Origin of the sequence: Sphingomonas sp. (assembly GCF_035910975.1) — a bacterium.
Lineage (GTDB): Bacteria > Pseudomonadota > Alphaproteobacteria > Sphingomonadales > Sphingomonadaceae > Sphingomonas.
On the sequence record NZ_JAMHWM010000029.1, the window covers coordinates 1 to 54,505 of the forward strand.

The window sequence follows — 54,505 nt, forward strand, 5'->3', positions numbered from 1 at the left end:
GCCCGCCGTACTTCGACTTCCAGTTGTAGAAGGTCGCATCGCTGATCCCGTGCTTTCGGCAAAGGTCCGGCGTCTTCACGCCAGCCTCATGCTCCCGCAGCACCCCAATGATCTGATCCTCGGTAAATCGGCTTCGCCGCATCGCTCGTCTCCATCTGACGAGCTAACTTACCAATGGCATGAATTCTGGGGAGCAGGTCACTGCTTGGATGAGATAAAAATGTACATTGTTCCGGCTGCAAATTTAAATCGCCCCGATAGTGATCGAAGACATGCAAAATTCTGCCAGCCAAATTTTTCGTGCAAAATCAATAGCGTAGAAATTTGACGGCCTCGAGGGCGGCTTATCTTCGTCTGTGCGAGAATTTCTGTTGGAAAATCAAACTGCTACATGCGAAAAAACAATCGAGTGGGAATGATCGGGACCCGAAATCATGCGGGGCATGATTTCGGCCCGGTCGTTCGGCGCCGGAAGGCGCCGCCGCGATGAGCGCGCCGACGCTCTATTCCTGCTTCGACTTCCGTTTCGCCTCCGAGATTGCGCTGGGGGAACTGACGCCGGCGGCAGAGGGCGATGACCGGCCGGTCGTGACGATCCGCTGCGGCCCGGTCGCCGATCCGGCCGAAGGCGATGATAGTGGCTGGGGCCTCCACCGCGAGGGAGACAGCGTGACGCTGCGGGTGGCAAGGGTCGGGCGCTATCGCATGACCGGAGGCCGCGAGATCATCGTCGACCCGTTGCCGGGCGCGAGCGCGTGCAACGTGCGGCTGTTCCTGCTCGGATCGGCGCTCGGGGTACTCGCCTATCAGCGCGGCCTGCTGCCGCTGCACGCCAATGCAGTGGTGATCGACGGGCGCGCGCACGCCTTCTGCGGGCCGTCGGGGGCCGGCAAGTCCACGCTGGCGGCGCATTTCTCGGCCGCCGGTCATGCCGTGCTGTGCGATGACGTCTGCGCGGTGTCGTTCGACGCGGAGGGGAAACCCAGGGCCTGGCCTGGCTTGCCGCGCCTCAAGCTGTGGCGGGACGCCGCCGATCGGATGGGCCATGACATCGCCACGCTCGACCGCGCGATCGAGGGGATGGACAAATATCACGTCACCCTTCCGCGTGCGGTGGTCGCGGCGCCGGTTCCGCTGGCGAGGCTGTATCTGCTGGGACGGGTCGAGGCCGCCGATGGGGCCCGCATCGAACGGCTGCGCGGCGCGGCGGCGATGGAGGTGGTGATGGCGAACAGCTATCGCCCCGGCTACGTCCGCCAACTGGGGCTCGCGGGCGATCATTTCGCGGCGTGCGGCGCACTCGCCAGGCATGCGGCCATATTCCATGCCCGGCGGGACTGGGGGTTCGACGTGTTCGCGCGCGAGGCGGCGCGGCTGGTCGAGCATGCGCGGAGCGCCGCCGCATGACGCCCGGCCCGGCGACCGCAGCGGATTGTGCCGCTACGATTGCGCTGTGGCGCGCGTGCGGGCTGACGCGACCGTGGAACGATCCGGAGAGCGATTTCCGCCGGGCGATCGAAGGTACCACCTCCGCCGTGCTGATCGTGCGCGAGAGCGATGCCATCGCCGGCGCCGTGATGGTCGGATATGACGGGCATCGCGGCTGGGTCTATTATCTCGCGGTCGCGCCGGACCGGCGGCGCGGCGGCTTCGGCCGGATGCTGATGGCGGCGGCGGAGGCTTGGCTGGTGGAGCAAGGCGCGCCGAAGATCCAGCTGATGGTTCGCGACGACAATCAGGATGCCGCCGCCTTCTATGCCGCGCTCGGCTTCGAACGGCAGGCGGTGGCGACCTGGGGACGATTCATCGACGGGACGGGCACATGACGATCCACCTCTACGGCATTCCCAATTGCGACACGGTCAAGAAGGCGCGGCAGTGGCTCGACGGCCGGGGCGTCGCGTACAGCTTCCATAACTACAAGACCGAAGGCGCTGACCCGGCCCGGCTCGCTGCCTGGGCCGATGCGTTGGGGTGGGAGGTGCTGCTCAACCGCGCCGGGACGACATTTCGCAAGCTCGACGAGGGCGACCGCGCGGATATCGATCGCGAGAAGGCGCTGGCGCTGATGGCCGCGCATCCATCGCTCATCAAGCGACCCGTGGTCGAGCATCCGGGGGGTGTCACGGTCGGGTTCAAGCCCGAACGTTATGAGGCGGTCTTCGCTTGAGTTCGGCGCTGGTGCGGTTGCGCGATTCGCGATAGCTTCCTCGCTGTAAGCGAGGGAGGGTTTTCCAGCATGATCGGTTCGATCCGTCAGGCGCCGCGGACTTGGTTCTGGGTGGTGGCTATCGTCCTGCTGCTTTGGGGCGCGATGGGATGCTATGCCTGTTTTCAGCAGTTTCGTCTGGGGGCGGAGGCGATGGGGCCGGCGAGCGATTATGACCGCGCGCTCTATGCGTCGCTACCCGCCTGGTACAACTGGATCTACGCCGTCGCGGTGGGCGCGGGATTCCTCGGCAGCGTGGCGTTGCTGCTGCGATCGGGTGCCGCCCGGACGCTGTACCTCATCTCCCTGATCGCGGTGCTCATCCAGTTCGGCTGGCTGTTCGCCACCAGCGACATCGTCGCGGCGAAGGGGGCGGGCGTCGTGCTGCCCTTCCCGATCTTCATTGCCTGCGTCGCCGTGTTCCAGATCTGGTTTGCCGGCATGGCATCGCGGCGCGGCTGGATCGGCTAGACCGTCCGCTTCGCGAGGCGTAGAGCGCCGGGCATGTCCACCACCTTCACGATCGATACGGCGACTAGCCGCGCGACCCCGACCCCGGCGCCGATGAAGCGGCTGACCGTGCCGGCGATCCAGGCCCGCAAGGGCGGTGAACCGATCGTGATGCTGACGGCCTATACCGCCCGAATGGCGCAACTGCTTGATGCGCAGTGCGACATGCTGCTGGTTGGAGACAGCCTGGGACAGGTGATCTACGGCCTGCCGTCGACCCTTCCCGTCACGCTCGACATGATGTGCGCGCACGGCGCGGCGGTGGTGCGCGGCAGCTATCACGCGGTCGTCATCGTCGATATGCCTTTCGGCAGCTACGAAGGGTCGCCCGAACAGGCCTTCGCCAGCGCCTCGCGGATCATGGCCGAAACGGGCGCGGCCGGCGTCAAGCTGGAGGGCGGCGAGGCGATGGCGGAGACCGTCGCTTTCCTCAGTCGCCGCGGCATTCCGGTGTGCGGGCACGTCGGGCTGACGCCGCAGGCGGTCAACGCGCTCGGCGGCTATGGCGCACGCGGCCGCAGCGATGCCGAGCACGCCAAGATCCTGTCGGATGCGAAGGCGGTGGCTGAGGCGGGCGCTTTCGCGATCGTCGCCGAAGGAGTGATCGAGCCGCTGGCGAAGGAAATAGTCGCCGGCGTCGGCTGTCCGGTGATCGGCATCGGCGCGTCGGCCGAATGCGACGGCCAGGTGCTGGTGACCGAGGACATGCTCGGCCTGTTCGAACGCACCCCGCGCTTCGTGAAGACCTATGAGGACATGGCCGGCCGTATTTCCGCCGCGGTCGCCGCCTATGCCGGGGAAGTGCGGTCGCGCAGCTTTCCCGGACCCGAGCAGGTCTATCGCCCGAAGGCCTGATTGCCGGATCCCGAACCGCTTCCGTTTCGTCCGTCGCGCGGCTAAGGAATGCCGCCGTTCCCTTGGAGTGACCCGTCTTGGCGCTGACCCCGCAATCCAACGAAGCCTTTCTGCGCGAGGTCGATGAGGAACTGCGTCGCGACGAGGCGGTGGCGTTCTGGAAACGCTGGGGCAAGTTGCTGATCGCCGCGATCGTGCTGGGCCTGCTGGGCTTGGCCGGGTGGCTGTGGTGGGGCTCGCACCGCGAAGGCCGCGCCGGGGAGCAGGGCGAACGGTTCAACCAGGCGATCGAGGCGCTGTCGGCGAACCAGCCCGAGAAGTCGGCGCCGATCCTCGCCGATCTCGCGAAGTCGGGTACGCCCGGATACCGCGCCCTGTCCAAATACACCCAGGCCGATATCGCGCTCCAGAAGGACGACCTGAAGGGCGCCGCCGCGTTGTTCGCGGAAGTCGCAAACGATAGTTCCGCCGCACAGCCGTTGCGCGATCTCGCGCTGGTGCGTCAGACGACCGCCGAATATGACACGCTCCAGCCGCAGGCGGTGATCGACCGTCTGCGCCCGCTGGCGGTGAAGGGCCAGCCATGGTTCGGATCTGCCGGCGAGATGACCGCCGTCGCGCATCTGCGGATGGGGCGCAAGGATCTCGCCGGGCGCCTGTTCGGTGAGCTCGCGCGTGATGAAACCGTGCCGTCGTCGATCCGTCAACGCGCCGTTCAGATGGCGGGTGTTCTTGGCGTCGATGCCGTCGACCAGACTGAATCCAAGGAAAAGACTGCGGGATGAGGAAGTTCGTTACCACCACGGCCATGATCGCGATCGCCGCGACGCTCGGCGGCTGCGGCATCTTCAAGGGCGGCGACCGCAAGACGCCGGTTCTCGGCGAGCGCGTACCGATCCTGATGACCGAGAATTCGATCGCGGTCGACGCGACGATCGCGGGGATCGAGGTGGTTCTGCCGCCCGCCGCGACCAATGCGGAATGGGCCCAGCCGGGCGGCAATGCGTCGAAGTCGATGGGCCATGTCGCGCTGGCGGCGAGCCCCGCGCGGGCGTGGAGCGCGAGCATCCCGGGCGGCGACAAGCGCGCGCGGCTTGCGGCGGCCCCGGTCGTCTCCGATGGCAAGCTGTTCGTCAGCGACACGACCGGCACCGTCCGCGCCTATGACGCCGGCACCGGCGCCGCTTTGTGGACGCGCTCCACCGTGGCCGCCGACGGCAACAATCCCGCCCGCTTCGGCGGCGGCGTGAGCGTGGAGGGGGGCAAGGCCTTCGCCACCAACGGGCTGGGCGACGTCGTCGCGCTCGACGCGGCGAGTGGCAACGAGCTGTGGCGCGCCAAGCCGGGCGGGCCGCTGCGCGGGGCGCCGACGCTCGCGAACGGCCAGCTGTATGTGCTGAGCCAGGACAACCAGTTGTTTGCGCTCGACCAGACCGACGGCAAGGTGGCGTGGACCGTCTCCGCCAGCCTCGAATCGCAGGGCGTGTTCGGTGTCGCCGCGCCGGCCGCGGGGCAGGGCACGCTGGTTGCCGGCTTCTCGTCGGGCGAACTCAACGCCTATCGTTACGAGAACGGCCGCACCCTGTGGGCCGACGCACTGTCTCGCTCGATGATGTCGACCAGCGTGTCGGCGCTGTCGGATATCGATGCCGAGCCGGTGATCGACCAGGGCCGTGCCTATGCGATCGGCCAGGGCGGGCGCATGATCGCGCTCGACGTGCTGACCGGCCAGCGACTGTGGGAACAGAATCTGGCCGGAATCTCTACGCCGTGGGTGGCGGGCGAGTGGATCTTCGTCGTGACCGACGATGCGCGCCTGATCTGCCTGGCGCGGGCCAGCGGCAAGATCCGCTGGATCAGCCAGTTGCGCAGGTTCCGCGTGGAAAAGCAGAAGACCCAGAAGGATCCGGTGTCGTGGGTCGGCCCGGTGCTGGCCGGCGACCGGCTGTGGCTGGCGAATTCGCTGGGCGAGATCGTCGCGGCCTCGCCGACCGACGGTCAGGTGCAGACGACGATGGGCGCGAAGGGTGCGTTCGGGCTGTCGCCGGTCGTCGCCAACGGCACGCTCTATTTGCTGAGCGACGAGGGCACGCTGACCGCCTATCGGTGATGCCGTCGGCGATGGGGCGCGACATTTGCTGCGGGGCGCGGTAGGGGGACGGCCATGTCCCGTCCCACCGTTGCCATTATCGGCCGTCCCAATGTCGGTAAATCGACGCTGTTCAACCGGCTCGTCGGCAAGCGGCTGGCGCTGGTCGACGACCAGCCTGGCGTGACGCGCGACCGGCGCGAGGGCGACGCGACGTTGCTCGGCATGGAATTCCGGATCGTCGATACCGCGGGTTTCGAGGACAAGGACGTCGCCACCCTGCCGGGCCGGATGCGCGTGCAGACCGAGGCCGCGGTAGAGGATGCCGACGTCGCGCTCTTCATGGTCGATGCGCGCGCGGGGCTGGTGCCGCTCGACGAGGAGATTGCGCGGTGGCTGCGCGGGTCCGCCACGCCGGTGGTGCTGGTCGCCAACAAGGCCGAGGGCCGGGCCGGCGATACCGGGGTGATCGAGGCCATGGCGCTGGGTTTCGGCGACCCGGTGCAGCTGTCCGCCGAACATGGCGAAGGCATCGTCGAGCTGTTCGAGGCGCTGCGGCCCCACGTCGAACGCGACGACGAGGAGATCGAGGAAGCTGACGACGAATCCGAGGATGCGCCGCTGAAGCTGGCGATCGTCGGCCGGCCGAACGCCGGCAAGTCGACGCTCATCAACCGTATCCTGGGCCAGGACCGGCTTATCACCGGGCCGGAAGCCGGGATCACCCGCGATTCGATCGCGATCGATTGGACCTGGACCGACGGCGAGGGCCGCGAGCGCGCGGTGCGGCTGATCGACACCGCCGGCATGCGCAAGAAGGCGCGGGTCGAGGAAAAGCTGGAAAAGCTGTCGGTGATGGACGCGCTGCGTGCGATCGATTTCGCCGAGGTGGTCGTGCTGCTGCTCGATGCGACTCGCGGGCTGGAGGTGCAGGACCTCAAGATCGCCGACCGGGCGCTGCAGGAAGGGCGCGCGCTGGTGATCGCGCTGAACAAATGGGACGTGGCGGAAAATGCCTCGTCACTGTTCAACGGCGTGAAGGGTGCTCTCGACGAGGGGCTGGCGCAGGTGCGCGGCGTGCCGCTGCTCACCGTGTCGGGGGCGACGGGCAAGGGCATCGACGTGCTCCTCAAAGCCGCGTTCGAGACCCGCGAGGCCTGGTCGCGGCGTGTATCGACCGGCCAGCTCAATCGCTGGTTCGAACGCGCGATAGAGGCTAATCCGCCACCCGCTCCCGGCGGCAAGCGGATCAAGCCGCGCTATGTCACCCAGGTGAAGACCCGTCCGCCCAGCTTCGTGCTGTTCGGAACGCGGGTGGATCAGTTGCCGGAAAGCTATCGCCGCTACCTCGTCAACGGCTTGCGCCGTGAATTTGATTTTGGCGCGGTGCCGGTGCGGCTGACGATGCGCGCACCGAAGAACCCGTTCGACCGCGATCGCGACGCGACGTGATCCATATAGACGCGCGGGGCCTGCGCTGTCCGTGGCCGGCGCTGCGGCTGGCGCGGGCGCTGCGCGAGGGGGCGGGGACGGTCGAGGTGCTGGCCGATGACCCCGTCGCGCCCGGCGAGCTGGCGGCGGTGGCGACCGCGCATGGCCTGGTCGTCGAGCAGCTTGGCCAGGACCGATTTCGCGTCGCCGCGACGAATGCTGTCAACCCGCTGTTTACCGCCGTGCGCTAGGTGCGGTCCGACGCGAGCCGATGGTCGGCCCCGCGCGGAGTGGGACATATGGCGGTCGCTACATCGGGTGGATCGTTGATCGACTGGAACATGCTGGCGGCTGCCCGGATCGAGCTGGGCGCGAATTTCGTGCGGATTCTCGGTTATTTCCGTGAGGATGGCGAGAAATCCGTGGCGGCGATCGAGGCGGCGATGCGTGCCGGCGACGCGGCAGCCCTTGTGATCCCCGCCCATACCTTGAAGGGCGAATCCGCGCAGTTCGGCGCCGAGCAACTGTCCGCCGCCGCCGAAGCGATCGAGCTGATCGCGCGTGACTGCGTCGAGAATCGCGACGGACCCGAACAGGCGCTTGAACATGTCGTCGGTCTGCGGGCGCTGTTCCAGGAAACGCTCACCCTGCTCGAACGCGAGACGAGCCCGCTGATGGAGCGCCGTCCGGCCTTCGGGAAGCGGGCGGCCGGCGATTTGCGTTAGCAAATCGCGGACTCGCCCCGGCGGGCAGCGGGACCGGCGCAGCCGATCCCGTCTGACGGCGGGGCGTTTGAAATTGACCCCGCCTTAGCAGGCTTCAAACCGACACGGCTCGCGCGCGGCCGGAGGTCATGCGAGTCGCGCGGCAGCCTGCCGCGCGCCGACTTCAGTCGTGCTCGGCCTTCGCGTTGAGCTGGATGTAGTTCTCCATGCCCATGCGCTCGATCATCTCGAACTGGCGTTCGAGCGTATCGACATGCTCCTCTTCGCTCTCGAGGATCGCGCGGAACAGGTCGCGGCTGACGTAATCGCGGACGCTCTCGCAATGCTCGATCGCGTCGCGCAACTGCGCGCATGCCTCCACCTCCAGCTCCAGATCGCCCTTCAGAGCCTCCTCGACGGTCTCGCCGATACGCAGGCGGCCGAGCAGCTGGAAATTGGGCAGCCCGTCGAGGAACAGGACGCGCTCCGCCAGCTGGTCGGCGTGCTTCATCTCGTCGATCGATTCCTCGCGCTCGAACTTGGCGAGCTTGTAGACGCCCCAATGGTCGAACAGCCGGTAGTGCAGCCAATATTGATTGATCGCGGTCAGCTCGTTCTTGAGTGCCTCATTGAGGAACTCGATGACCTTGGGGTCGCCCTTCATGTGTCACGTCCTTGATGGAATTTCAGACGCGATGATAGCCGTTCGCCGGCGATGCGAACAGCTGGAAAATGGCGGATTTCTGCGGTTTTCAGGTTGTGCGAATGCTACGCAGCAGCGCGCTCTGAATCGATAATCGATCGCGCGAACGGAACGCACTGGCCGCATTTCGCCTGCTTGCCGCAGGCGGCATAGGCCTGACACGCGCTCATCGCACCGGCGCGCGCGGCTTCGCGCACCTCACGCTCGCGGATGGCATTGCAAACGCATACGACCATCGAGACACCCTCGCTCCAATATCGCCTGACTAGCGATACTGCGAGGAATTCGCAATACCAATTGCGTCTTAGTCGCAATAAATGCGGTGGGCCGATCGTGGCGGTCAGGCCGGTGCCAGCGCGCCGCCGCGAATCGACTGGACCGATCCGCGCGCAAGCGTCCGCCACAGCCATTCGAACGGGCCGAAGCGGAAACGCTCCAACCACGGCTTCGACCACAGCAGCATCAGCGCCCACATGCCGAACACCGCCAGATACAGCTCGGCGCGCGATAATTCGCCGTAAAGGCCGAAGCCATAGCCGGAAAACAGCGTGGTCATCAGGATGCTGGTCATCAGGTAATTGGTGAACGCCATTCGCCCGGCCGCCGCGATCCGCGCGGTCAGCATGCCGCCGGGGCGTATCAGCAGTACGATCAGCGCCGCCCAGCCGAGAATCATCAGCGGCCGCACCGGCGTGGACAGGGCCATCACCCCCACGACGACGGCGGACATGCTGAAGTCGGCCGACAGCATGTACCAGGCGATAGCGCCATAGACGGGAATGCCGATGCCGAACCCGATAGCCAGCCATTTGACATAGCGGGCGCGGCTCCATGCGCCGGTCAGCATGCCCGACCGGAACGCCGCCATGCCCAACAGGAAATAGCCGAGCGTTTCCATCGTGAAGTACATCGCGTTGAAGAACACGCTGTAGCGCGTATGCTCGAACTCGGCGGTGACCATCGTCCAATAGCCGGCGTGATGGTTCGCCATCTGCTCGGCGATCCACGCGGCGGGAGGGATGCCGAAGCCCTTGCTGAACTCCGCGAGCTGCTTCGCACGCTCGGCGGCGGGCATGTCGCCCAGGCCGTTTTCGAGCGCATGGACCGAGCCCGCGAGCCCGGCCATCAGCAGCGTCTGCAGCGCGACGAGGATGCAGCCGACCACGACCAGCGTCTTCACTTTCGTGTTGCGGAAAAAGAAGGCGATCATGCCGACCAGCGCATAGTGGTTGAGGATGTCGCCCCACCAGATGAACCACAAGTGGATCAGGCCGAACACCAGCAGCCACACCATCCGGCTGTAGTGGACCAGCGCGGCGCTCTCGCCCTTCGCGGTCGCCCGGTCGATCACCAGCAGCGTGGAGGCGCCGAACAGGAAGCTGAACAGCCCGCGCATCTTGCCGTCGAACATCACGAAGTTGAACAGGTAGACGGCAAGGTCGAGCCCCGCCGCGCCGCCCTGCGCCAGCGGGTTCATGTACGCCGGCCCGATCAGCCCGAAGCCGACGATGTTCATCAGCAATATGCCCATCACCGCGACGCCGCGGATGGCGTCGAGCGTCAGGAATCGGTCGCCGGCGCCGGCAGTGTTCGTGGTCGCCATATGTCCCCCAGGATTGGCGTGTAGCCTGACTGTAAACCGCCGGATCGCAAGCGCCAATCTCTCGACCGTCATTCCCCGCGAAGACGGCAATCGATAGTCGTTAAACGAGAGGGCGGCGTCGGAAGGCCAGCCGGAATGGTTGCCCGCCTCGCGGGGATGACGGTCGCCAGGATCAGCGCAATTCCTTGCGGATCACCAGCTTGAGGCCCGACCACACCGCGTCGACCGCGCACACTTTCACGTCGACCAGCCCGATCGGCAGTGCGACCTCGCGGATCGTGTCCTCGGTGATGTCCGTCGGCACTTTCGACGCCTTTTTGGGCCACGACACCCAGATGAAGCCGTCGCTGACGATCTGCTTGCGCCACATGGCCAGGCTTCGTTCAAGGTCGGACCGCGCGATCACAAAGACATGAACGGCGTCGAGCCCATCCAGATTATCCGGATCGATCGCGATGTTCGGCTCGACTGAATGGATCTCATCGTACACGGAATCCGGCATCGCATCGAACCACGCGCGCATACCGGGTTTCAGACCCAGCTTTCTCGCCAGCGGTGTTCCCGAATAGCCCGTGCTCACGCCGCGACCGTCGCCGACCCCATCAATTCGGGAAAGAAGCGCTCGTGAGCGGTGCGCAGATCGTCGAGCTTCACGCAGAAATCACTGTCGCGCGTTTCGAATACCAGTCGCCCGGCGATCGTCCGCCCGATCCGCTCGACCTCGACACCGGCGGCGGTCGAGGCGTGGAGGAAGTCGTTGAGGTGCGCGTCATCGACGGTCGCGACGTACAGCCCCTGATCCTCGGCGAAATAGGTCGCCGCGACCCCGGCCGGGGTCGGCATCGCGATCATCGCGCCGATCCCGCCGGCCAGCGCCATTTCAGCGATAGCCACCGCCAGCCCGCCGTCGGACACGTCGTGGACGGCGGTCAGCGCCTCCTTGCCGATCCAGGTGCGGACGAAATCGCCGGTGCGGCGCTCGGCGGCGAGATCGACGCGTGGCGGGGGTCCGTCCTCGCGGCCCTTCACCTCGCGCAGCCACAGCGACTGGCCGAGGTCGCCGCGCGGGCGGCCGATCAGGACGATCACGTCGCCCGTGCCCTTGAACCCGATCGTCGCCGATTTCGACCAGTCGGCGAGCAGGCCGACGCCGCCGATCGCGGGCGTGGGCAGGATAGCGGAGCCGCCACCGGTCGCCTTGCTTTCGTTGTAGAGGCTGACGTTGCCGCTGACGATCGGGAAGTCCAGCGCGCGGCATGCCTCGGCCATCCCCTCGATACAGCCGACGAACTGGCCCATGATCTCGGGCCGCTGGGGGTTGGCGAAATTCATGCAGTCGGTCGCGCCGAGCGGCGTCGCGCCGACCGCCGTCAGGTTGCGCCACGTCTCGGCGATCGCCTGTTTCCCGCCCTCGACCGGATCGGCGAAGCAATAGCGCGGGGTGCAGTCGGTCGCGATCGCCAGCCCTTTGCGCGTGCCGTGGACCCGCACCACCGCCGCGTCGCCGCCGGGACGCTGGACGGTGTCGCCGCCGACCATGTGGTCATATTGTTCCCAGATCCAGCGGCGGCTGGCGAGATCGGGCGAGGCCATCAGCGTCAGCAGGTCGGCCGCCAGATCGTCGCTTTCCGGCGCATCGACGATCGCCGGCCGCGGCGGTGTCGGCACCCAGGGGCGGTCATAGGCCGGTGCTTCGTCGGCGAGTGGACCGAGCGGGATGTCGGCAACCGTCTCGCCCTGCCACTTGAGGACCATGCGACCGGTATCGGTGACGCGGCCGATTACGGCGAAATCGAGTTCCCACTTGCGGAAGATCGCCTCTGCAAAGGCCTCGCGACCGGGCTTCAGCACCATCAGCATGCGCTCCTGCGACTCGCTGAGCATCATCTCGTATGGCGTCATGCCGGTTTCGCGCTGGGGGACATCGTCCATCACCAGCTCGATGCCGACGCCGCCCTTGGACGCCATCTCGACGCTGGACGAGGTGAGGCCTGCCGCGCCCATGTCCTGGATGGCGACGATCGCGTCGGACGCCATCAGTTCCAGACATGCCTCGATCAGCAATTTTTCGGTGAAGGGGTCACCGACCTGCACGGTGGGCCGCTTGGCGTCGGCGTCCTCGCCGAAATCTGCCGATGCCATCGTCGCGCCGTGGATACCGTCGCGCCCGGTCTTTGAGCCGACATAGACGATCGGATTGCCGATGCCCGACGCCGCCGAATAGAATATCCTGTCGGTCTGGGCGACGCCGACCGTCATCGCGTTGACCAGGATGTTGCCGTTATAGGTGGGATGGAAATTCGTCTCGCCGCCGACCGTCGGCACGCCGACGCAGTTGCCATATCCGCCGATGCCGTGGACGACACCCGAGATGAGATGCCGCATCTTCGGATGGTCGGGCGATCCGAACCGCAGTGCGTTCATGTTGGCGACGGGCCGCGCACCCATGGTGAAAACGTCGCGCAGGATGCCGCCGACGCCGGTTGCCGCGCCCTGATAGGGCTCGATGTACGACGGGTGGTTGTGGCTCTCCATCTTGAACACGGCGCACTGGCCCCGCCCTTGTTCATCCGGGCCGATGTCGACGATGCCGGCGTTCTCTCCGGGGCCGCAGATCACCTGCGGGCCGGTGGTCGGCAGCTTCTTGAGGTGGATGCGGCTGGACTTGTAGCTGCAATGCTCGGACCACATCACCGAGAAGATGCCGAGTTCGGTGAGGTTCGGCTCGCGCCCCATGGCGTGCAGGACACGCTCATATTCCTCGGGGGACAGGCCGTGTTCGGCGACGATCTCTGGAGTGATTCCGCTCATGTCCGCGCCCTTTAGACAGGACGCGCGCCTTCGTCACCTCACGAACCATCGCCTGTTAACCGTGGCGCGCTAGCCAGGTGGAATGAACCCCCATCTCCCCTATCTGCCGGCGACGTGGCAATGCGACCTGTCGGACGAATCCCTGCTGTGGAGCGACGGCGTCTACGCGCTGTTCGGGCTCGATCGTGCGCGGCGGCCCGATCGCGGCGCGACGGTCGCCATGTACGATCCCGAATCGCGCGGCCTGCTGGAGCCGCGGCGGCGCAAGGCGATCGCCAGCGCCGGGGCCTTCACCTTCGAGGCGCGGATCATCCGGCCGGACGGCGACGCACGCTGGATGCGCATATCCGCCGACACGCAGGTGACGAACGGCCGCGTCACCCACCTCTACGGCACCAAACAGGATATCACGTCCGAGATGACGGAGCGGCTCAGCGCCCTGTGATCTTGTCGACCAGCACCTTGACCGCGCCGCCGGTCAGGCCCTCGAACAGATCCTCGGGTTCTTCGGGATCGAGTACTTCGTTGTCCGCGATCCACGCCTCGACCGCCGACAGATCGGGCACCAGATAGTCGCGCAGTGTGCGGCGCGGCCCGCGCAAGCCTTCGATCGTCGCGATCAGCGATCCGGTATCCGCCAGCCGTGCTTCGATCTCGTCGACGCCGACATCCAGATGCTCGGCGATCAGGCCGTCGCGGATGCGGGCGATGCAGGCGGTGGTGGCGTCGTCGCCCGCCTCGATCGCGACATCGCATTCGCTGTCGAGCCGCATCGATCGATTGTTGAGGTTCGACGAGCCGACCCGCAGGATCCGGTCGTCCACCACCAGAACCTTGGCGTGTACGTAGATCGCCTGACCGGCAGCGGTGTAGGGGGTGTAGAGGCGGAAGCGGCGATGCCGGTCGCGCCGTCGGATCGCCTCGACCAGCCGCGCACGGGCGGTGTCCATCGCCAGCGGCTCCAGCCAGCCTTCGGCCGTCTCGGGGTTGACCACGACGATTTCCGGCCCGTCCGGCTCGTCTAGCCGCTTCGCGATCGCCGACGCGATCTTGCGCGACGCGAAATACTGGCTCTCGGCATAAATGTACCGCTTCGCCGAAGCGATGGCGGCGAGATACAGCGCCTCGATCTCGTACACCGGGTCTTCGTCGGGCATTTTGGGCAGCGTGCGCGCGACGGCGACGCCCACGTTGCTGAAATCGACCGGGAGCCCGTCGGGCCAGCAGCCCTCCACCGGTGGCGGCGGAGCGAGAGGGGCGCCGCCCGCGTGCGCCCATTTGTCGCGCGCCATATCCCCCAGCACGCGCGCGATCGGGCCCTGCAAGGCGGTGGTCGCGTCGTGCCACGGGCCATAGGGTTCGCCGCCCGGCAGCACGCGCAGCCGATCGTCGTCGTGGTGGGCGCGCGTGTCCCAGCGTCCGGCGGTCATGTCGATGCCGCCGCAAAAGGCGATGCAATCGTCGATCACCACCACCTTCTGGTGATGCGATCCGCCGGTCGGGTGATGGCCGTCGAGCTTCGCGTGGATGCGCGGATCGCGCACCCAGTCGAGCATCGTGAACAGCGTTCGGCCGCGAAACAGCGACTTCAACGCGCCGACGTCCCAGCGCAGCAGGTGGACGTTCAGGTCGGGCGTGCGTTCGACCAGCCAGCTGATGAAATCGCCGACAGCTTCCGGGCCGTCGTCGGCGGGCGGCTCGTCGCCGCATAGCCGGATGCGCGCGTCGAAATCCCAGCCGATCAGCAGGATCTGGTGCTTGGCCGACAGCATCGCGGCGCGGGCGGCGCGGAAATAATCGTCGGCATCGACGATCACGGTGGCGCGTGTCGCCCGCTCGATCCGCCAGCATGTCTCGCCGGGGACCAGGACGGGTGATGCGTTCACAAAATCTCGCGGACGCGCTCGGGCGGGCGGCCCAGGCGGACGCCCTTGTCGGTTTCGACCAGCGGGCGCTCGATCGTCGCCGGATCGGCGGCCATCAGGTCCAGCGCGGCATCGTCATCGGCGACCTTGGGCGCATCCTTGCGCAGCCCGTCGCGCGGGGCGATGCCGGCACGCGCATAGAGCCGGGCGAGTTCTTCGCGTGACGGCGGGGCCTTGAGATACTCGACCACCGTCACGTCGACGCCAGCCTTCTCCAGGATCGCCAGCGTCTCCCGCGATTTGGAACAGCGCGGATTGTGCCAGATCGTCGCCTTCACGGGGCTACCTCGCTCGCCTCATAGAGTTGCAGATCGGGCGGGCTGGCCGCGAGCGTCGCCAGCGCCTTGCCGAACGCGCGGGATTCGGGGACGACGAAATGCGCCCGAAGCGCCGCCATGTCGGTCCAGCACTCGACGAAGACCAGCCGTAGCGGGTCCTCGCAATCAACGTGCACGGCGTGGCTGATGCAGCCCGGCTCCATCCGTGACCGCGCGACATGCTCCTGCGACAGGCGCAGCACCTCGTCCAGGCTGTCGGGCCGGGCGCGGACGGAACCGGTCACCAGGATCATTCGGCGTCCTGCTTAGCCAGCCATTCCTCCAGCCACTTGATCGTGTAGGCCCCCTCCTGAAACTCGGGGTCGTCGAGCAGCGCCTGGTGGAGCGGGATCGTCGTCGTCACGCCGTCGATGACGAATTCCTCCAGCGCGCGGCGCAGCCGGCGCAGCGCTCCGGCGCGGGTGGTGCCATAGACGATCAGCTTGGCGATCATGCTGTCGTAATAGGGCGGGATGCGATAGCCGGCGTACAGGCCGCTATCGACGCGCACATGCATGCCGCCCGGCGCGTGATAGCCCTTCACCAGACCCGGCGACGGCGCGAAGGTGCGCGGATGCTCGGCGTTGATGCGGCATTCGATCGCGTGGCCGCGGAACACGACGTCCTCCTGACGCAGCGTCAGCGGCTCGCCCTCGGCGATGCGGATCTGTTCGCGGACGAGATCTAGCCCGGTGATCGCCTCGGTCACCGGATGCTCGACCTGCAGGCGAGTATTCATCTCGATGAAGTAGAACTCGCCGTCTTCCCACAGGAATTCGATCGTACCGGCACCGCGATAGGCCATGTCGGCCATCGCCCTGGCGCATACCCCGCCGATCCGTGTGCGTTCTTCGGCGGACAGGACGGGGGAGGGGGCTTCCTCCAGTACCTTCTGGTGGCGGCGCTGGAGCGAGCAGTCACGCTCGCCCAGATGGATCGCATTGCCGTTGCCGTCGCCGAACACCTGGATTTCGATGTGGCGCGGGTTGCCGAGGTATTTCTCGATATAGACGGTCGCGTCGCCGAAGGCGGCCTTCGCCTCGCTGCCCGCCTGCGCCATCAGGGTTTCGAGCTGGTCCGGGCTCGTGCACACCTTCATTCCGCGCCCGCCGCCGCCCGACGCCGCCTTGATGATGACCGGGTAGCCGATCGTCTCCGCGAGCCGGGCTGCCTCCGCCGGATCGCTTACCGCGCCGTCCGATCCCGGGACCAGCGGCAGGCCGAGCGCGCCGGCGGTACGCTTCGCCTCCACCTTGTCGCCCATCGTGCGGATATGTTCGGGCTTGGGGCCGACGAAGATCAGGCCGTGGCTCTCGACGATCTCGGCGAAGCGCGCGTTCTCGCTCAGGAAGCCGTATCCGGGATGGATCGCGTCGGCACCGGAGATTTCGGCGGCCGAGATGATGTTGGGGATGTTGAGATAGCTGTCCGACGCGGCGGGCGGGCCGATGCACACCGCTTCGTCCGCCAGCCGGACGTGCATCGCGTCGGCATCGGCGGTCGAATGCACCGCGACCGTCTTGATCCCCATTTCGTGGCATGCGCGGTGGATGCGCAGCGCGATCTCGCCGCGGTTGGCGATCAGGAGTTTGCTGATCTTCCGCATTATTCGACGACGACGAGCGGCTGGTCGAATTCGACGGGCTGGCCGTTCTCCACCAGGATCGCCTTGACGGTGCCGGCCGATGGGGCAGTGATCGGGTTCATCACCTTCATCGCCTCGACGATCAGCAGCGTGTCGCCGGCCGCGACGGACTGGCCGATGCTCACGAAATTCTTCGCCTCGGGATTGGCGGCCAGATAGGCGGTGCCGACCATCGGCGACTTGACGGCGTTGGCGGTCGCAGCGGTTGCACCCGCATCGGCGGGGCCGGCGGCGGGTGCGGCGATCGGCGCAGCTGTCGCGACCGGCGGCGGAGCATAGGCGACCGGCGCCGGAGCCGCGGTCGCCTGGCGCGCGACGCGCACCTTGCGGTCGCCGTCCTCGACCTCGATCTCGGTCAGTTGCGTCTCGTCGAGCACCTGCGCCAACTGGCGGACCAGCTCGATATCGACGTGCATCCCGCCGTTCTTGTTGTCTTTTTCGCTCATCTGCCCCTCGGTATCTCGAACCCGATCTTTCGAAAGCGCGCGCCTTTGTCAGAAGCGGGCGGCGGCGTCCAGCGCAAGGCTATAGGACAGCGCGCCGAAACCCGCGATCGTTCCCTTTGCCGCGCGGCCGACGAAGCTGACATGTCGGAAGTCCTCGCGCGTGTGCGGGTTCGACAAGTGTACCTCGATCACCGGGGTGCGGATCGCCTTGATCGCGTCGTGCAGCGCGATCGAGGTGTGGGTGAAGGCGCCCGCGTTCAGGATGACCGCCCTGGCCCCCCGCGCCTGCGCTTCGTGCAGCCAGTCGACGAGGTGCCCCTCGTGGTTCGACTGGCGCAGGTCGATCTCGATATCGAGATCGCGCGCCCGATCCTCCAGCATGCCGGCGATGTCGTCGAGCGTGTCGGCCCCGTAGATCTCCGGCTCGCGGGTGCCGAGCAGGTTCAGGTTGGGACCGTTCAGGACGTAGATCAGATCGGCCATCCACATGCTTTCGATTGAACGCGCGCGATACGGACCCTAGGTGGTGCGCGACCGACCAAGTCCGTTCGCCCTGAGCTTGTCGAAGGGCTGCCCTTCTTCTTCCAACGGGCCGTAGAAGAAGGGCAGGGCTTCGACAAGCTCAGCCCGAACGGAAGTTTGCATGACCCACAGCGACGGCACCGTTTCGATCACCCTCAACGGCGAGCATCGCCGTGTCGCCGCAGGCATGACGATTGCCGAACTCGCCGAGAGCATCGGCCTCGTTCCCGCCAAGCTGGCGGTGGAACGCAACCTGGAAGTGGTGCCGCGCTCGACGCTGAGCGAGGTACGGGTTGAGGACGGCGACGAACTGGAGATCGTCCATTTCGTCGGCGGCGGCGATCACGCCCGGCCGCTGGCGGATGACAGCTGGACGGTGGCGGGCCGGACATTTCGCTCGCGCCTGATCGTCGGCACCGGCAAGTATCGGGATTTCGAGCAGAACGCCGCCGCGCTGGAAGCGTCGGGCGCCGAGATCGTCACCGTGGCGGTGCGCCGCGTGAACGTAAGCGATCCGACCGCGCCGATGCTGACCGACTATATCGATCCGAAGAAGGTCACCTACCTGCCCAACACTGCCGGCTGTTTCGATGCCGAGAGCGCGATCCGCACGCTGCGGCTGGCGCGCGAGGCGGGCGGCTGGGACCTGGTCAAGCTCGAGGTGCTGGGCGAGGCCCGCACGCTCTATCCCGACATGCTCGAGACGCTGCGCGCGACCGAGGTTCTGGCGAAGGAAGGGTTCCTGCCGATGGTGTATTGTGCAGACGATCCCATCGCGGCGAAGCGGCTGGAGGACGCCGGCGCCGTCGCGATCATGCCGCTTGGCGCGCCGATCGGATCTGGCCTGGGCATCCAGAACCCGGTGATGATCCGCCTGATCGTCGAAGGCGCGAAGGTGCCGGTACTGGTCGATGCGGGCGTCGGCACGGCGTCCGACGCTGCGGCTGCGATGGAACTGGGCTGCGACGGGGTGCTGATGAACACCGCGATCGCCGAGGCGAAGGACCCGGTGATGATGGCCGCCGCGATGAAGGCGGCGGTCGAGAGCGGGCGCCTCGCCTACCGCGCCGGCCGGATGGCGAAGCGCCGCTACGCCGATCCGTCGAGCCCGCTTGCCGGCCTGATCTGACGGAACACCGCCCGCCGCTCCGCGTTGAGACAGCAACCGCAACATATTGGAGTGAGCGTCATGGGCGAACTGGTCGACAAGGTTAAGGGGAACGTCAACGAGGCGTTAGGCAAGGTGAAGCAGGCGGTGGCCGGCGATGGCGCCGATCGCAACGACAAGCTTGCCGCCGAAGGTGTCGCACAGGAAGGCAAGGGCAAGGCGCAGCAGTTCGCTGGCAAGGTGAAGGGCGCGCTGGGCGACGACATCTGATCGTTCGTCTTCCTGAACGCAGCGGGCCGTCCGGACAACCGGGCGGCCCGTTTTGCGTCCGGGCATCGCTGACGGACTTGAAGCGCGGTTCAGCTTTGCTTGACCACGCCCCACGCGCCGCCCTAATCGCCGCCATACCCGAGGAGGACGTCCGATGAACAAGCTATATCCCGATGCCATGGCGGCGCTCGACGGACTGCTCCACGACGGGATGACGATCTGCGCGGGCGGTTTCGGGCTCTGCGGCATCCCCGAACGGTTGATCGACGCGATCCAGGCGTCGGGCGTTACCGGCCTGACAATCGCCAGCAACAACGCCGGAATCGACGGCGAGGGGCTGGGCAAGCTGCTGCGCAGCCGTCAGGTGAGGAAGATGATCTCGTCCTACGTCGGCGAGAACAAGGAATTCGAGCGCCAGTATCTGTCGGGCGAGCTCGAGGTCGAATTCTGTCCGCAGGGTACGCTCGCCGAACGCTGCCGCGCGGGCGGTGCGGGCATTCCCGGCTTCTACACCAGGACCGGCGTCGGCACGCTGGTCGCCGAGGGCAAGGAGGTGAAGACCTTCGACGGGGAGGATTACATCCTAGAACGCGGCATCCGGGCCGACCTGTCGATCATCAAGGGTTGGAAGGCCGACGAGGCCGGCAACCTGATCTTCCGCAAGACCGCGCGCAATTTCAACCAGCCGATGGCTACGGCGGGCCGCATCTGCGTCGCCGAGGTCGAGGAAGTGGTGCCGGTCGGCAGCATCGACCCCGATCACATCCACCTGCCTGGTATCTATGTGAAACGGATGATCCTCGGCGCCCCCTACGACAAGAAGATCGAGTTCGTGACGACCCGCCCGCGCGAGGCGGCGTGATCCCTCGACGAACGATCTGTGCCCTGTCGCTGCTGCCGGCGCTGGGCGGCTGCATCGCCGCGGCGATCCCGATCGCGGCGTCGTCGGCGATCGTGCGAAAGGGGATGGAGGAAAAGCGCGACCAGCGGGTGGCGCGGACGAAGCCTGCCCGCCCCGTCGCAACGCAGGTGCAGGGCGCTCCGGCCGATGGCCGCTGGCAGGTGATGCCGGGCGTCACCGCGCTGCCGGCGCCCGATGGAACCTTCCCGACGGCGCGCCCGGCCACGAGTGCCCCGGCCCCGAGCGCCCCGGCGACGACTGTCCCGGAGGCGATGCAGTATCTCTACGGATCGGGCGAGGGGGCGGCTGGGTCGATCCAGGCTTATCGCGGCCTCACCCGCTATCTCGCCGACATCGTCGTCCATGGCCGCAAGGACCGGCTGCGCCAGGTGATCCTGTCCGACGGCGCATCGCTCAACGCGCCGCAGTTCGAACCCTGCGGCCCGAAGCCGCTGGCGATCGTCCTCGACATCGACGAGACCGTGCTGCTCAACCTGGGCTATGAGGCCGATGCCGCGCGGCGTGGCGAAAGTTTCGACGCGGCACGATGGGAACGCTGGGAACAGACGGGCGCGGACAAGATCGTCGCGGTGCCCGGCGCCAAGATGGCCGTCGATGCGGCGCGCGGTTCAGGCATCACCGTAATCTTCAATTCGAACCGCACAGCGCAAAGCGCGGCCCAGACCGAGGCGGCGCTCGATTTCGCCGGCCTGGGCCCGGCCAGGCACGGATCGACGCTGTGGCTGAAGGGTGACGACGGCGGCGGATCGGCGAAGGACGATCGGCGCTGGGCGATCGCCAGCGGCTATTGCGTGATCGCGCTGGTCGGCGACCAGCTTGGCGATTTCAGCGATCTGTTCAACGATCCGAAGCTGACTCCTTCCACCCGTCGTGCGCTTGCCGGCTCGGTCGACCTCGCCGGGCTGTGGGGCAATGGCTGGTTCATGCTGCCCAACCCGGTCTACGGATCGGCGCTGAAGGGCGGGTTCGACGATATTTTTCCCGTGACCACCCGCTGGGCCGATCCGGCCGAGGAGAAGAAATAATGCCCTGGGACCGTAATCAGATGGCTGCGCGCGCGGCGCAGGAACTGCGCGACGGCTATTACGTGAACCTGGGGATCGGCATCCCGACGCTGGTCGCCAACAACATCCCGGCCGGGATGACGGTGACGCTCCAGTCTGAAAATGGCATGCTGGGCATCGGTCCGTTCCCCTATGAGGACGAAGTCGATCCCGACCTGATCAATGCCGGCAAGCAGACGATCAGCGAGCTGCCCTCCTCGGTCTATTTCAGCAGCGCGGACAGTTTCGCGATGATCCGCGGCGGGCATATCGACCTGACCGTCCTCGGCGCGATGGAAGTCGCGGAGAACGGCGACATCGCCAACTGGATGATCCCCGGCAAGATGATCAAGGGGATGGGCGGCGCGATGGACTTGGTCGCCGGCGTCAAGAAGATCATCGTCGTGATGGAGCATACGTCGAAGAACGGCGACCCCAAGTTCATCGGCGCATGCACCCTGCCGCTGACTGGCAGGAACGTGGTGGACATGATCGTCACCGACCTGGCGGTGTTTCAGCGGCCCGATCACGACAGCCCGTTCCGCCTGATCGAACTGGCGCCAGGCGTGACCGAGGAGGAGGTCGCCGAAAAGACGACGGCGCATTACCTGCCACTGGCGGCGTGAAGCGCGCTTTCGCCGCTGCGGCCGGGAAGCGCGCGCGACCGCCATGCGGCTGCGGAGGAAGCAGCGCTTCGTCTAAAGTAAATTTCGCTTTGGCTTGATCCGGCGCGGCTTCCGGCTAACGGAGGTCGTGCCATGGCCAGCCGACCTCTCACCCTCTACGAAAAGATCTGGGCCGATCACGTGATCGAACGCCGCGACGACGGCACCTGCCTGATCTACATCGATCGTCACCTGGTGCACGAAGTGACCAGTCCACAGGCGTTCTCGGGGCTCAAGGCCGCCGGTCGCCCGGTGCGGCGACCGGATCTGACGCTGGCGGTGCCCGATCATAACCTGCCGACGACCGCTCGGGCCGATGCGGCGGGCAACCCCCTGCCGATCGCCGATCCGGAAAGCGCCAACCAGTTGGCGACGCTGCGCGCCAACGTGGAGGCGTTCGGCGTGCCCTATATCGATGCGCTCGCCGCCGAGCAGGGCATCGTTCATGTCGTCGGCCCGGAACAGGGTTTCACGCTGCCCGGCACGACGCTGGTGTGCGGCGACAGCCATACCTCGGCACACGGCGCGCTGGGGGCGCTCGCCTTCGGCATTGGCACCAGCGAGGTCGAGCATGTGCTGGCGACGCAGACCTTGCTGCTGAAACAGTCGAAGACGATGGAAATCCGCGTCGACGGCACGCTCGGCTTCGGCGTGTCGGCAAAAGACGTGGTGCTGGCGATCATCGGCCGCATCGGCGCGGCGGGCGGGAGCGGTTACGTCATCGAGTATACCGGAGAAGTCATTCGCGCGATGTCGGTCGAGGGGCGGCTGACCGTCAGCAACATGTCGATCGAGGGCGGCGCGCGCGCCGGGCTGATCGCGCCGGACGAGGCGACCTTCGCCTATCTGAAGGGGCGGCCGATGGCCCCGCGCGGCGATACATGGGACAGGGCGATCGCCTATTGGCGGACGCTGCCGACCGACGCGAACGCTGTGTACGATGCGGTGGTGAAGCTCGACGCGACCGATATCGCGCCATCGCTGACCTGGGGCACCAGCCCCGAGGACGTGGTACCGATCACCGGCATCGTGCCCGATCCCGACAGCTTCGCCGATCCCGCGAAGCGCATCGCCGCGCGCAAGTCGCTCGACTATATGGGGCTTGAGCCGGGCATGCGGATGCAGGACGTGGACGTGCAGAACGTCTTCATCGGCAGCTGCACCAACAGCCGGATCGAGGATCTGCGCGCGGCGGCGGCTGTCGCCGACGGACGGCATGTGGCGGACGGTGTCCGCGCGCTGGTGGTGCCGGGCTCCGGCCTGGTCAAGCGCCAGGCTGAGGCGGAGGGGCTCGACCGCATCTTCGTCGACGCCGGCTTCGAATGGCGCGAACCTGGCTGTTCGATGTGCCTGGCGATGAACCCCGACAAGGTGCCGCCGGGCGAACGCTGCGCGTCGACCAGCAACCGCAATTTCGTCGGCCGGCAGGGGCCGGGCGCGCGCACCCACCTGCTGTCGCCCGCGATGGCGGCGGCGGCGGCGGTGACGGGGCGGCTGGCCGATGTCCGCGACCTGATGGGGGGCAAGGTAGCATGAAGCGTATATTCGCGCTGCTGGCGGCGGGGACGATCGTCAGCGCGCTGTGCGCCTTCGCCGCCGGGGGGCAGGAGCGGGCGCCGGCGAAGCTCAGCGTCACCCGGCTCGACTGCGGCACCGTCGCGGCGAACGACCTTAACCTGTTTTCGGATACCGACGCCTATGTCGGCCAGTCGAAGCGGCTGGTGGTCGGCTGCTACCTGATCCGCCACGGCGACCAGATCATGCTGTGGGACACCGGCCTGCCCGCCGCGATGAAGGGCAAGGCGATCGACCCCAGGCTGCCCATGGACGCGACGGTGACCCGGACGATCGTCGAGCAACTGGCAGACCTGGGCATCAGGCCCGAACAGGTCGGGCGCATCGGCATCAGCCATTATCATTTCGATCACATCGGGCAGGCGCAGGCGTTTCCCGCAGCGACCCTGATTATCGGCGCGGCGGACTGGGCCGCGCTCAGCGCGACGCCTCCCGCACCTGGCATCAATGCCGCCCCGCTCACTCACTGGGTGACCGGCGGTGGCAAGGTCGATCCGCTCGCCGGCGATCGCGACGTGTTCGGCGACGGGCGCGTGCGGATCATCGATATGCCCGGGCATACGCCCGGCCACCACGCGCTGATCGTGAAGCTGAAGGACCGCACGCTGATGCTGAGCGGCGACCTCGCCCATTTCACCGAGAACTACACGGCGAATGGCGTGCCGAGCTTCAACACCAACCGCGCGGACACGCTCGCCAGCCTCGATCGGTTCAAGAAACTCGCGACCAATCTGAAGGCCACCGTCATCATCCAGCACGAACCCGCCGACGTAGCCAAACTTCCCGCTTTCCCGAAGGCCGCCGAATGAACGATCCGGTCACCATAGTGTCGGGCCGCGCCTATCCTTGGGGCGCGAAGAACATCGACACCGACATCATCATTCCGGCGCACTGGCTGAAGACCACCACGCGCGAGGGGCTGGGCAGGGGTGCGTTCGAGACGGTGCGCGCGATCGACGGCAATATATTCGACGACCCGCGCTATGCGGGCAGCCCGATCCTGATCGCCGGTGACAATTTCGGTTGCGGGTCGAGCCGCGAGCACGCGGCCTGGGCGATCGGGGATCTGGGAATCCGCGCGGTGATCGCGCCGAGCTTCTCGGACATTTTCTCCGGCAACGCGTTCAAGAACGGCATCGTGCCGGTGGTGCTGCCGCAGGAGGCGATCGACCGACTGGTCGAGGCGGCTAAGGACGGCGAGGTGACAGTCGATCTGGAGACGATGACCGTCACCACCAGCTATCAGGACCGTTTCCCGTTCGAGCTCGACGCGTTCCGCCGCGATTGCCTGATGCAGGGGCTGGACGAGATCGGCCTGACGCTGGCAAAACATGCTGCGATTTCGAAATTCGAATCCGCGGATGCAAGCCACCGCCCGTGGATCAGCGGGAGAGGCCATGATGCGAGCGTTGCTGTCTGAGGCTGCCGGCGGACCGGAAACCCTGAAACTCGGCGAGGTCGGCGATCCGGCCGCTGGTGCCGGACAGGTCGTGGTGGCCGTCCGCGCCTGTTCGATCAACTATCCCGACGTCCTCATCATCGAGGACAGATACCAGTTCAGGCCCGAACGCCCCTTCGCGCCGGGTGGCGAGATAGCGGGCGTGGTGGACAGCGTGGGCGAGGGCGTGACCGGCTGGGCTCCGGGTGACCGGGTGATCGGCGTCGTCGGCCACGGCGGGCTGGCGGAGAAGGTCGCGGTCGATGCGGAGAAACTCTATCGCCTGCCGGAAGGACGCAGCTTCGCCGAAGGCTCGGCGTTGTTGCTCACCTACGCGACGACGATCCACGCGCTGCTGGATCGCGGACATCTGAAGACGGGCGACAGCCTGCTGGTGCTGGGCGCGGCTGGGGGCGTCGGGCTGGCGGCGATCGAACTGGGCAAGGCTTATGGCGCGCGCGTGGTCGCCGCAGTGTCGTCTGACGAGAAGGCGGCTGCCGCGCGGCAGGCCGGGGCGGACGAAACGATCGTCTACGCCCGCGCGCCGTTCGACAAGGATCAGTCCAGGGCGCTGGCCGATCAGTTCAAGGCCGCCGGTGGCAAGGGCGGCTATGACGTGATCTACGATCCGGTCGGCGGCGACTATGCCGAACCGGCCCTGCGATCGATCGGCTGGGAAGGGCGCTATCTGGTGGTCGGCTTCCCGGCGGGTATCCCGAGGCTGCCGCTCAACCTGACCCTGCTTAAGAGTTGCGACGTGTGCGGCGTGTTCTGGGGTGCGTTCGCCGCGCGCGATCCGCAGGCCAATGCTACCCATATCGACACGCTGTTCCGGCTGTGGAGCGAGGGGAAGATCAATCCGCGCGTGACCGATGTCTTCGCGTTCGAGGATGGCGGCAACGCGATCGCCAGGATGGCCGCGCGCAGCGCGATCGGAAAGCTCGTGGTCGAGGTTTCGCGCTAAGGCGGGGCAGGGCGGTTGCGCGCCTTCGCCCGCCGCCCTATCTCCGCATGAAGCTATCAAGGGGCCACCGATGACGACCTTCGACGACCGCGAACGTGCTTTCGAAACCAAGTTCGCGATGGACGAGGAGATGGCGTTCCGCGTCACAGCGCGTCGCAACCGGCTGGTCGGGCAATGGGCCGCGGCCAAGATGGGCCTGACGCCCGAAGAGACCGATGCCTATGCCAAGGCGGTGGTCCAGGCCGATTTCGAGGAATCCGGCGACGAGGACGTGATCCGCAAGGTGGTCGGTGACCTGACGGCCGCGGGCGTCGCGGACGGTGACGAGGCCGCGGTGCGCCGCGCGCTCGAAGAGGCGCTGGTCGAGGCGCGCCGCCAGCTCATGGAAGCGAAGTAAACCCGACGATGCCGATGGCCGCAGACGAGATCGAGGCGCTGATCCGCGACGGGATTCCGGACGCGACAGTCGAGATCACCGACCTTGCGGGCGACGGCGATCATTATGCCGCGCGGGTTACGGCGGAGAGTTTCCGCGGCATGAGCCGCGTCGCCCAGCAACGTGCCGTCTATTCGGCGCTGGGCGGGCGGATGGGCGGCGTGCTCCACGCGCTGCAACTGACCACCGCCGTCCCGGCGCCCGCACAGGATTAAGCCTATGACCGACCAGACCCATGCCCGCATCGGCGACCTTGTGAACGGTGCCGACGTGCTGCTGTTCATGAAGGGCAGCCCCCTGTTCCCGCAATGCGGCTTTTCCAGCCGTGCGATCGCCATCCTCCAGCATCTGGGCGTCGAGTTCGATTCGGTCGATGTCCTGCAGGATCAGGACATCCGTCAGGGCATCAAGGCGTTTAGCGACTGGCCGACCATCCCGCAGCTCTATGTGAAAGGCGAGTTTGTCGGGGGATCGGACATCATGATGGAGATGTACGAGAGCGGCGAACTCAAGGCGCTGCTCGAGGAGAAGGGGGTCGCCCACGCCTGATGCAGCGTCGATCGCGCGAGTCGCGATCGGTGTCTTCGCTAAATCTGCTCGTCCATTTCCTACTCGGTGAGAAGCCGGGTGCGGGCGGGTCGCGCTGAAATGGAGACCGTTGGGGGCTTTGGCGACCCGCCCTGCTGAAGCGTCGAACGCTCGGCTGCCCATCATGATGCCAGCCGCGTGCCAATTCCCGACAACCGCGGAAATCAGCGAGCGCGGGTGGTAAACGTGCATTAACCGCGACACGCGCCTGTAAAATTCCCCGACACGAAAATCGCTCATCGGCGTGGCGGTGCATTTCGCGACGATATCGTTTCGTCGCGGTAGGTAGAGACATAGAGACTGGCACTGGAGGCGGGAATATCGGGATTAGCCGGAATTAGATGGAATCGTTAGGACACAGACCGGTCAGATTTCGCCCTTAACGGCCGTCACCGCGTCGGCGAAGCTGATGATGGTGCCGAGGCCGGCAAGCCTCGCCTGATGCGTCCGCGCCTTCGCAACTAGCTGTTCGGCCTGGAGTGCAACCGCGACTGACCTATCAGCTTTTGGCTGCGGGGAGGGAAGCACCCTCGTCACGGCTTCGGCGATGCTGATGTACTCCCCGCACGTCGCCTTATAGGACTGATATGCGATCGCCTTGTCGGCGATTTCCTGTGCCTGAAGCGCTATCGAGGATGGCTCAGCCGACTTCGCCTGGTAGGAGTGGAGCGAGTTGAGACCTGCCAAGTTTGGCGTGTTGGTCAGACTTGCGCGTAGAACCTGCAATATCGTGCCGTCTTTCCGGTGGGCGATCACAGGTGACACGCCATTGTAGCGCTTCCAGATGCGACTTTCGGGATCGACCCAATCGACGCGACCCCAAATGCCATCTCCACGGGCCTGAAGTTCGGTTATCCATCCGTGCGCAGGCGCGGCGCCACCTCTTGGTGCTGCGAGGTCGGTCGCGTGATTCTCATCAAGAACAAGTTTACGACCGGCCGGCATCGACGCGGTTATGACGGCAGTCGGGTCGGGTATGCGATAGGGGCCACGGCCATCGCGCGTGTTGACCGCGCCCGTTGGCAGCAGATGCACCCAGCGCGGCGCCGGGCCATGATCGGTTATCTGGATCGCAGCGCATAGCGCGATTTCGTCGGCCGGCATCGAATAAGCTCCGTTACACTTGTGCGAGTTGTCTGAGGTCGAACTCGCTTCCTGCGATCTGGCTCAACAGCGCCTGGCTGACCGCTTGCCCGCGCTCCAGGGCCTCGATGCCGGCGATCAGGCGGGCGTTCTGGTCGTTATTCTCGTCGAGCGAGGCGTTCATCTGGTTGAGCGCCGGGTCGAAAGACGTGGCCGGCGTCGCGGCCTGCGCCTGGACGATGCGTTCGTTGGCCTTGGCGATCGCCGCGCGCGCCTCGTCCAGGATGCGCGCGCGATCGGCCGCGTAGCTGCCTGTCGTGCCGAAGGCGGACTTCGACGTTGCGAGCCGCTGCTCATAGAGGCGGGCCAGTTCGTCACCGGCACCATCGACACCGGCGTCGAGATCGCCCTTCGCCTTGACGATCGCGGTGTCGAGCGCCGCCATACGCTCGGCCGCGTTGCCCTCGAACAGCGAACCGCGCGTCATCTCGTCGACCAGCGTCTTGAGCGACCCGATCTGGCCCTTGACCAGATCCTCCGCCAGCTTCGTGCGATCGTCCGCATTGCGCTTCTCGATCGCGATCACGTCAAAGCCATATTGCGACGCGACCCTTACACGCTCCTTAGCGGTCGCTTCGAGGTCTCTAAACGCTTTCTCGGCGGCGCCAGCGATCCCGCCGAGCAGGGCTTCCACCTCCTGCACCTTCAGCGCTTCCTTCAACGCGCCATCTACATTGGGGTTGGAACGGATGGCTTTCGCCACCGCATCCGACACGCCACTGATCGCGCCCTGGGCGATCGCCTGGGCGACCGCGAAGTTAACCGCGGCATTCTCGTCGCTGCCGAAGCCGGACGCGCCGGAGCCGGTGACGCCGCCGAGCGGACGGCCGTTCACGTTGACGCGCAGATCGTCCTTGTACTTGCCGATCTGCACGCTGAAGTCACCGATCGCGCCGCCGAGCTGGCCGACGATCTGGTTGATCGTCGCCGCGACCGATCCGGCCAGGCCGGTGCCCGCCTGGATCGCCGCGCGGTCGCTGCCTACCGCCCCGCTCATCCCGGCCGAACCGCCAACGTTCGACACGGTGGCGCCGCCCGGCTTAGCCTTCGGCGCCAGCAGCCCGCCGATCGCGCCGCCCAGCAACCCGCCCGCGATCGAACCGAGCGGGCCGGCAAGACTGCCCAGCGCCTTGGACAAATATTTCTCGGCCATCTTGCCGACGACTGCGCCGCCGATCGCGCCGCCGACGCCGCTGCCGGCGATACCGCCCGCGATATAGCCGATGCCGGCATTCTTCAGCGTGGCCGCGAAGCTGCCCCCGGTGCCGAACACGCGGTCAAGCGTCTTGCCCAGTTCCTTGCCCGCCTCCTGGGCGGGCGTTTCGCCGTTCGGACCTTTCGGTACTGCCTCGCCGCGCAACATCGCCGCGAGCGGCCCCGTCTTGAACAGCGTCGCCTCAAGCGCGGCCGACGCGATCGAGCCGGCCAGGCGGTCGATTACGTCGCCAGCCTTCTCGCCGCCGATGATGATCGCGTCGAGGGCGCCAAGGGCGGCATCCTTGAGCATGCGCTTGGCCTGGGCGGCTTCACGGATCGCATCATTCACCCGGTCCTGCACTTCGAGCTGGGCATAAGCGGTACGCAGTTCCGCTTCCTTCTGCGCGGCGGCCTGCGGATCGGACTTCGCCAGGTCGAACAGCGCCTGGCGATGCTGAAGGATCGACCGTTGGACCGGATCGAGTTCCTTGCGCACCGCCAACTCGCCGCGCAGGCCGGCGATAACCTTGTCGATCGCGTCGGCCTCGTCACGGGTCGCCTGAATATCGGCCTTGCCGAACAGTGCGGCCTGGCTGCGGCGATGGGCGTCGCCCGCCGCCGACCGATACCGATCGGCGTCTGCCGGGGAGAGGCCGATACCCTTTGCCGGATCGTACGCGGCGGCCAGGCGATCGATCCGCGCCAGTTCATCAGCATAGTCGGCGGCAGCTTTGCGGGCCGGATCGTAGCGCGCGATGACGCCTTCGAGATCGCGGGCAAGGCGACCTTGCGCCGCCGCTGCCGCGTCGGTTGCGGTCGCCAGCGTCCGGGCATTCCCCGCGTCCCGCTCGGTACCGCCGCCGGACCGGCGAAACTCCTTCGCCAGCACGCCCGAGTTGAGCGACTGATCGATCAAGCCGGCAGTTCGGCGCTTCAGGTCACCTTCGATGCCGTCGAGCAACGCCTGCCGGAACCCGGCGAGGTCCGTGCCGCTACCCTTGAAATTGGTCTTGCCTGCCTGGGCGAAGATCGCGTCTACCTCGCGCGACCGTGCCGCGCTTTCCGCCATCTGGATCGCCATTCGAGCGCGCGCCGCGAGGGCGCGAACCTCGGGGTTGGCTTTCGGGTCGAACAGCGAAATCCCGCTCAGGGCCGGCTGAGCGAGCGCGAGTGCCGTGTTGCCAGCCGATGCGGCCGGATCGATACCCGCCGAACGCAGGGTTTGCCGTGCGCTCGTCCCCTTTACCAGCGCCTCCGCGCGCAGGTTGTTTGCCATGAGCCGGGCGTTGAGCACCAGCAGCGAGTTCTGGTTCTGAAGCTCGCCGGACGTAAGGCTGAAGATCTTGCCCAGGGCCGACTGGGCGTCGGCCAGGCCATCGGCCCCGGCGGCGGCGGCCTCCGCTGCGTCGGAGTTCGTCAGATACCCAGCGGTCAGCGCGCCGATACCCGCCACCACCGCCGTGACGGCGAGGCTAAGGCCACCTGTCAGGATTGCCTGAACCGTCGTCGCGGTGACACCGAGCGCGCCCAGCGCCACGGTCGCGGTTCCCGTCGCTGCCGCCAACGCGCCCTGGGCGATGGCCGCTCCACGGCTGGCGGTGGCGCCGGTTGTCGTCGCGGCAGCCGCGCGCGTGGTCGCGGTGGCGGCGCTAGTCGCGCTGGTCGCTACCCGGCGCTGCGCGCCATCGACGTTGTTGAGCGGCGCGATCGAACCGGTCGCCGCGCCGCCCAAGGCGCGAACATCCTGCGTCAGCGCCTTGACTTCGCGCTGCGCAACCGAGCTGTCACCAGTGATGATAATGCTGGTCTTGAAGGTCATTTGTTCTGGAGCTTCAGCCGGGCAAACAATCGATTCACGCCGGCCTCCGTCATGCCCAGGCGGACAGCGATTTTCGCGTGGCTCAAGCCGGTGTCGCGGTAGTGCTGTGCACGCATATTTCGAAGAAGCGGCACGCGAATAACGTCGGGTGCGAACCGATGGGAGAGTTCCTGGGCGGCTATGATGCCGATCGCGTGGACGATTTCGCAGTCGGGATGCTGCCGCATCGGGATATATAGACGGGTGCCACCAAACGCCTCCGCGAGTGCGATCGTTGCCAGCTCGCCGATCACCTCGACGAGTTCGTCTTTGAGGTCCCCCCTCACTGGAGCGTCTGAACCTTGGTCGGCTCAGCCGCCTCGCGCGCGTGGCCCAGGCTGGCCAACAGCGCGTCGCGCTCATCGATCAGCAGACCAAGCTTGGTATCCACCTCCCGCAACGCGGCTTCGCGATCGGCTTGCCGCAGCCCCTGTTCCGCTCCAGGCACGTATTTACTCACCAAGCCGGGAATGCGTTCGGCGATCACGTCGCGCATGAAATAGGTGATAGCCGCAGGGTCGACCGGATGCCCGCCGCTGCTCAACTGAGAATTGTGGAAAAGCACCTCGTGTCCGATGCCCGGCCGACCAGGCGGCACGGTTAAAAGGCGCGGCTCGCCTTTGCTGACCGTGTCGGCCGCATAAGGCTTGGTGACATTGGCGGCGTTCAGGTACCAGCCCAGGCGGCGTTCGTACTCGGCAACCGCCGTGTCCAGTCCGCGCATATATGCGGCGATGATGTCATCGGTATGTGGCGGCGTCATAGCGATCGCGTGACGCTTGGCCTCAAGCTCGCCGATCTCAAGATTGAGACTGGCGATACGGTCGCGTGCCTCGGTCAACGCTTTGATGAAATCGGTAATCGCCATGCTAGCCCCGCAGTGAATGGGTGCGCATCCACAGTGCCCCGAGAAGGCCCCGGGCAATGGATCAAACCCGGGAACTAACGCCGGATAACCGGCCACCAAGGATGCGCCTGGCTGGTATGGGAGTGGCCGACTGCGTCGGCGACCTGACGTGCGTCAGGGCAGGTTATTGGGGATCGAACAGGCCCGGCTGGCGCGCGTCGTCGTCGGCGCGCAGCAGGCGGTAGACGTGTCTTTCGGAGAAGCCGGTCTCCAGCGCAATGCCTGCCACGGTCACCTTACCGGCGCGGCGCAGCTCGCGGACGCGGGCGCGGCGTTCGGCCTGCTTGGGAATGGCGACAGCGCTGCCGCCGCACCATGCCGCCAGACGATCGGCCGCGCTGCGGCCCAAGGCGACGCAAACCGGGTGGTTGTCGCCCACCATGCGCGGCACGTAGAGGCTGGTCCCGCCGAACCGGCGGGCGAGCTCGCGCGCGGCATCCTCGCCGATCGCATCGGCCAGTTCCGCCATCGCTTGCTCGCCGGTTGCCGCCACGATATTCAGCGTCCGTCAGTCGCGGCATCGGCCGCCCGGCCCATAACCGGGAGCGTTTCGGACGTTATGGAGAGGTGCGACTGACACCAGATATGCCCGTAAGAAGGCATAAGAAGCCCTAAGAAGCGGGGGTTTCGATGCGGACGGGGTTGCGGGCCTCTCGACGCTCAAGGGCCTGTACGGCCTCCACGATCCGCGAAAGCTGCCCCATGTAGGCAATCATCGCGCTGATCGACACGGCGAGGCTGTCGGTGTCGAGCGGGCCGGGATGGGTCGGATGAACGACCTGATTCCAAAGCGTCTCCATCAAACGGCCAACCTGCCCAAGATGGAAATCGAGGTCGTCGGAGATGCTAACGGGATCGGAAAGCCGAGCGAAATGGGCGGCGGTTAGATCGGCGATGGCTGTCATGCTTCAATCCTTAACGACCGTGGTAAACAGGATGGTGCGAACGGGACGATGCATCGGCGCTTCTTGCCGGTGCATCGGATCAGGCGGCTAGGACGGTGCGGACGATATCCGCGGTGACCGGCGCGGAGCCGGCGCGGCGCTTGAACACGCCGATGAAGCGTTCCGCGTTGCGAAGGTCGCGACGAATGCGAGGGGTCGAGAAATATGCGATGATCGCCTGAATAGCTCCGGCATCGTCGATACCGCGTGACTGGGCGAACAGCGTGAGGTCGAGGTCGCTCACATCCGTATATTCGAGCGATTCGATGAACATGGCGCGGCTGCGGACCGCGCCCGACAGCACACTGTCGTCGCCCCCGCTCTCCTGAAGGACAAACTCGTTGTTGCCGACGAAGACGAGGCCGATCGGGAAATGCACGGACGAACCGTCGCTGTCGTTCCAGTAGCGCAGCATCTCGATCGCCTCGCGCGAAAGATACTGCGCTTCGTCCAGGACGATCGTGAACCGGGGCCGATCGGCGGCTTCGATCTGCCAGTCGCGTCCGTAATTATCGTCCGCCCAATCCTCCATTAGATTGCGGAAATTGAGGCGCAGCGCCCAGTGGGTGGTGGAGGTTATGCGCCAGCCGGTGCGGCCAATCATGGGAGCGACGGCTTCGAGCACCAGCCGCATGACGGCTTGTGGCGAGGCGCCACCCTTCCTGCCCTCGGGATCGACCTTCACGACGGCGACGCCCAGCTCCTGTTCGCGAACGAACTCGGCGATGGCGGTGCTCTTGCCGATGCCCCACGGCCCGGCGATGACGCTGATCCCGCGTTCCTCGTGCGTGAGGCGAAGGCGGGAGAGAAGCTGGCGCGCGATCGTCGTGTGGACGAACGGCCGGTTGCTATGCGTTCCTAGCGGCAAAGTACCTCTCCAGTTCCTCGGTTACAGCCATGCGACGCGCGGCACGCGCACGCGCCGGAGCCTCCGGATCGGGCTGGGTGCGGCGCGCGCGTTCTTCGTCGCGCCACACCGCGCCTAGCTCTTCGGCTTGCGATGAGGCGATCACGTCCATGATCGGCGCGGGCGCGGCTGCCGTGGGTAGCGCGATGACACGGTCCCCAATACGCGCCTGCATGTTGCCGGCGACGTCGGTTGTGGTGGCGCTCTTGCGCAGGCCGCGAACCCGGCGACGGTCGTTCGCCTGGGCGCGGCCGGCCGCGATCGCGCCGTCGTGCAGGCCGGGCGCGTAATATTGCTCGGCCTCCACATAGGCCCAGTCGCCGCCGGGCAGCTTGACCAGGGGCGCGGCCTCGCTGCGGTAGGAGAGGGCAACCGTCACCTTGCGCCCGTTGGGCAGCTCGGGGTGGCGATAGCGCGTGCCCTCTATCGACACCGCGCCGCGATCGACCGTCCGCTCCATGTAGGTCGCGAAATGCGCATCGAGCGCCAGCGGGTCGATCGTGACCGGGCGATGATCGCTCGCCAGAAAGATTTCGCGCGGTGAGCGGCCGGCGAACGGGCCGGAGCCGATCGGCTGATCCTCGAAATCGAGCAGGCGGATGCGATACTCCGCCTCGAACTCGGCGTAGCCGTGCGGGTAGGGACTGGTCTTGCGATTCAGCTCGGGACGATGCGGCTTCATGCGGTCGCCGCCGACATAGCCGAGCATCTGCGACGAGATTTGCCGGTCGAGTTCGGAGAAACGACTCTCGATCGGCTTCGACGCGCCCGAATAGGGCTTCGCCTTCACGATCGTCTTGAGGCCGCTCGACGTCACCATGTCGAGCAGGGTCTGCACCACCGTCAGGCGCAGGTTCTCCGACCCGTTGTCCATATAGATGCGCTCGGGCAGTCCCCACTCGGGATCGCCGACCATGGCGAGGAATGCACGGATGACATGTTCCTGCCGGACGCCGCGCTCCTCTTTTGTGGGAAACACGAAGAACGGGAAGATGCGCTTCGTCCCGCTGTCCATGAACGCGATCATCTTCGGGTGCACCGTCGAGCCGTCCGGGCGGGTAACGATATTGTCGAGGTGCTTCACATCCAGGACGACTTCCTGCATCGGTCGCCACTGACTGTTGTCGCGGCGAATGCGCGTTTTGCCGTCGTCCCACGCCTTGCGGTTGTGGGCGTACTCATCGACTTCGCGGAAATGCTGCGCGGCCATCACGGCGCGTTGGGATATGTCGATCGCCTTGCGCGGCATGTGAACGCCGGCATCCGTCAACTCGCGCCACAGCGATGTCTGCACTTCCAGGCGAACGCGCTTCCACCCCGCCCGCTGGGTGGGCGATGCCCACCAGTCGTTCAGGAGCTGGTCACGGCGCTCGCCCCAGTGCGAAAGCTGGTCGGCATCGTGGCCGGCGGCGAGATATGCGCGATCGAATGACCGGCTGACATGAACGCGCCGCTTGCCGGCATTGGACGGCCGGCGCCGCGCGAGAATGGTCAGGTCGTAGTCGCCGGCCTCATATTCGGCGACGAAGCGCCGAAGGGTGCGTTCGGACAGGCCGGGGCGTACGGCCCGCCGGATCGCGGCGGATCGCGCTCCAGAGCCGTAGGGCAACTCCAGGATGGGGGAGATGGCATCGAGCAATCGCGCGATGCGGTCGCCCTGGGACGCCTTTGGCATCGGGCGCGGTGCCATATCGAGGACGGCCGGGATGTTGTCGGCCGATACAACGGCAATCGTTGCCGTTGTATCGACGCCCCAAAAGCGGTCCTGAAGGTCCATTGAGAGACTGCTGAGAGCCACCTCATAGCGGACGCCGGATCGACCGCCACCTGCGGCCGACGGGCTCTCCCTCACATCGAGAAAAAGACCGCCCCAAGCATGACCCAGTAGCGCTCGCTTTAACGCCTTATGGCTCGCCTGTCGTGAGACGCCTACCAGCTCGGCAAATTCGGCGGTGGAGAGATACTCGCGAATCATGCCGTGCGGCAGGCTTTTATACGTTGCTCGAAACGGACGACCGCGCCCTCCGGGACCTGTCCATTACGTCGCCAATGAGCAATCGCGCTTTGTGAGCGACCCAAGAAAGCGGCTAGCGCAGTGTCGGTTTCAAAGCCTCCACGCATCTTCATCGAACGGATCACCTGCCGGGCGTCGGTGAAACCCGGTTCGGCACAGATCGCTGAAAGTTGGCGTTTGCGTTGAGTGCTGTCGGTCATCTAGGCAACCCATATGAGCAGAGTTGCGGCCTGATGACATGAAAAACGCTAATAATCAATCATTGATGTCAGTCCTGACCCCGCCCGCCAGCAAAGAGCATTTGCAGGCCTTTCTCAATTTGACCGGAGCGGCGTTGGGGTGCCGCAGCGATGCTGACATGGCACGAACTATGGGGATGCTGCCCAGCGCTGTAGCAAACTGGCGGCGCCGGGGTGTTGTATCGGCGAAGGGAGTGGAATGGTTTCAGACTCGGCTCATTCAATCCATATTTTATGTGTCCCCCGATCTACCGCCGCTGTCAGATACGGGCGCGAACGCGGCCGTCATTGACCTGATAGCAAAAACTAATGGCAACCCGATCGATGCGTCCGAGAATGTGAGATTGGCGAACGCGGTATCGCTGCCTGGCTTGGTCGCGCTCGCCCAATTGTTCGCCGCATTGGCGCTGCTCAACGGCTACTCAGCAAAGGGGGCGGAGGAGGCTGATTGGTGGGGGCTTCTAGAAGAAGCGATGCCCATGTTTCGTGCGTCGCCTGCTTTGCAGGGGTTTACGAGTTAGGTTTACCACCTCCGCCGCTGTCGTTTACGACCAAGGGGCCAGCGCCAAGATTTCTCTGGTAAACCGTAGAGTCATAGAGATTGGCACTGGAAACGCCTGAAACGGCGGATTTCAGCCCTTCCCGAGGGTCTGTTGCCGCAATTGGTAAACCTATCGCGCTGCCAACCTCTATGACTCGCTCCAGCGGCAACCATTCATTTTCGGTTCAGCCGATTGACTACAGACGTAATCGAAGTGATTACAGACGTAGTCGATCAGGGAGCGATGGACCGTGACCGAGCGTATCAGCGATGCCGAACATGCGGTGATGGAGGTGCTGTGGGACGATTCACCCCTCAGCGCGCAGGACGTGGCGGAACGGGTCGCGCCCGATCGCGGCTGGAGTGCCAACACGGTCAAGACACTGCTCGGCCGGCTGCTCGCCAAGAGCGTCGTCGGGCATGAGGAGGACGGCCGCCGCTATCTCTACCGCCCGCTCGTCGCCCGCGAGGACTATGTCGAGGGCGAGTCGCGTCGGCTGATCGACCGGCTGTTCGGCGGCAAGCTGACCCCGCTCGTCGCGCACATGGCGGAGCGCGATGCCCTGACCGACCAGGACATCGCCGAGATCGAAGCCCTGTTGAAGGAGCTCAAGTCATGATCGTCTGGGCTTTCGAGGCGCTGGTCGCCTCCACGCTGCTGATGCTGCTGGTGCTGGCGATCCGGGCACCGGTGCGGCGCAACTTCGGCCCGCAGGTGGCCTATGCGCTGTGGGCGATCCCGGCGCTGCGGATGATCCTGCCGCCGCTGCCCGAGGGGTGGCGCGAACAGGCCGGCGCGCCGCTGGCGCAGATGGGCGAGACGCTGACCTACTATGTCGTCGAGCCGCTGGGCGTTCCAGCCGACGAGGCGGTGGCGTCGGCCCCCAATGTCTGGCCCTGGGTGCTGACCGCCTGGGCGATCGGCGCGCTGGTCTTCATCGGCTATCACATGGTGTCGCACGGCCGCTTCGTGGCGCGTGTCCGGGCGCGGGCCAGCGCGACCCAGATAGTCGCCGCCGGCAATGTCGAGGTGATCGAAACCGACGTCGCGACCGGCCCGCTCGCGTTCGGGGTCTGGCGCAAATATGTCGCGTTCCCGCGCGACTTCGCCGAACGCTATGACCCGCTGGAGCGCGATCTGGCGCTGGCGCACGAACTCGGCCACCACGCGCGCGGCGACCTGCTCGCCAACTGGGCGGCGCTGGCGGTGCTCGCGCTCCACTGGTTCAATCCGGTCGCCTGGCGGGCGTTCCGTGCCTTCAGGGCGGACCAGGAAATGGCCTGCGACGCCCTGGTGCTGTCGGGCCGCGACCGCGAACTGCGCCACGCCTATGGTCGGGCCATCGTGAAATCCGCCCACGGCGGCGCGGTGTCGGCGGCTTGCCATCTGCATACGATCAACGAAATCAAAGGGAGGTTGAAAATGTTGACCAAGCACGAGAAGACGTCACGCCCGCGCCTGCTGGCCGGCGCCACCACCACCGCGGCGCTGCTGCTGGGCGGATTGGGGCTGACCGCATCGGGGACGCAGGCGGCCGAAACCGTCCGCAGCAAGATGGAAAGCGCGGTCGGCGTCGAACTCGCCAGCCTCGAACTGCCGGCGCTGCCCGCACTGCCGGCTGTGCCCCAGGTGGCTCCGCCGGCACCCCCGGCGCCGCCCGCGCCGCCTGAGGTGAAGCGCCAGACCCGCATCATCATCGCGGACAAGGACGGCCAGGTACGGACCTTTGGCGACGGTGACGAGGTATCGACCCTTACCGTCAAGCGCGGCCCCGGCACCGCGCAGCGCCGCATCATGCTCCGCGACAAGGACGGCAAGACGATGGAGTGGGAGGGTGAGCCCGGTGGCCCGCTGCCGCCCGAATTCGCCGAAAAGCTGAAGAGCCTGCGCGTCGATGTGCGCAACATGCCCGAAGTCGCTTCACGCGAATGCCGCGACGACGAGGGCAAGCCTGGCGAGCATGTCATCCGCCGCGAGGATGGCGACAAGAAGATCATGATCGTCTGCACCAACCGTATCCAGCGGATGGCGATGGTCGCCGCAGACGGCGCGCAACGCGCCGGCACGCAGAGCTTCGTCATTCGTCGCAACTCGGAAATGTCCGCGATGATGGGCCTGCGTTCGGCCCGGCGCAGCATCGAGGCGAACGCCGATATGAACGAGAGCCAGAAGGCCAAGGCGCTTGCCGGCATCGACCAGGCGATCCGCGAGCTGGAAACCAAGAAGGATTGAGGTCCGCACCCAGCGCGTGGACACCGGATCGGCCCCGATCCGGGTGCGACTTGGGAGGGTCGTACGGTTCGCGTCAGTAGGCGTGCAGCGGGCGGTGTCGGTGCGCTATGGTGCGCGTACCGGCACCGCTTCGCGTTTCTCACCGAGGTGGGCAAGGGGTTGCCCTCTTCCACGCCAGCGGCCATCTGATCCCGCGATGTCCCAGTCCGACCTGCTCGAACCCGGTGTTCTGCGCCTGACCGCCAATAACCCCGCGCCATTCACCAATACCGGGACGCAGACCTATCTTGTCGGCACGGCCGACGTCGCGGTGATCGATCCCGGCCCGGCGGGCGACGGCGAGCACCTCGCCGCGCTGATCGCGGGGATCGGCGGGCGACCGCTGCGCGCGATCCTGTGCACCCACACCCATCGCGATCACAGCCCGCTGTCCCGCGAACTGGCCGCGGCAACGGGCGCGCCGATCGTCGGCTGCGCGCCGCTCGCGCTCGACGATCTCGGCCCGCGTACCGATGCGTCGTTCGATACCGATTACGTGCCCGATCGCATTCTGGACGATGGCGACAGCGTTTCGGGCGACGGCTGGACGCTCACCGCCGTTGCGACGCCGGGTCATACGTCGAACCACCTGTGCTTTGCGCTGGAGGAAAGCGGGGCGCTGTTCAGCGGCGATCACGTCATGGGCTGGTCGACCAGCATCGTCTCGCCGCCCGACGGCGACATGGGCGATTATATGGCGAGCCTCGACAAGCTGATGCGGCGCGAGGACCGCGTCTACTACCCCGGCCATGGGCTGCAGGTGGACAATCCGCGCCGGCTGGTGCGTGGCATGATGGGCCACCGCAAGAGCCGCGAGGGCGCGATCCTGCGGCTGCTCCAGGCGGGCGAGGGTGATATCGATGCGATGGTGCAGGCGATGTATTCCGGTCTGGACCCCCGGCTGCACCCGGCGGCGGCGCGATCTGTGCTGGCGCATCTGCTCGACCTGCGGAACCGCGGGCGGGTGACGGGCGCTGAAGGGGCGACATGGTCGATCGCCGTCTGAACATTCGCCAGCTGGTCGGCGCCGCCGTCCTGTTGCTCCTGCTCGCCGCCGCGGTCTGGCTGGGGAAGGCGGGTTATGATCGCTGGACCGACAGCTATGTCGTCGAGCGTGCCGAGGACGGCAGCGCGGTGACCGGCGTGATCCGCGCGACCTTCGCGCGGGCAGCGATGCTCAAGGTCGGATCGCTGACCGGCACGGTGCAGGCAAGCGCATCCGATGCCCGCCTGGGCGGCGTGCTGACGTCGGACCGGGTGGTCAAGGCGCCGTTCGCGGTCGATTATTTCCTCGACGTGTCGCGCCTCTCGGAGCGTGATTATCGCTTCGATCCGGCGACACGCACCCTGGTGATCGACGCGCCCGACGTGACGGTCGGCGCGGTCAACGTCGATGAAGCACGTCGTACGCTGAGCCAGACACGCGGCCTGTTCGTTACCCGCGATGCCATGGACAAGATGTCGCAGCGCGCGTCCGCGGCGGCTCAGGCGTCGGCAGAGGGGGAGGCGCGCAAGCCCGAGCGGATCGCGCTCGCCCGCGACAATGCCCGTCGCGCGCTCGCGGGACTGCTCGCGCCACCGCTCGCCGCCGCGAGGGTGGACGACGTTCGCGTGCTGGTGACCTTCCCCTACGAACGCACCGATCGCAGTCGGCAGGACTGGGATCGTTCGCGCACGCCGGAACAGGTGGTCGGCAATCGCCTCTGATCTTAGCTTCGCTTGATCGCAGGCGCCCGAGCGTCCATCTGTCCCCCAAGGACCAGGAGATAGACGGTATATGGACGCCAGGAACGGTATCGGCGGCACGCTGAAGGGGCTCGATCTGCGCGCCGAGATCGACCGGCTGCGCCGCGAGCGCAACGCCGTGATCCTGGCGCATTATTACCAGAAGCCCGAGATTCAGGACATCGCGGACTTCGTCGGCGACAGTCTCGACCTGTCGAAGAAGGCGGCGGCGACAGATGCCGACGTCATCGCCTTCTGCGGGGTCAAGTTCATGGCCGACACCGCCAAGATCCTGTCCCCCGACAAGATCGTCGTGCTGCCAGACCTCGCGGCCGGGTGCAGCCTGGAGGACAGTTGCCCGCCGGACAAGTTCGCCGCCTTCCGCGCCGAACATCCCGATCACATCGCGCTGACCTATATCAACTGTTCGACCGAGGTGAAGGCGCTCAGCGACGTCATCGTCACGTCGTCGTCGGCGGAAAAGATCCTGAGCCAGATACCGCCGACGCAGAAGATCATCTTCGGCCCCGACAAGCATCTGGGCGGCTATCTGAAGCGCAAGACGGGGCGCGACATGCTGCTGTGGCCGGGCGTGTGCATCGTCCACGAGGCGTTCAGCGAGACAGAGTTGCTGAAACTGAAGGCGCGACATCCCGACGCGCCCGTCGCCGCGCATCCCGAATGTCCGCCGCACGTGCTGGATCACGCAGATTACGTCGGATCGACCAGTGGCATCCTCGAATATGCCAAGACGATGACCGCCGACACGCTGATCGTCGCGACCGAACCGCACATCATCCACCAGATGGAAAAGGCGGTGCCGGAGAAGACTTTCATCGGTGCGCCGGGCGCGGACGGCAACTGCAACTGCAACATCTGCCCGTACATGGCGCTGAACACGATGGAGAAGCTTTACATCGCGCTGCGCGACCTGGAGCCGCGGATCGAGATCGAGGAAGGGCTGCGGCTGCGCGCCAAGAAGAGCCTCGACGCGATGCTGGCGATGGCGGGCGCGACGGTGGGAATGGGCGATCTCGGCCCCGCGAAGGTGACCGGCGACTGAACCGCGCCATGCGGGCGGGGGTCGCCCTTCTGGCGCTGGCTCTCGCCGGCTGCGGGCCGAAGCCGCCGTTGCGGACAACAACCTGCGCCGCCGTGCCCGGACCGGCGATCGATCGGTCGGGCGACCGGGCGCACACGACGCTTTCCGTCCTGACCTATAATATCGAAGGACTGTCGTGGCCCGCGCGGACGGGCCGGGCGCCGTATCTTGCCGCGATCGCCGAGCGGTTGGCGGCAATGCGCGCGGAGGGCACTGCGCCCGATGTCGTGCTGTTCCAGGAGATGTTCAGTCCCGCGGCGAAGCGCGCGGTGGCGGCGAGCGGCTATCCTGCGATCGTGTCCGGTGCGCGTCGCACCACCCGCGCGCGGGGAACCACGCGCGATGGCTTGCCCGGCCGTGCCAACGCGCTCCACGGCGAGATCGGCATCCGGGTATTCGGCAGCGGGCTGGCGATCGCGTCGCGCTATCCGATCGTCCACGACGACCAGCGGCCGTTCGGGCGGCGATCCTGCGCCGGCATCGATTGCCTTGCCAACAAGGGCGTCCAGCTCGCGCGGATCGCGATCCCCGGTGTGCCGGGCGTCGTCAGCCTCTACAACACCCACATGAACTCGCGCGGCGCCTCGCGCGCGCCGGCGCCGCGCCATCTGGCCGCGCACGACCGCCAGGCGCTGGAAGCGTCGCGCTTCATCGACGATACGCTCGACGACGGGTCACCGCTCGTGTTCGGCGGCGATTTCAACATGCGTCATTCGGAAGCGCGCTGGGAGAATTTCACCCGCTACAAGGATATCGCGCTCGTCCACCGCGTGTGCGCCGATCCGGCGGCGGGATGCGAGGTACGGATGTCCTGGGACGGCGACGAGCCCTGGATGGACACGCAGGACCTTCAGTTCTTCGAACCCGGCGGCGTGATCGATATCCGCCCGATCCGCGTCGAGGCGATGTTCGACGGCGGTTCGAGCGGCCAGCGCCTGTCCGACCATGACGGGTTCCTCGTCACCTACCGCCTGTCGTGGCCGGTAGCGACGCCGGTGGGGTCGGTCTGCACGGCGCAATAGGCGCGAACGGGCGGGGCGGCGGCGAACCGCCACCCCTTGCACGACCGGTCAGAAGATCAGGCGGAAGCCGCCGGTAACGATACGGCCGGTGCTCGCATAGCTCTGCGTCACCGGATTCGCTTCGTACATCGTGCGATACTGCGCCTCGTTGGTCAGGTTGCGGCCCTCGAGCGTCAGTTTTGCCCATTTGGTGACGTTGTACGACATCGCGAAATCGATGTTCAGCGTATCCTCGTTGTAGCCGAAGTCGGCCAGCACCGGCGAATTGCAGGCGGCTCCCCCATTCGTCGTCGTGCCGACCGCGCAGGTGCCGGCCGCCAGCGGGAAGCGATTGACGTAGCGCTTGCGATACGCGCCCGATACGCGCGCCGAGAATCTCTTGTCCTCATAGTAGAGCGTTGCGTTGAAAGCGTCGGGCGAGGTGTTGAGGAACGGCCCCTCCGCGAAGCTGTTGCTCGCCGCGACGCCGTTGCCGACGCCGGATTGAAGCGCGGCGCCGCCGGTGCCGGTCAGGTAGCTGAGCTTCGAGTTGATATGGGTATAGTTGGCGATCACGCCGAACTTGTCGAACGGCGCGGGCAGGAAGACGAAGTTCGACTGGATGTTGACCTCTACGCCCTCGATCTTGCCGCCGGGCGCGTCGCGGAACTGGCGGATGTTGAACGGGCCGCCGGCGAGCACATAGTCGCGGAAGGCGACGTTGGTGAAGTTGGCGACCACCGCGTCGAAGATCTCGGGCGGCAGGATCGACTGGAGCGGGCCTTCGCCGGCGATCTGCTGCGGGAAGCTGGCGATGTCCTTCCTGAACAGCGTGACCGAGACGAGGCCGGCACGGCCGAAATATTTCTCGAACGACAGATCGTAGTTGGTCGCGCGGAACGGGTTCAGATAGGGGTTGCCGATCGTCACCGACGGGGCGTTGCCTGCCGAATTGAGGCCGCCAGTGAATGACGGGAACGATGTGGTGCCGGGCGTAAGATTCCCGAGCTGCGGACGCGCCATCACCTTGGCCGCGGCGAACCGGACAAGCAGGCCGGTCCCCGGTTCCCACACAAGGTTGGTCGACGGCAGCCAGTCGTAATAGGTGTTGGTGGCGGTGACGGGGAAGCCGGCCACGCCATCGCTGCCGCCGAACGCGCCGTCGCCGATGATGCGCGTGCGCGCGACGCGCAGGCCCATGTCGCCACGCAACGGCCGGCCGAACAGGTCGAAGTTGAAATCGGCCTGGAAGAAGCCCGACAGGTCGTTCTCGATGATCGCGTTGCGCTGGCGCCCGTCGGCGACGGCGCGGTAGTCGCCCCATTTGTTGACGCAGTCGCAGTCGATGCCGAAGCGGTTGCGGAAGGCGTCAAGGCTGGGGACGTACATGCTGGTCGGCGTCCCGGCGGTCACGTTAAGCCCCTGGCCGAAGCCGATCGTCTGGCCCAGGTCCGTGATCGCCAGCCCGGCTTCCAAGAGCGTGGGATTGATCGCCTCGATCGTCTGGCTGCGGCGGCGCTGGTCGCTGGTGAAGGCGAAGCGTTTCCAGGTGCCGCCGAAGCGCAGGGTCAGTGTGTCGGGCACTGCATCGAGCGTGAAGTTCAGGCGTCCGACCTTGAATTCATTGTCCACCGTGTTGGTGAAGTAGCGGATGGTCGACAGGCCCTTCACCAGCGTCCAGTTGTTCGGGTTGGCGACATCGAAGCCCGGGTTGAAGATCGGCATCTTGCCGCCACCCCGGTCGTCGAAGGTGTAGCCGTCACGGTCGATCGCGTTGAATTCGGCGAGCAGGCCGGTGGCGCGGAAGGTCGATTTGGAATAGCCGAGCGTCAGGTCGGCGCGGAAGGTGTCCGTGATCTCCTGCGTCGCGTTGACGGTGCCCTGCCAGAATTCCGTCACGCCATATTGCGCGTCGGCGAAGCTGCGCCAGTCGACGTCGTCGAGCACCAGATAGTCGGTCTGGCCGGCGGCGTTGACGTTCGCTGCCCGCACTTTGGTGCTCGGGCGGCCGATCAGTTCATCGTAGAAAGCGGTCTGGTTTGCGTTGGCGATGTATCCTCGCGACAGCGGGTTGTTGTAATAGTCGAACGGGTTGAGGTTGTTGGGGTTCTGGCTGTTGAGGAAGCCGGTCAGCACCGTGCCCTCGCGCCCTTCCGTCCCCGCGCAGTTGATCGTCGCCGAAGCGACGCAGTTGGCATAGAGCGCGACGCGGTCCGCGTTGCCGTTGGTCGTGCCGATCGCCCGCAGGCCCGCGGTGCCCGTCTGCGCCGCGCGGGCATTCGTGCCGTTGCGGTTCAGGCCGATCGTGGTGATGCCGTAGGTCTCGGAATCCTGCGCATAGCGTGAGTAGACGCCATCGATGATGATTTCGGTGCGGCTGGTCGGGCGCCACTGCGCGGTCGCCGTCGCGCCGATCCGTTCATAGGAAAGTTCCTGGCGACCGATCGAGGGCAGGGCGGGAATGATCGTCGTCGGCGCCAGCAGCGCATAGGCGGCGGGATCGGAGCCGAACGTCGGCCCGGTGCCGGCGGTCGAGGGGCGGGCGAAGCCGTAGGTCGCCGGCGTGACGCCGTTCAGCTGCGAGTTGCGGTACAGATATTCGAACTGGCCGATGTTGCGGCGGTACGAATCGATCTGCTGATCCTGCTTCTGGTAGGCGACCGAACCCAGGATGCCGAAATTGTCGGTGAGCTTGACCGAGGCGAGCGCGGTCAGGCGCGGGTTCCACGTCTTGCCGTTCTCGCGATACTCGCCCTCGGCGCCGACGGCGAAGCGGTTCTTCTTGTAGCCTAGCGGCCGACCGGTCGTCAGGTCGATGATCGCGCCCAGCGAGCCTTCGTCGTTCACCGCCGCGGTCGATTTGGTGATCTTCACCCCGCCGAACAGTTCCGATGCGAAGGTGTTGAAGTCGAAGCCGCGCGAACGGTTGGCGCCGGCGTCCGACTGGTTGCCGCCCGCCGCGGCCTGCGCATCGGCGCCGTTCAGCCGGGTCTGCTGGAAATCGCCGCCGAGGCCGCGGATGGTGATAGAGCGCCCCTCGCCATTGTCGCGGTCGATCGATACGCCGGGCAGGCGCTGGATCGATTCGGCGAGGTTGGCATCGGGGAAGTCCGCGATGTCTTCGGCGGTGATCGCGTCGACGATCTGGTTCGACGTGCGCTTGATGTTGAGCGCATTTTCCAGGCTGGCGCGGAAGCCGGTCACGACGACCTCGGGCGTGCTCTCATCGACCTGGGCCTGCCCCGCCTGCTGGCTGGTTACCGGTGTCACAGGTGCGCTGGCGGACGGCTTGATTGCCGGATCGGCGGCGAGCGCGGGCACGGCGCCCGCAAAGCCGCTGACCGCGATCGCGAGGACGGATGCGGCGCCCAGGCGCGTGCGGCGGATCGAGTTGTTCATTTAAAGGCCCCTCCCTTTGATCGACCGGTACGCGCTCACCGGCGCGCACTCGCTTTCCGGCATTCATGACACCGGTATCAAGATGCTTCATACGGCGTGCTGGCGTGTCGGGCAAGCGTCAAGCTTGCGTCAACTTCAGGCGAGCGAGGGCGTGCGGCAATCGTGCCACAGGGGGACGGCGTTAACCACAGATCGCGCTGGTCGAAATCGTAAACGGCGCGTTAACTCCTCGCCATGAAGAGACGCTATCTTGTGCTGACCGACGAGGTCCGCAGGCATCCGTTCCGAAAGTCGCTGCCATTGCAGCGGACGGTCGAGGTGTCGAAGGACGACAGCGACCTGAAGCTGTTCGCGCTCAGCTTCACCGCCTTCTTCGTCTGCTTCTACACCTTCCTCGCCTGACGGGCGTCAGTCGCAGGCGCGGTGCAGCTTCTGCGCGATCCAGGCGGACATCAGACACATCGCGGCGACCAGCAACAACATGTCATGCGGCTGCACGCCGAAGCCGGTGATTACGAGCACGGCGATCGCCCCGCACGTCATCGCACCGGCGTTGACGACGTTGTTGGCGGCGACGGTGCGCGCGGTCTGGTCCTTCGTCACGGTCGTCGTCAGGAAGGCGTAGAGCGGTACGACGAACATCCCGCCCGAGATCGCGATCGCGAGCAGCGTGCCGACGACCAGCAGCGATTGCGAATGAGTGACGAAATCCATCACGCCGTAGAGCTGGCCCGCGGGGGCCGGAACGAACGTCCGCGCCTCGATCGAGAAGGCGACGACGAATACCGCCATGACCAGCACCGAAACCGGCGAGTAACGCGCCGAGATCTTGCCCTTCAGCATGGCGTTGATGACGATCGATCCGATCGCGACGCCGACCGAGAAGATCGCGATCATCAGGCTGGCGACGCGCTCATCGGCGGTCAGCACGTTCTTCACCAGGGGGGGGAAGATGATGATGAGCACGCTGCCGATCGTCCAGAAGAAGCTGATCGCGCAGATCGCCAGGAACAGACGGGGAATGTGCATCGTCGCCGCGATCAGGCGCCAAGATGCGGTGAACGGGTTGTAGTTGATCTGTAGCTTGGGGCCCAGGCGCGGCGCCTCCGGCACCATCCGGCCGGTCACCCATCCGATCAGCGCGACGATCAGCACCAGGCCCGCCGCGACCTCCACCGGTACCCAGCCGGCGAGCACGGTACCGGCGAGGATCGACAGATAGGTCGCCGCTTCGACCAGGCCGGTGCCGGCCAGCACCTCATGATCCTTCAGGTGCTGCGGCAGGATGGCGTATTTTATCGGGCCGAAGAACGTCGAATGGGTGCCGAGCATCAGCACCGCCGACAGCATCATCGCCAGACCCAGCGTCGTGTAGCCCGCCTTGGCCGCCAGCAGCCCGGCGGCGCCGAAGATCATGATGAAGATTTCCGCTGTCTTCACGAACCGGATGATCCGCGACTTGTCGTGGGAATCGGCCAGCTGGCCGGCAAGCGCCGAAAGCAGGAAGAAGGGCAGGATCGCGAGCCCAGTCGCGAGCGCGTTGAAATGCGCCTCCATCTCCGCGTCGTTGAAGATGTGGTAGGTGGCGAACAGGACCATCGCCGTCTTGAACAGATTGTCGTTGAACGCGCCGAGGAACTGGGTGACGAACAGCGGCAGGAAGCGCCGCTCCTTGAGGAGCCCGAGGGCGTTTATCATGATTTCCGCGCGCCTCGGCCGTTTACGACGACTGCGGCATAGCCGAGGGCGGGGGCGGGCGGCAACCTTTGCACCGCGCCTAACCGTTGCCGTTGATCGCAGCCGCCGCCGCGCGTAAGCCGACGGGGATACGATGCTGACGCTACCGAACCTTCTTACCCTGTCGAGGATCGTCACGGTGCCGCTGCTGGTCGCCCTGCTGTGGTGGCCGCAGTGGGAGGCCGGCTATGCGATGGCGTTCGCGCTCTACTGCCTGATGGGCATCACCGACTATTTCGACGGCTATCTGGCGCGGTCGAACGGCACGGTCTCCAAGCTCGGCCAGTTCCTCGATCCGATCGCCGACAAGATCATGATCGCCGCCGTCATCCTGATGCTGGTCGGCACCCGGTTCGAGGATCGCGCGATCATCACCGGCATCCACCTGATCGCCGCGATGGTGATCCTGCTGCGCGAGATCATGGTGTCGGGGCTGCGCGAGTTCCTGGGTGGCATCCAGGTATCGGTGCCGGTCTCCGCGCTCGCCAAGTGGAAGACGACGCTGCAACTTGTCGCGCTCGGCGCGCTGATCCTCGCAGGAGCGCTGCCGGGGCTGGCGTTTGTCAAGCAGACCGGGCTCGTCTGCCTGTGGGGTGCGGCGGTGCTGACGCTGGTGACGGGCTGGGATTATCTGCGCGTCGGCCTGAAGCATATGGACAGCTGAATGGCGGTGGAGATGCTCTACTTCGCCTGGGTTCGCGAAGGCGTCGGGCGGGGGAGCGAGCGGGTCGATCCGCCGGCCGGGGTGACGACGGTGGCCGATCTGCTGGACTGGCTGGCGAAGGAAAGCGCTAGCCACGCCGCCGCCTTCGCCGATCGCGCGCGGCTCCGCGCGGCGGTGGACCAGGCGTTCGTGCCGCTCGATGCGCCGATCGCTGGCGCGCGGGAGGTCGCGATCTTTCCACCGGTGACGGGCGGGTGATCCGCGTCGAGGTCCAGCACGGGTCGATCGACGTCGGGGCGCTGCTGGCAGATATCGAGGCTGACGGTGCGGGCGCCGTCGCCAGCTTTACCGGTCTGGTGCGGGCCGATGACGGTGTGTCTTCGCTCGACCTCGAACATTATCCCGGCATGACTGAGGCTGCGCTGACGCGGCTGGCGGAGGGTGCCGCGGCGCGTTGGGGGTTGCTCGGCGTCACGATCGTCCACCGCGTCGGGCCGATGCGACCGGGCGAGCGGGTGGTGTTCGTCGGCACTGCCGCGCGCCATCGCGCCGCGGCGCTCGAGGCATGTGCCAGCCTGATCGATCGGCTCAAGACCGATGCGCCGTTCTGGAAGCGCGAGGTAACCGACGGCGGCGCGCGGTGGGTCGAGGCGCGGAGCGAGGACGATGCCGCCGCCGCGCGCTGGCGCTAGCCGCTCAGACCCGTTCCCCGAGCATTTTCGCCAGCAGCCGGAAATCCTTCTCGCGCGGACTGGCCCGGCGCCACACAAGCGCGATGCTGCGCGTCGGGTTTTCGGCGGCGAGCGGGGTGGCGGCGACATCGGTGCCCTCCAGGATCCCCGAATCGATCGCCATGCCGGGCAGGATGGTGACGCCCAGACCGTTGTCGACCATCTGGACGATGGTGTGCAGCGAGGTGCCGAGCATCGTCGCCTCGGCGCGGATTTCGGGGCGGTTGCACGCGGCGAGCGCGTGATCCTTCAGGCAATGCCCGTCCTCGAGCAGCAGCAGCCGGCTCTCGTCGATCTCGCCGGGGCGCACGCCGTGCGGCGGCGGCGCGAGTTCGCCCTCTGGGTAGGCGAGGAACAGCCGGTCGTCGAACAGAGTGACGCTTTCGACGTCGCCGCAGGCATAGGGCAGGGCGAGCAGAACGCAGTCGCTGCGGCCCTGCTGCAGGCCCTCGCACGCCGCGCCGCTCGGTTCCTCGCGCAGATACAGCTTGAGGTCGGGATAATCCCTTCGCAGACGCGGCAGGATGCGCGGCAGCATGAACGGGGCGATCGTCGGAATGACGCTCATCCGCATGTCGCCCGACAACGGCTGTCCCGCCGCACGGGCCATGTCGCCGAGTTCGTCGGCCTCGCGCAACACGCGCCGCGCCTTTTCCGCGATCCGCTCGCCGAGCGGCGTGAAGCGCACCACGCGCCGTGTCCGCTCGACCAGGGTGATGCCGATCAGCGTCTCCAGCTCGCGGATTCCCGCCGATAATGTCGATTGCGTAACGAAACATGCCTCGGCCGCACGGCCGAAATGACCGATGTCGCGCAATGCCACCAGATACTGAAGCTGTTTAAGCGTAGGCAGATAGGTGCTCACATGGCCCACTTATCGCCAGAAACGATCAGGCGCCAGCGAACAATCGATTGGCGCATCTGCTGCGCCGCACCCATATCGTTGCTGCGACGCAGCGAGAAAGCTGCGCGCTGTTGATTTTCACCTCACGCTTTTTCCCCTGGAGGCCATGATGCTCACCGTCGGCGATACGCTCCCCGAATTCACCGTTCCCGTCCAGCAGGGCACCAACGCGCTGCCGGCCGGCGAGACGATCAGCCACGACAGCTTCCCCGGCAAGTGGAAGGTGCTGTTCTACTGGCCGAAGGACTTCACCTTCGTCTGCCCGACAGAGATCGTCGGCTATGCGCAGTTGAAGGGCGATTTCGAGGATCGCGACGCCGTGCTGATCGGCGCATCGACCGACACCGCCCACGTCCACCTCGCGTGGCGCAAGTCGGACCCCGATCTGGCCGCCGCCGACTTCCCGTGGATCGCGGACAACGGCGCGGTGCTCGCCAAGGCGCTGGGCATCCTCGATGCGAACGAGCACGTCGCCTATCGCGCGACCTTCATCATCGATCCCGACAACGTCATCCAGGCGGTGCAGGTCAACGGCCTGAACGTCGGCCGCAACCCGGCGGAGACGCTGCGCGTACTCGACGCGCTGCAGACCGACGAACTGTGCCCGTGCAACTGGAACAAGGGCGACGACGTCCTGAAGATCGCGGCGTAACCGCCTGATCGATCGCGGGGCGCGGGGAGGGAGGCTTCCCCGCGCCCTTTTTTATGCCTGAAAGGAATATCATGTCGCTGAAGGAATTCGCCGCCGTCCTGCCCGATTACGCCAAGGACATCCGCCTGAACGTCGGTTCTCTGCTCAACGAGGCGCAGATGGGCGACCAGCGCAAATACGGCACCCTCCTCGCGTGCGCGCATGGTTCCGGGTACAAGCCGCTGGTCGATGCGGCCGAAGCGGAATGCGCGCCGAAGTTGTCGGAGGAAGCGGCCAACGCGGCGCGCGCCGCCGCCGCCGTGATGGCGATGAACAACGTCTACTATCGCTTCACCCACCTTGCTGCGAACAAGCAATACGCCGACATGCCGGCCAGGCTGCGCATGAACGTGATCGCGGCGCCGGGGATCGAGAAGGAGGATTTCGAGCTGTTCAGCCTGGCGGTCAGCGCGATGAACGGCTGCGGCCTGTGCATCGACGCGCACGAAGCGGTCCTCAAGAAGGCGGGCGTCAGCGCCGAGACGATCCAGAACGCGGCACGCATCGCCGCGGTGATGGCCGCGGTGGCGACGGTGCATCGCACGCTGGGGTGATCGGCTTCAGGCCAGGGCCTTGTACAGGCTGAAGCCGCTGGTGAGGGTCAGCACGACGCCGACCATCACCAGCAGCGTCCGGGTCGGCACGCGCTTCGCGATGATCGCGCCGAATGGTGCGGCGACCACGCCCCCGATCAGTAGACCGACGACGGCGGTGGTAAACGCCTCGAACCCCAGATGGGCGATGAAGGTGATCGAGACGCTGAGGGTCAGGAAGAATTCGACGCTGTTGACCGTGCCGATCGTCGTGCGCGGCTGGGCACCCTGAACTAGCAGGTTCGAGGTGACGACCGGCCCCCAGCCGCCGCCGCCCGCCGCATCGAGGAAACCGCCGGCCAGCCCGAGCGGCGCGATGACCTTGGGTTCCTTATGCTCCCTGGGCGGGAAGCGCAGGCCGCGCCACAGCAGATAGACGCCGATCCCCGCCAGATAGGCCATCACGAACGGCCGCGTGACCGAGGCGTCGAGCGTGCTGAGCAGATAGGCACCGGTTACCCCACCGATGACGCCGGGCACCAGAAGGCGGAAGAACAGCTTCCAGTTGACGTTCTTGTGCAGCGCGTGGCTGATCCCCGACACGCCTGTGGTGAAGCATTCGACCAGGTGGACGCCCGCCGAGGCGGTCGCTGGCGGCACGCCCATCACGCTGATCAGCAGGGTGCTGGAAATCACACCGAACGCCATGCCCAGCGCGCCGTCGACGATCTGCGCGGCAAATCCGACGGCGATGAAGGTCGCGATTTCGGACCAGTCGATCGCTTCGAACATCAACATCCCTTCGCCGTCGTGGCCGCCCAGCATAGCCGGCGATCCAATGCCGACAAGACAGATAGGCTTTCGTGGTGGCAAGTCGTTCGTGGGGCGTGCTGGAATTCCGCTGTGCACGGGCCTACATGGCCAGGACCAAGGGGACGCGGGTGATGTCTGGGCTCATCGACTATCTCGATTCGATCAAGGCGCGCGATCCGGCACCGCGCTCGCGCTGGGAAATCCTTCTCTATCCGGGTGTCCTCGCGCTCGGCCTGCACCGCGTGGCGCACTGGCTGTTCCAGGCCGACCTGTTCTTCCTCGCGCGGTTCGTGAACCATTTCTCGCGATTCATGACCGCGATCGACATCCATCCTGGCGCGAAGATCGGCCGCAATTTCTTCATCGACCATGGCTTCACCGTGATCGGCGAGACGGCGGAGATCGGCGACGACGTGACGATCTATCAATGCGTCACGCTGGGCGGAACCAACCCGGATAATGGTGCGGCGGGCAAGCGCCACCCGACGATCGGCGACGGGGTGATCGTGGGATCGGGCGCGCAGGTGCTGGGGCCGATCATCGTCGGCGCGCGCGCGCGGATCGGCGCCAATGCCGTGGTGACGAGGGAAGTCGCGCCGGGCGCGACGATGGTCGGCATTCCGGCGCGCCCGGTGGTGGTCGAGGCCGAAACATACCAGCGCGATTTCGTTCCCTATGGCACGCCGTGCCGCGAAATGAGCGAGGCGAGCCAGTCCCGTCTCGATGCGCTGGAACGGGATATCGCGGCGCTCCGCGCGCGGATCGACGGGGCGGGCGAGGAGCGTGACCGGGCCTGATGGGCATCGTCACGCCGTTTCCGCTCAATGCGGGCAAGCCGAGCCAGATCGGTTTTGACCGCGTCGAACTGACCCGCATTCTCGACCTCTACGGCCGGATGGTCGCCGCGGGGCACTGGCGTGACTATGCGATAGAATTGGGCCGCGACGCCGCCGTCTTCGCCGCCTTCCGCCGCGCCGCCGAAAGGCCGGAATATCGCATCGAGAAGCGCCCGGCGCTACGCCAGCGGCAGGGCGAATGGGCACTGGTCGGCGAACATGGCGCGGTGCTGAAGCGCGGGCACGAACTGGGCCCGGTGCTGGCTCCCGTCGAGCGGCGGCTGATGAAGCTGATCGACGAGTGAGCGGCGACCTGCTTTCGCGGGCGCCGATTGCCGCGCTCCGATCGCGCTATGACGAGCCATGGCGGCACTATCACGCCTGGGCGCATCCGCAGGCGATGCTGCGCCATCTGGCGGCAGCGCAAGCGGAGGGGCTTGTCGTGGCGGATCGCGACGCAGCCGTCGGCTTCATCCTGTGGCATGACGCGATCTACGATCCGCAGGCAGGCGGCGGGCGCAACGAGCGGCTGAGCGCGGCGCTGTGCCGGGCGGAGATGACGCCGCTGGCCGACATGGCGTCGGTTGAGCGTGCGGTTTTGGCGATCGAGGCGACGATCGCGCATGTCCTGCCCGAGGGGGATTGTCCCGACGCCGCGCTGCTGCTCGATATCGACCTGTCGGTGCTCGGCGCGGACGAAGAGGGCTTCGACGCTTATGATGCGGCGATCCGGCGCGAATATGCCCATGTAGAGGAGGCGGCGTATCGCGCGGGGCGGGTGGCGATCCTGACGCGGTTCCTGGAGCGCCACCGGTTGTACCTGACCGACTGGGGCCATGCCCGGTGGGAGGCGGCGGCGCGCGCCAACCTGTCGCGGGCGATCGCGCGGCTGGCCTGAACGCGGGAACGCCCGACGGTCGCCGAAGCGGCCGCCGGACGCCTCCCTCCTCCCAAAGGGATCAGGCGTGGGCAAGCACCGGCTGCTGGACCGGTGGCAACCGGCGGTCGAGGTTGCCGAGCAGCCCGACGACCAACCCGCGTGCCCGATGCCAGAAGGCCGACAGCAGCAGCAGCGCAGATCCGATCACAAGCCCGGTGAACGCGGCCGACAGCTCGACCGCGCCGGCGGTGCGGAACAGCGAGACCAGCGCGAACAGCACATAGGCGAGGCTCGACACCAGCAGCGCGCGACGATCGACCGCCAGCGCGACGCAGGCGAAGGCGACGTAGAGCACCAGCACCAGCACGGCCGTACCCGTGCCGATCGCGTGATCGAACACGCCGAGCATGTGGAACACCGAATGTGCGATCATCGGCGCGGCGGCGAGGTGCAGCCAGAAGGCGACGTCGCTGCGGCGGGTGCGGCGTTCGCGGTCCGACATGTCCCAGCGCATCGCGAAGGCGAACATCGCGACGCCGGTAGCAAGCACCAGCGGATAGACCGCGCGATCGGCGCCGGGGACGAGGCCGAGCACCAGCGCCATCACGACCCCGGCGACCGCCACCGCGCCGGCCGCGACCGTGATCGGCACCATGAAGCGGCGCCAGTGCAGCCAGGCCGCGCCGGC

General features: G+C 66.4%; 65 protein-coding genes (1 of these 65 cut by a window edge). 39 read left to right on the plus strand and 26 right to left on the minus strand.

Going from position 1 to position 54,505, the window contains the following annotated elements:
- The coding region (locus VYI76_RS06265; protein WP_326523881.1) for a transposase at positions 1 to 142 on the minus strand (142 nt) is incomplete at its 3' end.
- A gap of 344 nt (positions 143 to 486) precedes the next feature.
- On the opposite strand from VYI76_RS06265, the gene VYI76_RS06270 reads away from it, so the two are divergent.
- From VYI76_RS06270 to VYI76_RS06315, 10 genes are all read left to right on the plus strand, one after another.
- Positions 487 to 1,407: a hypothetical protein gene (locus VYI76_RS06270; RefSeq protein ID WP_326523922.1), complete on the plus strand. Its 921-nt coding sequence runs from the start codon at positions 487 to 489 to the stop codon at positions 1,405 to 1,407.
- The gene (locus VYI76_RS06275) at positions 1,404 to 1,826 is read left to right on the plus strand and encodes a GNAT family acetyltransferase (RefSeq protein ID WP_326523923.1); all 423 of its coding nucleotides are present in this window, start codon (positions 1,404 to 1,406) and stop codon (positions 1,824 to 1,826) included. The genes VYI76_RS06270 and VYI76_RS06275 overlap by 4 nt, the downstream gene beginning before the upstream one ends.
- Positions 1,823 to 2,170: an ArsC family reductase gene (locus VYI76_RS06280; RefSeq protein ID WP_326523924.1), complete on the plus strand. Its 348-nt coding sequence runs from the start codon at positions 1,823 to 1,825 to the stop codon at positions 2,168 to 2,170. Before VYI76_RS06275 ends, VYI76_RS06280 begins: the two co-directional genes overlap by 4 nt.
- A gap of 69 nt (positions 2,171 to 2,239) precedes the next feature.
- Entirely contained in the window at positions 2,240 to 2,680 is a 441-nt protein-coding gene (locus tag VYI76_RS06285) for a hypothetical protein (RefSeq protein ID WP_326523925.1), read from the plus strand.
- Positions 2,681 to 2,713: 33 nt separating this feature from the next.
- On the plus strand, positions 2,714 to 3,574 hold the full coding sequence (gene panB, locus VYI76_RS06290; protein ID WP_326523926.1) for a 3-methyl-2-oxobutanoate hydroxymethyltransferase: 861 nt from the start codon (positions 2,714 to 2,716) through the stop codon (positions 3,572 to 3,574).
- Between the two features lie 77 nt (positions 3,575 to 3,651).
- Positions 3,652 to 4,359, plus strand: a complete 708-nt coding sequence (locus tag VYI76_RS06295; RefSeq protein WP_326523927.1) for a tetratricopeptide repeat protein — start codon at positions 3,652 to 3,654, stop codon at positions 4,357 to 4,359.
- The gene (locus VYI76_RS06300) at positions 4,356 to 5,684 is read left to right on the plus strand and encodes a PQQ-like beta-propeller repeat protein (RefSeq protein ID WP_326523928.1); all 1,329 of its coding nucleotides are present in this window, start codon (positions 4,356 to 4,358) and stop codon (positions 5,682 to 5,684) included. The genes VYI76_RS06295 and VYI76_RS06300 overlap by 4 nt, the downstream gene beginning before the upstream one ends.
- 54 nt (positions 5,685 to 5,738) lie before the next feature.
- Positions 5,739 to 7,115, plus strand: a complete 1,377-nt coding sequence (der, locus tag VYI76_RS06305) for a ribosome biogenesis GTPase Der (protein WP_326523929.1) — start codon at positions 5,739 to 5,741, stop codon at positions 7,113 to 7,115.
- Complete coding sequence (locus tag VYI76_RS06310) at positions 7,112 to 7,345, plus strand: sulfurtransferase TusA family protein (protein ID WP_326523930.1); 234 nt, start codon at positions 7,112 to 7,114, stop codon at positions 7,343 to 7,345. Before der ends, VYI76_RS06310 begins: the two co-directional genes overlap by 4 nt.
- A gap of 48 nt (positions 7,346 to 7,393) precedes the next feature.
- Entirely contained in the window at positions 7,394 to 7,819 is a 426-nt protein-coding gene (locus VYI76_RS06315; RefSeq protein WP_326523931.1) for an Hpt domain-containing protein, read from the plus strand.
- A 163-nt stretch (positions 7,820 to 7,982) separates the two neighbouring features.
- On the opposite strand, the gene bfr is transcribed toward VYI76_RS06315, so the two are convergent.
- From bfr to purL, 5 genes are all read right to left on the minus strand, one after another.
- Positions 7,983 to 8,462, minus strand: coding sequence for a bacterioferritin (gene bfr, locus VYI76_RS06320; protein WP_326523932.1), 480 nt, complete (start codon positions 8,460 to 8,462; stop codon positions 7,983 to 7,985).
- A gap of 104 nt (positions 8,463 to 8,566) precedes the next feature.
- Positions 8,567 to 8,737, minus strand: a complete 171-nt coding sequence (locus VYI76_RS06325; RefSeq protein WP_326523933.1) for a (2Fe-2S)-binding protein — start codon at positions 8,735 to 8,737, stop codon at positions 8,567 to 8,569.
- A 104-nt stretch (positions 8,738 to 8,841) separates the two neighbouring features.
- Positions 8,842 to 10,104, minus strand: a complete 1,263-nt coding sequence (locus tag VYI76_RS06330; protein WP_326523934.1) for a DUF418 domain-containing protein — start codon at positions 10,102 to 10,104, stop codon at positions 8,842 to 8,844.
- Between the two features lie 172 nt (positions 10,105 to 10,276).
- Complete coding sequence (locus tag VYI76_RS06335) at positions 10,277 to 10,684, minus strand: DUF3052 family protein (protein ID WP_326523935.1); 408 nt, start codon at positions 10,682 to 10,684, stop codon at positions 10,277 to 10,279.
- A complete protein-coding gene (purL, locus tag VYI76_RS06340) occupies positions 10,681 to 12,915 on the minus strand; it encodes a phosphoribosylformylglycinamidine synthase subunit PurL (protein ID WP_326523936.1) in 2,235 nt (744 codons plus the stop codon). The genes VYI76_RS06335 and purL overlap by 4 nt, the downstream gene beginning before the upstream one ends.
- A gap of 82 nt (positions 12,916 to 12,997) precedes the next feature.
- Here purL and VYI76_RS06345 point away from each other — a divergent pair, with 82 nt between their 5' ends.
- Positions 12,998 to 13,360, plus strand: coding sequence for a PAS domain-containing protein (locus VYI76_RS06345; protein WP_326523937.1), 363 nt, complete (start codon positions 12,998 to 13,000; stop codon positions 13,358 to 13,360).
- Here the strand turns inward: VYI76_RS06345 and VYI76_RS06350 are convergent.
- From VYI76_RS06350 to aroQ, 6 genes are read right to left on the minus strand one after another with little or no spacing between them, the layout of a single operon-like run.
- Complete coding sequence (locus VYI76_RS06350; protein WP_326523938.1) at positions 13,347 to 14,801, minus strand: phospholipase D-like domain-containing protein; 1,455 nt, start codon at positions 14,799 to 14,801, stop codon at positions 13,347 to 13,349. The genes VYI76_RS06345 and VYI76_RS06350 overlap by 14 nt on opposite strands.
- Positions 14,798 to 15,118, minus strand: a complete 321-nt coding sequence (locus VYI76_RS06355; RefSeq protein ID WP_326523939.1) for an arsenate reductase family protein — start codon at positions 15,116 to 15,118, stop codon at positions 14,798 to 14,800. The genes VYI76_RS06350 and VYI76_RS06355 overlap by 4 nt, the downstream gene beginning before the upstream one ends.
- Positions 15,115 to 15,411, minus strand: a complete 297-nt coding sequence (locus VYI76_RS06360) for a putative quinol monooxygenase (RefSeq protein WP_326523940.1) — start codon at positions 15,409 to 15,411, stop codon at positions 15,115 to 15,117. The genes VYI76_RS06355 and VYI76_RS06360 overlap by 4 nt, the downstream gene beginning before the upstream one ends.
- Complete coding sequence (gene accC / locus VYI76_RS06365; protein ID WP_326523941.1) at positions 15,408 to 16,763, minus strand: acetyl-CoA carboxylase biotin carboxylase subunit; 1,356 nt, start codon at positions 16,761 to 16,763, stop codon at positions 15,408 to 15,410. Before accC ends, VYI76_RS06360 begins: the two co-directional genes overlap by 4 nt.
- Entirely contained in the window at positions 16,763 to 17,248 is a 486-nt protein-coding gene (gene accB, locus VYI76_RS06370; RefSeq protein WP_326523942.1) for an acetyl-CoA carboxylase biotin carboxyl carrier protein, read from the minus strand. Before accB ends, accC begins: the two co-directional genes overlap by 1 nt.
- Before the next feature lie 48 nt (positions 17,249 to 17,296).
- Complete coding sequence (gene aroQ / locus VYI76_RS06375) at positions 17,297 to 17,731, minus strand: type II 3-dehydroquinate dehydratase (protein WP_326523943.1); 435 nt, start codon at positions 17,729 to 17,731, stop codon at positions 17,297 to 17,299.
- A gap of 160 nt (positions 17,732 to 17,891) precedes the next feature.
- Between aroQ and thiS the strand changes: the two genes are divergently transcribed.
- The 12 genes from thiS (at position 17,892) to grxD (ending at position 26,740) form a co-directional block, all read left to right on the plus strand.
- Positions 17,892 to 18,899 carry a sulfur carrier protein ThiS gene (gene thiS / locus VYI76_RS06380; RefSeq protein WP_326523944.1) on the plus strand — a complete coding sequence of 336 codons (1,008 nt, stop codon included), beginning with the start codon at positions 17,892 to 17,894 and terminating at the stop codon, positions 18,897 to 18,899.
- Between the two features lie 60 nt (positions 18,900 to 18,959).
- Positions 18,960 to 19,148 carry a CsbD family protein gene (locus VYI76_RS06385; RefSeq protein ID WP_326523945.1) on the plus strand — a complete coding sequence of 63 codons (189 nt, stop codon included), beginning with the start codon at positions 18,960 to 18,962 and terminating at the stop codon, positions 19,146 to 19,148.
- A gap of 154 nt (positions 19,149 to 19,302) precedes the next feature.
- Positions 19,303 to 20,010: a CoA transferase subunit A gene (locus VYI76_RS06390; RefSeq protein WP_326523946.1), complete on the plus strand. Its 708-nt coding sequence runs from the start codon at positions 19,303 to 19,305 to the stop codon at positions 20,008 to 20,010.
- The gene (locus VYI76_RS06395) at positions 20,007 to 21,095 is read left to right on the plus strand and encodes a 5'-nucleotidase, lipoprotein e(P4) family (protein WP_326523947.1); all 1,089 of its coding nucleotides are present in this window, start codon (positions 20,007 to 20,009) and stop codon (positions 21,093 to 21,095) included. Before VYI76_RS06390 ends, VYI76_RS06395 begins: the two co-directional genes overlap by 4 nt.
- Positions 21,095 to 21,739, plus strand: coding sequence for a CoA transferase subunit B (locus VYI76_RS06400; RefSeq protein ID WP_326523948.1), 645 nt, complete (start codon positions 21,095 to 21,097; stop codon positions 21,737 to 21,739). The genes VYI76_RS06395 and VYI76_RS06400 overlap by 1 nt, the downstream gene beginning before the upstream one ends.
- 132 nt (positions 21,740 to 21,871) lie before the next feature.
- Positions 21,872 to 23,314, plus strand: coding sequence for a 3-isopropylmalate dehydratase large subunit (gene leuC / locus VYI76_RS06405; protein WP_326523949.1), 1,443 nt, complete (start codon positions 21,872 to 21,874; stop codon positions 23,312 to 23,314).
- Entirely contained in the window at positions 23,311 to 24,162 is an 852-nt protein-coding gene (locus VYI76_RS06410; RefSeq protein ID WP_326523950.1) for an N-acyl homoserine lactonase family protein, read from the plus strand. Before leuC ends, VYI76_RS06410 begins: the two co-directional genes overlap by 4 nt.
- Positions 24,159 to 24,773: a 3-isopropylmalate dehydratase small subunit gene (gene leuD, locus VYI76_RS06415; protein ID WP_326523951.1), complete on the plus strand. Its 615-nt coding sequence runs from the start codon at positions 24,159 to 24,161 to the stop codon at positions 24,771 to 24,773. Before VYI76_RS06410 ends, leuD begins: the two co-directional genes overlap by 4 nt.
- Positions 24,754 to 25,755 (plus strand): NADPH:quinone oxidoreductase family protein, encoded by a 1,002-nt coding sequence (locus VYI76_RS06420; protein WP_326525043.1) that lies wholly within the window; start codon positions 24,754 to 24,756, stop codon positions 25,753 to 25,755. Before leuD ends, VYI76_RS06420 begins: the two co-directional genes overlap by 20 nt.
- 70 nt (positions 25,756 to 25,825) lie before the next feature.
- The gene (locus VYI76_RS06425; protein ID WP_326523952.1) at positions 25,826 to 26,152 is read left to right on the plus strand and encodes a DUF1476 domain-containing protein; all 327 of its coding nucleotides are present in this window, start codon (positions 25,826 to 25,828) and stop codon (positions 26,150 to 26,152) included.
- An 8-nt stretch (positions 26,153 to 26,160) separates the two neighbouring features.
- A complete protein-coding gene (locus VYI76_RS06430) occupies positions 26,161 to 26,406 on the plus strand; it encodes a BolA family transcriptional regulator (RefSeq protein WP_326523953.1) in 246 nt (81 codons plus the stop codon).
- A gap of 4 nt (positions 26,407 to 26,410) precedes the next feature.
- Positions 26,411 to 26,740, plus strand: coding sequence for a Grx4 family monothiol glutaredoxin (grxD, locus tag VYI76_RS06435; RefSeq protein WP_326523954.1), 330 nt, complete (start codon positions 26,411 to 26,413; stop codon positions 26,738 to 26,740).
- A 405-nt stretch (positions 26,741 to 27,145) separates the two neighbouring features.
- Here the strand turns inward: grxD and VYI76_RS06440 are convergent, their stop codons facing one another.
- The 9 genes from VYI76_RS06440 to VYI76_RS06480 form a co-directional block, all read right to left on the minus strand.
- On the minus strand, positions 27,146 to 27,883 hold the full coding sequence (locus VYI76_RS06440) for a phage protease (protein WP_326523955.1): 738 nt from the start codon (positions 27,881 to 27,883) through the stop codon (positions 27,146 to 27,148).
- 13 nt (positions 27,884 to 27,896) lie between these two features.
- The gene (locus VYI76_RS06445; protein WP_326523956.1) at positions 27,897 to 30,938 is read right to left on the minus strand and encodes a hypothetical protein; all 3,042 of its coding nucleotides are present in this window, start codon (positions 30,936 to 30,938) and stop codon (positions 27,897 to 27,899) included.
- On the minus strand, positions 30,935 to 31,231 hold the full coding sequence (locus VYI76_RS06450; RefSeq protein ID WP_326523957.1) for a hypothetical protein: 297 nt from the start codon (positions 31,229 to 31,231) through the stop codon (positions 30,935 to 30,937). The genes VYI76_RS06445 and VYI76_RS06450 overlap by 4 nt, the downstream gene beginning before the upstream one ends.
- Positions 31,232 to 31,260: 29 nt before the next feature.
- Positions 31,261 to 31,845 carry a hypothetical protein gene (locus VYI76_RS06455; RefSeq protein WP_326523958.1) on the minus strand — a complete coding sequence of 195 codons (585 nt, stop codon included), beginning with the start codon at positions 31,843 to 31,845 and terminating at the stop codon, positions 31,261 to 31,263.
- A gap of 163 nt (positions 31,846 to 32,008) precedes the next feature.
- Positions 32,009 to 32,377, minus strand: a complete 369-nt coding sequence (locus VYI76_RS06460; RefSeq protein WP_326523959.1) for a hypothetical protein — start codon at positions 32,375 to 32,377, stop codon at positions 32,009 to 32,011.
- A 118-nt stretch (positions 32,378 to 32,495) separates the two neighbouring features.
- Positions 32,496 to 32,789: a hypothetical protein gene (locus VYI76_RS06465; protein WP_326523960.1), complete on the minus strand. Its 294-nt coding sequence runs from the start codon at positions 32,787 to 32,789 to the stop codon at positions 32,496 to 32,498.
- Positions 32,790 to 32,868: 79 nt separating this feature from the next.
- Positions 32,869 to 33,696, minus strand: coding sequence for an ATP-binding protein (locus VYI76_RS06470; RefSeq protein ID WP_326523961.1), 828 nt, complete (start codon positions 33,694 to 33,696; stop codon positions 32,869 to 32,871).
- Positions 33,677 to 35,410, minus strand: coding sequence for a Mu transposase C-terminal domain-containing protein (locus VYI76_RS06475; RefSeq protein WP_326523962.1), 1,734 nt, complete (start codon positions 35,408 to 35,410; stop codon positions 33,677 to 33,679). The genes VYI76_RS06470 and VYI76_RS06475 overlap by 20 nt, the downstream gene beginning before the upstream one ends.
- A 296-nt stretch (positions 35,411 to 35,706) precedes the next feature.
- On the minus strand, positions 35,707 to 35,949 hold the full coding sequence (locus tag VYI76_RS06480; RefSeq protein ID WP_326523963.1) for a hypothetical protein: 243 nt from the start codon (positions 35,947 to 35,949) through the stop codon (positions 35,707 to 35,709).
- 65 nt (positions 35,950 to 36,014) lie between these two features.
- Between VYI76_RS06480 and VYI76_RS06485 the strand changes: the two genes are divergently transcribed.
- From VYI76_RS06485 to VYI76_RS06515, 7 genes are all read left to right on the plus strand, one after another.
- Positions 36,015 to 36,509, plus strand: a complete 495-nt coding sequence (locus tag VYI76_RS06485) for a hypothetical protein (protein WP_326523964.1) — start codon at positions 36,015 to 36,017, stop codon at positions 36,507 to 36,509.
- Between the two features lie 271 nt (positions 36,510 to 36,780).
- Positions 36,781 to 37,149, plus strand: coding sequence for a BlaI/MecI/CopY family transcriptional regulator (locus VYI76_RS06490; protein ID WP_326523965.1), 369 nt, complete (start codon positions 36,781 to 36,783; stop codon positions 37,147 to 37,149).
- A complete protein-coding gene (locus tag VYI76_RS06495; protein WP_326523966.1) occupies positions 37,146 to 38,762 on the plus strand; it encodes a M56 family metallopeptidase in 1,617 nt (538 codons plus the stop codon). Before VYI76_RS06490 ends, VYI76_RS06495 begins: the two co-directional genes overlap by 4 nt.
- Before the next feature lie 196 nt (positions 38,763 to 38,958).
- A complete protein-coding gene (locus VYI76_RS06500) occupies positions 38,959 to 39,807 on the plus strand; it encodes an MBL fold metallo-hydrolase (protein WP_326523967.1) in 849 nt (282 codons plus the stop codon).
- Positions 39,789 to 40,508 carry a DUF4230 domain-containing protein gene (locus VYI76_RS06505; protein ID WP_326523968.1) on the plus strand — a complete coding sequence of 240 codons (720 nt, stop codon included), beginning with the start codon at positions 39,789 to 39,791 and terminating at the stop codon, positions 40,506 to 40,508. The genes VYI76_RS06500 and VYI76_RS06505 overlap by 19 nt, the downstream gene beginning before the upstream one ends.
- Positions 40,509 to 40,578: 70 nt before the next feature.
- Positions 40,579 to 41,589, plus strand: a complete 1,011-nt coding sequence (nadA, locus tag VYI76_RS06510; protein WP_326523969.1) for a quinolinate synthase NadA — start codon at positions 40,579 to 40,581, stop codon at positions 41,587 to 41,589.
- 92 nt (positions 41,590 to 41,681) lie between these two features.
- Entirely contained in the window at positions 41,682 to 42,650 is a 969-nt protein-coding gene (locus VYI76_RS06515; protein WP_443018911.1) for an endonuclease/exonuclease/phosphatase family protein, read from the plus strand.
- 48 nt (positions 42,651 to 42,698) lie between these two features.
- Here the strand turns inward: VYI76_RS06515 and VYI76_RS06520 are convergent, their stop codons facing one another.
- Positions 42,699 to 46,028, minus strand: coding sequence for a TonB-dependent receptor domain-containing protein (locus VYI76_RS06520; protein WP_326523971.1), 3,330 nt, complete (start codon positions 46,026 to 46,028; stop codon positions 42,699 to 42,701).
- Between the two features lie 234 nt (positions 46,029 to 46,262).
- On the opposite strand from VYI76_RS06520, the gene VYI76_RS06525 reads away from it, so the two are divergent.
- Entirely contained in the window at positions 46,263 to 46,430 is a 168-nt protein-coding gene (locus tag VYI76_RS06525; RefSeq protein ID WP_326523972.1) for a hypothetical protein, read from the plus strand.
- Between the two features lie 6 nt (positions 46,431 to 46,436).
- On the opposite strand, the gene VYI76_RS06530 is transcribed toward VYI76_RS06525, so the two are convergent.
- On the minus strand, positions 46,437 to 47,726 hold the full coding sequence (locus VYI76_RS06530; protein ID WP_326523973.1) for an MFS transporter: 1,290 nt from the start codon (positions 47,724 to 47,726) through the stop codon (positions 46,437 to 46,439).
- 133 nt (positions 47,727 to 47,859) lie between these two features.
- On the opposite strand from VYI76_RS06530, the gene pgsA reads away from it, so the two are divergent.
- Genes pgsA through VYI76_RS06545 form a run of 3 tightly spaced genes read left to right on the plus strand, consistent with a single transcriptional unit; the run spans position 47,860 to position 49,121 of the window.
- A complete protein-coding gene (gene pgsA, locus VYI76_RS06535; protein ID WP_326523974.1) occupies positions 47,860 to 48,429 on the plus strand; it encodes a CDP-diacylglycerol--glycerol-3-phosphate 3-phosphatidyltransferase in 570 nt (189 codons plus the stop codon).
- Positions 48,430 to 48,687, plus strand: a complete 258-nt coding sequence (gene moaD, locus VYI76_RS06540) for a molybdopterin converting factor subunit 1 (RefSeq protein WP_326523975.1) — start codon at positions 48,430 to 48,432, stop codon at positions 48,685 to 48,687.
- Positions 48,684 to 49,121: a molybdenum cofactor biosynthesis protein MoaE gene (locus tag VYI76_RS06545; protein WP_326523976.1), complete on the plus strand. Its 438-nt coding sequence runs from the start codon at positions 48,684 to 48,686 to the stop codon at positions 49,119 to 49,121. The genes moaD and VYI76_RS06545 overlap by 4 nt, the downstream gene beginning before the upstream one ends.
- A gap of 4 nt (positions 49,122 to 49,125) precedes the next feature.
- On the opposite strand, the gene VYI76_RS06550 is transcribed toward VYI76_RS06545, so the two are convergent.
- A complete protein-coding gene (locus VYI76_RS06550) occupies positions 49,126 to 50,025 on the minus strand; it encodes a hydrogen peroxide-inducible genes activator (protein ID WP_326523977.1) in 900 nt (299 codons plus the stop codon).
- A gap of 148 nt (positions 50,026 to 50,173) precedes the next feature.
- Here VYI76_RS06550 and VYI76_RS06555 point away from each other — a divergent pair, with 148 nt between their 5' ends.
- Positions 50,174 to 50,716, plus strand: coding sequence for a peroxiredoxin (locus VYI76_RS06555; RefSeq protein WP_326525044.1), 543 nt, complete (start codon positions 50,174 to 50,176; stop codon positions 50,714 to 50,716).
- Between the two features lie 71 nt (positions 50,717 to 50,787).
- Entirely contained in the window at positions 50,788 to 51,309 is a 522-nt protein-coding gene (locus VYI76_RS06560) for a carboxymuconolactone decarboxylase family protein (RefSeq protein ID WP_326523978.1), read from the plus strand.
- 6 nt (positions 51,310 to 51,315) lie between these two features.
- Here the strand turns inward: VYI76_RS06560 and VYI76_RS06565 are convergent, their stop codons facing one another.
- The gene (locus VYI76_RS06565) at positions 51,316 to 52,086 is read right to left on the minus strand and encodes a sulfite exporter TauE/SafE family protein (RefSeq protein WP_326523979.1); all 771 of its coding nucleotides are present in this window, start codon (positions 52,084 to 52,086) and stop codon (positions 51,316 to 51,318) included.
- 146 nt (positions 52,087 to 52,232) lie between these two features.
- On the opposite strand from VYI76_RS06565, the gene epsC reads away from it, so the two are divergent.
- From epsC to VYI76_RS06580, 3 genes are read left to right on the plus strand one after another with little or no spacing between them, the layout of a single operon-like run.
- A complete protein-coding gene (gene epsC / locus VYI76_RS06570) occupies positions 52,233 to 52,898 on the plus strand; it encodes a serine O-acetyltransferase EpsC (protein ID WP_443018912.1) in 666 nt (221 codons plus the stop codon).
- Positions 52,898 to 53,242 (plus strand): DUF2794 domain-containing protein, encoded by a 345-nt coding sequence (locus VYI76_RS06575; protein ID WP_326523981.1) that lies wholly within the window; start codon positions 52,898 to 52,900, stop codon positions 53,240 to 53,242. Before epsC ends, VYI76_RS06575 begins: the two co-directional genes overlap by 1 nt.
- On the plus strand, positions 53,239 to 53,835 hold the full coding sequence (locus VYI76_RS06580; RefSeq protein WP_326523982.1) for an HD domain-containing protein: 597 nt from the start codon (positions 53,239 to 53,241) through the stop codon (positions 53,833 to 53,835). The genes VYI76_RS06575 and VYI76_RS06580 overlap by 4 nt, the downstream gene beginning before the upstream one ends.
- 61 nt (positions 53,836 to 53,896) lie before the next feature.
- On the opposite strand, the gene VYI76_RS06585 is transcribed toward VYI76_RS06580, so the two are convergent.
- Positions 53,897 to 54,505: the 3' portion of a hypothetical protein gene (locus VYI76_RS06585; RefSeq protein ID WP_326523983.1), read on the minus strand. It continues 468 nt past the right edge of the window; 609 of the gene's 1,077 nt are visible here — the last part of the coding sequence; its start codon lies beyond the right edge, outside the window; the stop codon is at positions 53,897 to 53,899.

Excerpts from the sequence above, each read along its gene's own strand:
- VYI76_RS06270 (WP_326523922.1), top strand. The coding sequence starts at position 487 with ATGAGCGCGCCGACGCTCTATTCCTGCTTCGACTTCCGTTTCGCCTCC.
- VYI76_RS06275 (WP_326523923.1), top strand. The coding sequence starts at position 1,404 with ATGACGCCCGGCCCGGCGACCGCAGCGGATTGTGCCGCTACGATTGCG.
- VYI76_RS06280 (WP_326523924.1), top strand. The coding sequence starts at position 1,823 with ATGACGATCCACCTCTACGGCATTCCCAATTGCGACACGGTCAAGAAG.
- VYI76_RS06285 (WP_326523925.1), top strand. The coding sequence starts at position 2,240 with ATGATCGGTTCGATCCGTCAGGCGCCGCGGACTTGGTTCTGGGTGGTG.
- panB (WP_326523926.1), top strand. The coding sequence starts at position 2,714 with ATGTCCACCACCTTCACGATCGATACGGCGACTAGCCGCGCGACCCCG.
- VYI76_RS06300 (WP_326523928.1), top strand. The coding sequence starts at position 4,356 with ATGAGGAAGTTCGTTACCACCACGGCCATGATCGCGATCGCCGCGACG.
- der (WP_326523929.1), top strand. The coding sequence starts at position 5,739 with ATGTCCCGTCCCACCGTTGCCATTATCGGCCGTCCCAATGTCGGTAAA.
- VYI76_RS06315 (WP_326523931.1), top strand. The coding sequence starts at position 7,394 with ATGGCGGTCGCTACATCGGGTGGATCGTTGATCGACTGGAACATGCTG.
- bfr (WP_326523932.1), bottom strand. The coding sequence starts at position 8,462 with ATGAAGGGCGACCCCAAGGTCATCGAGTTCCTCAATGAGGCACTCAAG.
- VYI76_RS06325 (WP_326523933.1), bottom strand. The coding sequence starts at position 8,737 with ATGGTCGTATGCGTTTGCAATGCCATCCGCGAGCGTGAGGTGCGCGAA.
- VYI76_RS06330 (WP_326523934.1), bottom strand. The coding sequence starts at position 10,104 with ATGGCGACCACGAACACTGCCGGCGCCGGCGACCGATTCCTGACGCTC.
- purL (WP_326523936.1), bottom strand. The coding sequence starts at position 12,915 with ATGAGCGGAATCACTCCAGAGATCGTCGCCGAACACGGCCTGTCCCCC.
- VYI76_RS06345 (WP_326523937.1), top strand. The coding sequence starts at position 12,998 with ATGAACCCCCATCTCCCCTATCTGCCGGCGACGTGGCAATGCGACCTG.
- VYI76_RS06360 (WP_326523940.1), bottom strand. The coding sequence starts at position 15,411 with ATGATCCTGGTGACCGGTTCCGTCCGCGCCCGGCCCGACAGCCTGGAC.
- accC (WP_326523941.1), bottom strand. The coding sequence starts at position 16,763 with ATGCGGAAGATCAGCAAACTCCTGATCGCCAACCGCGGCGAGATCGCG.
- accB (WP_326523942.1), bottom strand. The coding sequence starts at position 17,248 with ATGAGCGAAAAAGACAACAAGAACGGCGGGATGCACGTCGATATCGAG.
- aroQ (WP_326523943.1), bottom strand. The coding sequence starts at position 17,731 with ATGGCCGATCTGATCTACGTCCTGAACGGTCCCAACCTGAACCTGCTC.
- thiS (WP_326523944.1), top strand. The coding sequence starts at position 17,892 with ATGACCCACAGCGACGGCACCGTTTCGATCACCCTCAACGGCGAGCAT.
- VYI76_RS06385 (WP_326523945.1), top strand. The coding sequence starts at position 18,960 with ATGGGCGAACTGGTCGACAAGGTTAAGGGGAACGTCAACGAGGCGTTA.
- VYI76_RS06390 (WP_326523946.1), top strand. The coding sequence starts at position 19,303 with ATGAACAAGCTATATCCCGATGCCATGGCGGCGCTCGACGGACTGCTC.
- VYI76_RS06400 (WP_326523948.1), top strand. The coding sequence starts at position 21,095 with ATGCCCTGGGACCGTAATCAGATGGCTGCGCGCGCGGCGCAGGAACTG.
- leuC (WP_326523949.1), top strand. The coding sequence starts at position 21,872 with ATGGCCAGCCGACCTCTCACCCTCTACGAAAAGATCTGGGCCGATCAC.
- VYI76_RS06410 (WP_326523950.1), top strand. The coding sequence starts at position 23,311 with ATGAAGCGTATATTCGCGCTGCTGGCGGCGGGGACGATCGTCAGCGCG.
- leuD (WP_326523951.1), top strand. The coding sequence starts at position 24,159 with ATGAACGATCCGGTCACCATAGTGTCGGGCCGCGCCTATCCTTGGGGC.
- VYI76_RS06420 (WP_326525043.1), top strand. The coding sequence starts at position 24,754 with ATGCGAGCGTTGCTGTCTGAGGCTGCCGGCGGACCGGAAACCCTGAAA.
- VYI76_RS06425 (WP_326523952.1), top strand. The coding sequence starts at position 25,826 with ATGACGACCTTCGACGACCGCGAACGTGCTTTCGAAACCAAGTTCGCG.
- VYI76_RS06430 (WP_326523953.1), top strand. The coding sequence starts at position 26,161 with ATGCCGATGGCCGCAGACGAGATCGAGGCGCTGATCCGCGACGGGATT.
- grxD (WP_326523954.1), top strand. The coding sequence starts at position 26,411 with ATGACCGACCAGACCCATGCCCGCATCGGCGACCTTGTGAACGGTGCC.
- VYI76_RS06440 (WP_326523955.1), bottom strand. The coding sequence starts at position 27,883 with ATGCCGGCCGACGAAATCGCGCTATGCGCTGCGATCCAGATAACCGAT.
- VYI76_RS06445 (WP_326523956.1), bottom strand. The coding sequence starts at position 30,938 with ATGACCTTCAAGACCAGCATTATCATCACTGGTGACAGCTCGGTTGCG.
- VYI76_RS06455 (WP_326523958.1), bottom strand. The coding sequence starts at position 31,845 with ATGGCGATTACCGATTTCATCAAAGCGTTGACCGAGGCACGCGACCGT.
- VYI76_RS06465 (WP_326523960.1), bottom strand. The coding sequence starts at position 32,789 with ATGACAGCCATCGCCGATCTAACCGCCGCCCATTTCGCTCGGCTTTCC.
- VYI76_RS06475 (WP_326523962.1), bottom strand. The coding sequence starts at position 35,410 with ATGCCAAAGGCGTCCCAGGGCGACCGCATCGCGCGATTGCTCGATGCC.
- VYI76_RS06480 (WP_326523963.1), bottom strand. The coding sequence starts at position 35,949 with ATGACCGACAGCACTCAACGCAAACGCCAACTTTCAGCGATCTGTGCC.
- VYI76_RS06485 (WP_326523964.1), top strand. The coding sequence starts at position 36,015 with ATGTCAGTCCTGACCCCGCCCGCCAGCAAAGAGCATTTGCAGGCCTTT.
- VYI76_RS06495 (WP_326523966.1), top strand. The coding sequence starts at position 37,146 with ATGATCGTCTGGGCTTTCGAGGCGCTGGTCGCCTCCACGCTGCTGATG.
- VYI76_RS06500 (WP_326523967.1), top strand. The coding sequence starts at position 38,959 with ATGTCCCAGTCCGACCTGCTCGAACCCGGTGTTCTGCGCCTGACCGCC.
- VYI76_RS06505 (WP_326523968.1), top strand. The coding sequence starts at position 39,789 with ATGGTCGATCGCCGTCTGAACATTCGCCAGCTGGTCGGCGCCGCCGTC.
- nadA (WP_326523969.1), top strand. The coding sequence starts at position 40,579 with ATGGACGCCAGGAACGGTATCGGCGGCACGCTGAAGGGGCTCGATCTG.
- VYI76_RS06520 (WP_326523971.1), bottom strand. The coding sequence starts at position 46,028 with ATGAACAACTCGATCCGCCGCACGCGCCTGGGCGCCGCATCCGTCCTC.
- VYI76_RS06525 (WP_326523972.1), top strand. The coding sequence starts at position 46,263 with ATGAAGAGACGCTATCTTGTGCTGACCGACGAGGTCCGCAGGCATCCG.
- VYI76_RS06530 (WP_326523973.1), bottom strand. The coding sequence starts at position 47,726 with ATGATAAACGCCCTCGGGCTCCTCAAGGAGCGGCGCTTCCTGCCGCTG.
- pgsA (WP_326523974.1), top strand. The coding sequence starts at position 47,860 with ATGCTGACGCTACCGAACCTTCTTACCCTGTCGAGGATCGTCACGGTG.
- moaD (WP_326523975.1), top strand. The coding sequence starts at position 48,430 with ATGGCGGTGGAGATGCTCTACTTCGCCTGGGTTCGCGAAGGCGTCGGG.
- VYI76_RS06555 (WP_326525044.1), top strand. The coding sequence starts at position 50,174 with ATGCTCACCGTCGGCGATACGCTCCCCGAATTCACCGTTCCCGTCCAG.
- VYI76_RS06560 (WP_326523978.1), top strand. The coding sequence starts at position 50,788 with ATGTCGCTGAAGGAATTCGCCGCCGTCCTGCCCGATTACGCCAAGGAC.
- VYI76_RS06565 (WP_326523979.1), bottom strand. The coding sequence starts at position 52,086 with ATGTTGATGTTCGAAGCGATCGACTGGTCCGAAATCGCGACCTTCATC.
- epsC (WP_443018912.1), top strand. The coding sequence starts at position 52,233 with ATGTCTGGGCTCATCGACTATCTCGATTCGATCAAGGCGCGCGATCCG.
- VYI76_RS06575 (WP_326523981.1), top strand. The coding sequence starts at position 52,898 with ATGGGCATCGTCACGCCGTTTCCGCTCAATGCGGGCAAGCCGAGCCAG.